Below are 57276 nucleotides of genomic sequence, written 5' to 3'. Positions count from 1 at the left end.
CAAAATCGACAAATTGAAATAGGGTTTGCAATTCATGGTAACCATTGTCTCTACGACCTGTTATATAGAGAAAGAGGTTTAATTTGGCAGGGGATGGCCAAGAGGTTTGTTCGGTTATCATTCCGTAATTTTCCATTTAGACACAACAATATTGATGGTGGTATCGGCTTGCGTAAATTTTAATTTTGACGGTAAAGGAAGCGGATTTACATCGGAATTTTCCGCTAAGTTGGTAGTCTCTTTGTAAGCTTGATATTCGAGTTGCCATTGACGAAGGCCCACTTTTTTATTTAAAGAGGCTAGAGTGTTGGTTTCATTTAACTGAAACTGGTCAGCTCCCGTAGGTAAGCCAAGTAACCATTGTGGCATATGATCGATTGGGATCATCAACCCTGTAAGGTTATAAACCAATTGTGTGGCACTCTCTCCAGTAAAGGTTTCGTCGTAAGTGACTACTTTTGCCCCTTGAGGGGTGATCGTCAAATTGAGTGCTGTTTGCCCCAGAAATGTGGTTAATCGTAGATGGCTAAGCTTCTCTGAGTGTTTCCACTGAAAATTCAGACTTTGTCTCTGCTGTGGAGATATGTAGGCGAGTTTACCCGTAATGTTGTAACTGGTTATCTGTTTTAGCTTCGATTGATGAGATTGCCACTCAACGCTGGTGACTGTTTCTGGAATGCCGGAACACCCAAAAAGAAGAAGACTTGCAAAAAATAGGCTAAGGACTTGGCGAAATTTGATCATGTTTGCTCACAACTTGCTCAAAAATGGGAAGAAAGCAGGGCAACTATAGCATTGAACTCACGAACTCAGTAAAACAAATCCTCCTTGCCCTTTAAATAGATCCCTCCATCAAGTAAAATTCGCCACTTATTTATGTATCTTGATCAGAGAACCTTCAATTCATGTCCTTGCTTGCTATTGGTATTAATCACAATACAGCCTCGGTAGATTTGCGAGAAAAAGTCGCATTTGGCCCCGATAAACTGACGGAAGCGTTAAAGCAGCTAGGTGCAAATGCGAATGTAAACGGAAGTGTTATCATTTCTACTTGTAATCGAACTGAAATTTATTGCGATATAAAAGCCGCAACAAAGAATAAGCTTATTGATTGGCTTTCTAACTTTCATGATATTAGCCCTGAAGAACTAAAACCAAGTTTATACATTTACGAAGAGCAAGCGGCGATTAAGCACTTGATGCGAGTATCGTGTGGATTAGACTCTTTAGTACTTGGTGAACCGCAGATCCTCGGTCAGGTTAAGCAGGCATTTTCTGATTCGAGAGAATTAAAAGCCGTTGACGCTTCAATGGAAAAATTGTTCCAAAAATCTTTCTCTGTTGCGAAACGAGTTCGGACAGAAACTGAAATTGGCGGAAGTGCTGTTTCCGTGGCTTATGCTGCTTGTACTTTAGCGAAACAAATTTTCGAATCATTGGCTGACTCTACAGTATTACTGGTTGGTGCCGGTGAAACTATAGAACTTGTCGCGAAACATTTAGCGAGTAATGGCTGTACCAATATGATTGTTGCTAACCGTACTCGTGAACGAGCGTTAAGTTTAGCGGAAGAGTTCGGTGCGGAAATTATTGGACTGCCGGATATTCCTGATTATTTGCCACGAGCCGATATTGTGATTAGTTCTACCGCGAGTCCTTTACCTATCATAGGAAAAGGGATGGTAGAAACAGCACTCAAAGCTCGTAAGCATCAACCAATATTATTAGTAGATATTGCCGTTCCTCGTGATGTAGAAGCGCAGGTCGGGGATTTGAATGATGCCTATCTTTATACGGTTGATGATTTACAATCCATTGTTGAAAGTAATCTTGAACAGCGAAAAGTGGAAGCTATCCAAGCAGAAGCTATTGTTAGTGAAGAAAGCGCGATATTCATGACGTGGATGCGCTCGTTGCAAGCTGTCGATAGTATTCGAGATTTTCGGAAGTCGGCGAATGAGATTCGAGAAGAGCTTTTAAATAAAAGTTTGCAGTCTCTTGAGGCTGGAAATGATCCACAGAAAGTATTACTAGAACTTAGTAATAAGTTAACGAACAAATTGATCCATGCTCCCACTCGTGCGTTACAAAGTGCAGCCGAGCAAGGTGAACCAGCAAAATTAACAGTCATTAGACAAAGTCTGGGTCTTGATGACCCTAGCTAAGACTCATAAGAAGTAAGAGAAGTATGAAATCCTCGATTCTAGTAAAGCTTGAAAGCCTAGTTGAACGCTATGAAGAAGTTCAGCATCTACTTGGTGACCCTGATGTTCTCGGTGACCAAAACAAATTCCGTGCTTTGTCGAAAGAGTACTCCCAGCTAGAAGAAGTGACTCAGTGCTTCCAAGCTTACCAGCAAGCACAAGAAGATCTTGTGGCAGCTGAAGAGATGGCCAATGAAGATGATGCAGAAATGCGTGAAATGGCTCAGGAAGAGATCAAAGAAGCAAAAGCGGCTATTGAAAAATTGACCGATGAACTGCAAATTTTGTTGCTACCGAAAGATCCAAACGATGAGCGCAACTGTTTCTTAGAAATCCGCGCCGGTGCGGGTGGCGATGAGGCGGGTATCTTTGCGGGTAACTTATTCCGTATGTACTCAAAGTTTGCTGAGAAGAAGGGCTGGCGCGTAGAAGTGATGAGCTGCAATGTGTCTGAGCAGGGCGGTTACAAAGAGATGATCGCTAAAGTAAGCGGTGACGGCGTGTTCGGAACTATGAAGTTTGAATCTGGTGGTCACCGTGTTCAACGTGTCCCAGAGACTGAATCTCAAGGTCGTGTACACACTTCTGCATGTACCGTTGCTGTAATGGCTGAAGTACCAGAAGCGGATTTACCAGAAATTAAATCAAGCGATCTGAAAATTGATACTTTCCGCTCTTCGGGTGCGGGTGGTCAGCACGTTAACACGACAGATTCTGCTATTCGTATTACTCACCTTCCAACGGGTACGGTTGTTGAGTGTCAAGATGAGCGTTCACAACATAAAAACAAAGCCAAAGCGATGGCTGTTCTTGCGGCTCGAATTATTCAAGCTGAAGAAGCTCGCCGTGCCGCGGTAGTCTCTGATACTCGTCGTAACTTACTTGGCTCTGGCGATCGTAGTGACCGTATTCGTACTTATAACTACCCACAAGGTCGTGTCTCTGATCACCGTATCAACTTGACGCTTTACCGTCTATCAGAAACGATGGAAGGCGATCTACAAAGCTTGGTTGATCCTGTAATGGCTGAGCACCAAGCTGACCAACTTGCAGCATTAGCTGATAACAATTAATTGTTGGTGACGCAGAATTAATGAACGCTAACCGCACAATCGAACATGTGCTTAAAGCTACCATTAGCCAGTTTCAAGAGAGCGGCAGTGAATCGCCCTCTCTTGATGCGGCAGTGTTACTTTGCCATGCACTCGATAAACCTCGCTCATATTTACTGACCTGGCCTGAAAAAACGCTAACCAATGAACAGTGGATTGATTTCAATCGTATTGTTGAAAGGCGACTAAAAGGCGAGCCTGTTGCCTATATTGTCGGGGAGAGGGAGTTCTGGTCTCTGCCATTAAAGGTATCACCTTCCACTTTAATCCCAAGACCTGATACCGAAAGATTAGTTGAAGTCGCGCTCGATAAAACCTTCAAACAGCAAGGTGCCATTCTCGATTTAGGAACCGGTACAGGGGCGATAGCATTAGCTTTAGCGTCAGAGCTACCTAATCGACAAGTCATCGGGGTCGATCTCCGTCCTGAAGCGCAACAGCTTGCGACTCATAATGCGCAACAACTTAATCTTTTAAATGCGACTTTTCGCCATGGCAGTTGGTTTGAACCGATTGATAACGGCATGAAGTTTGCTTTAATTGTTTCGAACCCGCCCTACATTGAAGAAAATGATCCGCACTTAACTCAAGGTGATGTTCGCTTTGAACCCATAACAGCACTTGTTGCTGAAGATGAAGGTTTGGCTGATATTCGGTTTATATCAACTCATGCTATTGATTATATGGAAAAAAATGCATGGTTGGTTTTTGAGCATGGTTACGATCAAGGGCAAGCGGTTCGACAAATAATGATCGATCTTGGCTATTGTGATGTCACAACAGAACAAGATTACGGTGGCAATGATAGAGTGACTTTAGGTCGTAATATTAAATAGCCCCAAGAACGACAATTTTTGCCGCTGAGCAGATGTTGTCATAAGAGCCAACAATAAGAGAGATAATATGTACGAAGCTCTAAAACACTTTCACCTTCTGACGATTGGTATTAGTGCCGTTTTACTTTCCGTTCGCTACTTTTTGATGATGGCGAACTCTCCAATACTTGAGCATGGTTTTCTAAAACGTTTTCCTCATATCAATGACTCTCTGCTCCTACTCTCTGGCTTTGCATTGATTGCAATTACAGGCTTTATCCCTTTCACACCTGAAGCGCCTTGGTTAACTGAAAAATTAACCTGCGTTATGATCTATATCGCGTTGGGATTTTTTGCACTACGATTAGGCCGTAATAAATTGCTGCGTTCATTCTCATTTTTTGGTGCTCTAGGCTGGCTAGCAATGGCAGGAAAGATTGCGATGACGAAAACGCCAACTATCTTTGGGTAATAAAGTATGCTTAATTTATTTGATGAAGATTTCGATAATATGGAATTGGTTGAAGGTGCTTTAGTTTTAAATAAAGCGGTAAATCCTGAAACTCAGGTTAATTGGGCTGAAGAAGAACTAGAGCGCTTGGTTAAAGAGGCCAAAAACTGTCTAAATCATGAAGTCAGTGATAAGCAGAACTTTGAATCCTTTCTGAATGTTTTCTACTCTGATTGGGGCTTTAGCGGTGATAGAGAGGCGTATTTCTCTTCCGAAAATGCGTTTATCGATAAAGTGCTTGAGCGTCGCAAGGGTGTACCTGTTAGTCTAGGTTCTTTGCTACTCTTTTTTGGGCGAAAGTTGGGTTTCCCTATCGAAGGCGTCACTTTTCCAACTCAGTTTTTAATTAAAGTCACATGGCCTGAAGAGACCCCCGTTTATCTTAATCCGTATAATGGTGAATTCGTTGCACAGCATACACTTAAAGCGTGGCTGATTGGGCATGATGGCCCTTTAGCTAACTTAGAGCCAGAACATTTCCACACCGCAGACAACCCAACCGTCATTGGACGTTGGCTTGCATTGTTAAAGAGTGCTTTGTTGCGTGAAGAGCGCTATACATTAGCATTAAGGTGCACGGATCTTGCGCTAAGCTTTGTCCCAGATGACCCATATGAGATTCGCGATCGTGGATTTATTTATCAGCAGTTAGATTGCCATCAGATAGCGGTATCCGATTACCAATACTTTATTGATCAGTGCCCTGATGATCCTGCGTCTGAGTTACTAAAGACTCAAGTTAATGCATTAAGTGAAAGTTCAATTACCATTCATTAGACATGAATGCTAACTACCTAATAATTTTGAGAGAAGATAATGGAACAGAAAACAGTTCATATTGGTGATATTCCAGTAGCCAACGACAAACCATTCACCCTATTTGCGGGCATGAACGTTTTAGAATCTCGCGATCTAGCGATGCAAATCTGTGAGCACTACGTAAAAGTGACGGAAAAGCTTGGCATCCCATACGTATTTAAAGCCTCTTTTGATAAAGCGAACCGCAGTTCAGTACACTCATACCGCGGTCCGGGTCTTGATGAAGGTATGAAAATCTTCCAAGAGTTGAAAGATACTTTTGGCGTTAAAATTATCACGGATATTCACACTGAAGCGCAAGCACAAGTGGTTGCCGATGTGGTTGATGTGATCCAATTACCTGCATTTTTAGCACGACAAACCGATCTTGTTGAAGCGATGGCAAAAACAGGCGCTGTTATTAATGTGAAGAAACCGCAATTCATGAGCCCAAATCAAGTAGGTAATATTGTTGATAAGTTTGCTGAGTGTGGCAACGAAAACATTATTCTATGTGAGCGTGGTTCATGCATGGGATATGACAACTTAGTCGTTGATATGCTTGGTTTCGGCGTGATGAAAAAATCATCAAATGGTAGCCCTATCATCTTTGATGTAACTCACTCATTGCAAATGCGTGACCCATCAGGTGCTGCATCTGGCGGTCGTCGTGAGCAAACTGTTGAGCTTGCGAAAGCCGGTTTGGCGACAGGTATTGCTGGCCTCTTCATTGAAGCTCACCCTAACCCAGATAAAGCAATGTGTGATGGCCCTTCAGCGCTGCCTCTCGATAAGTTAGAACCATTCTTGGCTCAAATGAAATCGCTAGATGACCTGATCAAGAGTTTTGCGGATATCGATATTAAGTAATTTAATCTGATATTGTGTGTTTAAAAGGCTGACGAGAGTTGGCCTTTTTGCTATCTGCTATCTGCTATCTGCTTAGCTAGACGTGTGTGCCTGGGCCGATATGATATGGTCGCAACTGACCGCCATGCTACTCATTTGTGTTTAGTAAGCGTTTCTCCTCTCATTTTTCAACGTAATCGTCGATCTCACAGTAAAACGTTTGCCTGTGATCTTATTTAACCTTAAGTGCAAGTAACCACAGCTATTACACCGATATTATCTTTTTAGTGTGATTGATTCGACATTAATATGAAAACAAAATGTTACTTGGACTCTGTTAATTTAAACTAGTTCATGTTTTATAGGTCTTTCAAGCAGATACAGTCTATTTGTAATATTTTGTCTGTAAGCCTATTTATAAAGTAGTGGACCCCTAACCGTTCAAAAGGTATGACAATGAAGCAAAGCCTTATTCTAAAGACTGCGTTAAGCGCAGCTATTCTTGCAACTCTTGGTGGTTGTGCATCTGAACCAACACACGACTGGAATGCAGATACAACGTACAAACTAACGGTTCTTCATACTAATGATAACCACGGTCGTTTTTGGCAGAATAAATATGGCGAGTACGGCATGGCTGCTCGTAAGACGCTTATCGATGAATTGCGTGCCGATGTACGTGCAGAAGGTGGTAGCGTGTTACTTCTTTCTGGTGGTGATATCAACACTGGTGTACCTGAGTCAGATCTTCAAGATGCAGAACCTGATTTCAAAGGTATGACTAAAATTGGTTACGATGCGATGGCTCTGGGTAACCACGAATTTGATAATCCATTAGAAGTTCTATTCAAACAGAAAGAGTGGGCTGATTTCCCAATGCTTTCTGCGAACATTTACGATAAAGAAACTGGCGAGCGTCTTTTCCAAGCTTACCAAATGTTCGACAAGCAAGGTATCAAGATTGCCGTTATCGGTTTAACGACTGAAGATACAGCGAAAATTGGTAACCCAGAATACATTGGCGGTGTTGACTTCCGTGACCCTAAAGAAGAAGCGAAAAAACTGATCGCTGAACTTGAAGAGACTGAAAAACCAGACCTGATTTTTGCTGTAACACACATGGGCCACTACGAAGATGGTCAACGTGGTGTTAACGCTCCTGGTGATGTCGCTCTAGCGCGTTACTTAGATGAAGGTTCTCTGGATATGATCGTTGGTGGTCACTCTCAAGAGCCTGTATGTATGGAAGGTCCAAACGTCGCTAAGAAAAACTTCAAGCCAGGTGACGAGTGTAAGCCAGACGAACAAAACGGTACTTACATTGTTCAAGCTCACGAGTGGGGCAAGTACGTAGGCCGTGCTGATTACGAATTCCGTAACGGCGAGCTAGAGATGGTAAGCTACGATCTTATTCCAGTTAACCTTAAGAAAAAAATCAAGGTTGATGGCAAGAAGAAACGTGTTCTTATCCAAGAAGAGATTGCACAAGACAAAGAGCTTCTTGAGTTCTTACGTCCGTACCAAGAGCAAGGTCAAGCACAGCTAGGAATTAAGATCGCTGAAACAAATGGCAAGCTTGAAGGTGACCGTAACGTCGTTCGTTTCCAACAAACTAACCTAGGTCGTCTGATTGCAACGGCTCACATGGAACGTGCAAAAGCAGATTTTGCTGTAATGAACTCTGGTGGCGTGCGTGACTCAATTGAAGCGGGTGACGTAACATACAAAGACGTTCTAACGGTTCAACCATTTGCGAATATCCTAACTTACGTAGACATGAACGGTGCGGAAGTAATGGATTACCTAAATGTTGTAGGTACTAAGCCTATCGACTCTGGTGCTTACGCTCAGTTCGCGGGTATCTCAATGACGGTTGCTGACGGTAAAGTATCTAACGTATTTATCGGTGGCAAGCAATTGCGCTTAGATGAGACTTACCGTTTCACTATCCCAAGTTACAACGCTGCTGGTGGTGATGGTTACCCTAAAATTTCAGGTCACCCAGGCTACGTAAATACTGGTTTTGTTGACGCTGAAGTATTAAAAGATTACTTAGAAGCGAACAGCCCTGTTGATGTTAATGCATATGCACCATCTGGCGAGATTGTATACAAGTAATTAAGGAATAGTAGGAGAAAGAGTTTGACTCTTAGTCTCTGATATTTTTTACTAAAAGCGGTGCTTCGGCATCGCTTTTTTGTATTTAAAATTCAAGCAATGATTTCTTGCTCTTACCCTGTGGACAGACGAATGACTCCTGCAATTAACCTCGCGAAAAAGCGAAAGGTTCCTCATATAATCCATCAGTATCAACATGATCCAAACCATAATAGTTATGGGTTAGAAGCGGCGGAAGTATTAGGTCAAGACCCAGACACGGTATTCAAGACATTGCTATTTTGTATCAATGGAGAGCCAAAAAACCTGGCGGTTGCGATTATTCCTGTAGCACAAAAACTCAATCTAAAATTAGCGGCAAAGGCGGCTAAAGCCAAAAAGGCAGAGATGGCCGATCCGGGCATTGCACAGAAAACAACAGGGTATGTTGTGGGGGGGATCAGCCCACTAGGTCAAAAAAAAGCACTGCCAACGTTTATTCATTGCAGCGCAGAAACTTTGGTTGCGATATGTGTCAGTGCGGGTAAGCGTGGGCTAGAAATTGAATTAGCACCACAAGATTTGGCAGCACTAACTCGTGGTCAATTTGCTGAGTTATGCTTATAAACGGGCTTGTAAGTGATATTCGATTGGTGTCAAAGCTACTTGAGTCAAAGCTACTTGAGTCAAAGCAATTTGAGCCACAGGCAATAAAAAATCGCGACGTATAAGCCGCGATTTTATCAATGTCTATGAGATTCGTTTATGAGATTACTTTTTCAAGCTCAACGTACCGCTGACTCTTTTAGATGCGGGTTTATTTGGGCGCTGCCCTGAATGGCTCGGACGTGAGTCGCGCTTCCCATTTGCATCTCGGCTTGAACGTCGGTTGTCATTACGATCATCATTTGAGTATCGACGGTTCTCTGAACGTCCGCCAGTTGAACGCCCATCACTTGAGCGGCCCTCACTTGAACGACCAGAACCGCGCTTGCTGTTTGGTGCGTGTCTGAATTCATCACTACCATGACCACTATAGATTTTATGCTTAGGTGCGTTCTCAGCCTGTTGACGCGCATCGTAAAGTTTTGCATCGGTCGCTTTTTTGATGCGATGTCCTTTGCCGTCGACTTTTGAAGCCTCTTCAGTGCCGCTAGAACCCTCACTCATACGCAGTATCTCAGACACTTCATCATCCGTTAAATAGCGCCATTTTCCATTAGGGATGCCATCTAAAGAGATATTCATGATGCGTACACGACGAAGCTTAAATACTTCAAAACCTAGCGCTTCACACATACGGCGAATTTGGCGGTTAAGCCCTTGCGTTAAAGTAATGCGAAAAGAGTATTGAGTCTCTTTGGTGACTTTACATGGCAGAGTGACAGTATCTAAAATTTCAACGCCAGAGCTCATTTTATCTAAAAAGTGCTGAGTGATCGGTTTATCGACACGAACCACATACTCTTTTTCGTGATTGTTCCCTGCGCGTAAAATCTTGTTCACAATATCGCCATCATTGGTTAGGAAGATCAAACCGTCAGATGGTTTATCTAAGCGACCAATAGGGAATATACGTTTTCTGTGACCAATAAAATCAACAATGTTGCCAGGAACATCACGTTCAGTGGTACAAGTAATACCTGTCGGCTTGTTGAGAGCAATATAAACAGGGGCTTCTTTTGATTTTACTGGTTTACCATCAATGCATACTTCATCGCTAGGAAGCACTTTCGTGCCCATTTCAGGGATAGTGCCATTGATAGTAACTCGACCAGCATCAATCAGTTTATCTGCTTCTCGACGAGAGCAGAAACCTGTTTCACTGATGTATTTATTGAGACGTTTAGCTTGGGATTCTTGTGACATGAGATTCTCTTAGCGTTTCACAACGATTGTTTGGGTAAGAAATTAGGACGATTAAAAAAGCAACTACCGAGATAGTTGCTTTGATGATTCGTTCAATTTTAGCACTAACTTTAAAAATCAGCACGAACTTTAAAGTCGTGATGTTTTATTGCTGGGATCAGCTCATTCGTTTTTGATGGCGCTCTCTATTTTCGAGTTTTTGTTCTGCGCTTTTTCTCAATAAAACATAAACAGCGCCAAACCCACCATGAAAATGTTGTGCGCTATGAATGCATTGAACGTCTTTAATTTGTTGTAACCAGGTTGAAACGTAGCTTTTCATTAATGCTGGTGGATTAGAGCGTTCGCCTTTGCCGTGCACAATGACAACCGTTCTAATGTCCATCTTTAAGCATTGACGTAAAAAACGAACAACCTCATCACGCGCATCTTTCAACGTGTAACGGTGTAAATCAAGACGAGCTTGAATAGGGTATTTTCCGAGTCTTAATTTTCGGTATACCCCTTCTTGGACGCCATCTCTTTTAAATTCAATCATGTCGTCCGGTTTAAGCATGGTGGCATTATCAAGAGAGAGGTACTCAGGATCACTTTCAGTCAGCCATATCGCCGCTTCACGTTTAGCGAGTTGGGCTTCGGTGACTTGATGAACCTTGGTGTGCTCTGCAGTATCGTGAGCCATTGGGGTTACGTCACTCATCATCTGTTGAAACAGATCTAAATCTTGGTCTTGAGACATAAGTGCATCTCAGTTAGTCAGTCATAGTGAAATTATATCAATTGAAATTGAAAAAGGACCAGACGGATAGAGAAGTTTTCGAAGGCGGAAATAAAAAACCGGAGTGGGTATCATACCGACTCCGGAGCAAAGCGATTATCTATTTATTGGTGCCATTTTTAGAAAAATAAATGTGGCGATTAAATAGGGCTAAGCGAGCTAGTGAGGAGATTTGTCATGCGTAACTTTGTAGATGATGAAACCGCCGTAAAACAGCATCAGACCTAGAGCACTAAGAATTACTATCATTGAAGATAGTCCCACAGCATTACCAAATAGGAGATCAAGCCAAAAGTCCATGTTTCCTCCAAAGTTCGTAGACAGACTTTAAAGTAATGTGTTCAGAAGTTGTTCACTCTGATCTGGATCAATAATGTTGCTAAGGTTAAGGGAATGTTTCTTGTGGTGTGTTTTTAATCACACTCTAGCGTTTTTTGGTGCTTATCTGAGCGAACGAAATAAAAAATTAAAAAAACAAAGAAAAGCACTTGCGTAACTCTTAAGAATCCGTAATATACGCATCCGTTGACAGGCAAAACGCCTAGTTCAAACGAGTTTATGAAAGATAAACATCTCGGTGAATAGCGCAGCTTGGTAGCGCATCTGGTTTGGGACCAGAGGGTCGGGGGTTCGAATCCCTCTTCACCGACCACATTAAGAAAAAGGCCTTATCGAAAGATAAGGCCTTTTTCGTTTCTGTTGTATAATTTTGCAGTATCGCTTCAGGTGTATAGCTTGAGATGATTAAAAGGCTCGTAGGGCTAAAACTCGCAGCCTGCGGGCGTACTTTTTGATCGTTGATGAATGGCGAATCCTTTCCGTTCTAATAACGAAAGCAAGTTGCGCTCTCCCGCTAAGTGCAAAGTACCGACAACAACCAAATATCGCCCTTTTCCTTGAATGAGTTGATCGCCATCGAGCTTATCTGCCCAGTCATGGTTGCGCTGAGAAACGAATCGCTCACTTATTACGTGGTTTATTTCAGATTCTTCAGACAGCTGTTGTAGGTTTTCAATATCACCAGCCTTCCAACTCTTGATTAAGCAGTGTGTAATATCCTCACCGTCATCCCACTCTTCGAGCCCGCTGGCTAATAATTCAATTCCACCATTTGGTAACTGAGTGATGAGATCGATTTGAAATTGAAGCGACTCTAAACCGATAACAGGCTTATCTGACAGTGTGGCTTGTATCATCAGGTTGTTATCGATGCCATATTCTGAAGAGTAACCAAGTTGCTTAAACTGTTTCGCCTGGATAGTCAGCGCCGTTGCCCACGGTGGGGATTGAAGTAGATGGTCGGGTGCAATTTCAAGTTGGCGTGCAATTGTTTTTAGTTTCTGTTGCTGCTTTTTAGATAGTAACTCTTCACTAGTAATAGTGGTTGATGGGTAGCGAATGCCATGATCCTTTCTCGTATCCGTTTCTACGATAAGTCCATCACTCTGCTTTAAGTATTGGAGGATAAAACTAGGAAGAGGGTAGAGAGATGCGTTGCCCACATGGACAGAGCCAAGAATGATAAGCTCTTTATCTCCTTTAGTTGCAGACCAGTAAAGAGGTTCTGCATGAGCCAAAGCTGAAATAAAGAAACTAATCCCAAGTAAAAACGTACGAACTCTAGAAGTCTTAATCACGATTTATCATCCATTCAAATCTTATTTATTATCATGATTGTCGCTAGTCCACATTCAGGTTGTCAATTCTATTCTCCTACAAAGCGAATGCTTATCAGATTAATGCTTCTAGATTGAATCCAATAACCACTTCTTACCTGGCATTTATTTGTTTATATCTCTCCAAGTGGGCACTTCTATGATCAAAAAAAGGAGCTCAACACATCTGCTGGCTCCTTTTGGTTAATCGAAATAATTACTTCTTTGCTTCATAATGACGGTATTCGTAAACTTGCCCCTTCTCGTTGAAGGCATACACCGAGTATTCATCTCGTTTATGTCCATACTCCATACCCGGAGAGCCCATCGGCATACCTGGAACGGCAAGCCCTTTGGCATTCTTTGGTGGGTTGTCTAAAAATGCTTGTATATCTTCAGCGGGTATATGCCCTTCAAATACATAGCCGTTAATTTCAGCGGTGTGGCAAGATGCAATTTCTGGTGTGATCCCTAACTTCTGTTTTACGGGGTTCATGTTTTCATGCAGTTGCTCTTTGACGTTAAAACCCGCGTCTTTCATGTGCTGAGTCCACTCTGTACAACAACCACAGTAAGGGGATTTATGGTTAAGAACATCCGTTGCTAAAGCTTGGCCAGAGACAAAAGTGAGCGCGGTTAATGCTAAAATTTTACTATTCATAAAAACACCTTATCGATTTGTGTCGTGAGTTTGTGGTTTGAACAGACGCAAGCGATTTGCGTTACTCACCACGGTAATTGAAGATAGCGCCATCGCTGCACCTGCAACGACAGGGCTAAGTAAGAAGCCAAAAAATGGATATAAAACACCAGCGGCGATTGGAATACCTAGCGAGTTATAAACAAAGGCACCAAATAAGTTCTGTTGCATATTTCGAACGGTAGCTTTAGACAGTTCAATGGCATTTAGTACTGCGATTGGGGATGAGTTTAGTAGCGTCATTTGTGCACTCTCTATGGCGACATCACTGCCACTTCCCATGGCAATTCCGACATCAGCTTGAGCTAAAGCGGGTGCATCATTGATACCATCACCGACCATAGCGACAATTCCGTTATTACGTTGTAGCTGTTCGATATGCTGCGCTTTCTCATCAGGCAAAACTTGCGCGATAACATGATCAAGGCCGAGCTCGTCAGCAATAGCTTTTGCGACGTGTTGGCTGTCTCCTGTGAGCATTACGGTGCGAATACCAGCTTGCTTTAATTGAGTAATGGCGAGTTTCGCATCGGGTTTAATTGGATCTGAAATGGCGATAATGCCGCTGAGCTGGTTATCGATAATGACGACAACGGGCGTCCATGCAGACTTTTTACATTGAGAAATAGCATGCTTTGCTTCGGAAAGATCGGCGTTGAGCGTTTCGGCATGCTGAAGTGATGCGATGATAATATCCTTGCTATTGATTGTGGCTTGGATCCCTTTCCCACGCAGGTTGCTAAATTGGCTATGTACCAAAGGTTCTAAGTGCCGCTCTTGAGCATATTGGCATACCGCTTTCGCTAATGGATGCTCTGAATGACGCTCGGCAGAGTAGGCGAGGGTGAGCAAATCATTATCTTCAATGTTGAACGAAAACAGTCGTTGGACGCTAGGTTTTCCTTGAGTTAACGTTCCTGTCTTATCAAACACCACCGTATTAATCTTACTGGCAGATTGTAGAACATTAGCATCTTTAATTAATATTCCTAGTTCTGCTGCTTTACCAACGCCGACGGTCACCGAAAGCGGTGTCGCGAGACCTAAAGCGCAAGGACAGGCAATGATTAGAACGGTTGTTGCGACGACTAACATGTAGCTCGCTTTAGGATCTGGGCCGACCCAAAACCAGATAAGCGCAGAGAGCACCGCAATAGTAACGACTACAGGGACAAACACCGCAGAGATAGAGTCAGCAAGTTTGGCAATGGCTGGTTTACTGCTTTGTGCTTGACGTACCATTTGAATAATACGGGCGAGCATGGTATCGCTGCCAACGCCTGTCGCTTCCATGACGAGGCTGCCATCACCATTGATAGTACCCGCAGAGAGTGCATCACCAAGAGCTTTGACGGCTGGAACCGGTTCACCTGTCAGCATTGACTCATCAAGATAAGATTCACCATCGACCACTTTTCCATCGACGGGCACCTTTTCACCGGGTCTAATTCTTAACAGCATCCCAAGTTGGATCGCTTCCACTGCAATGCTCTGTTCTGAGCCATTGTTAACCAGCGTTGCTTGCTGCGGTTGAAGGTTGATTAGCGCTTGTAGAGATTGAGTGGTGCGAGCTTTTGCTTTTGCTTCAATATAGTGACCAAGTGAAATTAACCCGATGATCATTGCACTGGCTTCGAAATAGACATGACGAGAGGCTATCGGAAACCAATCTGGAATGAGCACGACAAATATGGAGTAGAGCCAAGCAGCACCAGTACCGAGCGCAACCAAGGTGTCCATTGTCGCCCGTTTATGTAAGACCGACTTCCAAGCATTGATGAAAAAGTGTTTCCCTGATGTGGCGAGTAACCATAAGCAGAGTAGCCCAACCATTCCCCAAATCAGTTGATCGTGAGTCGTACGGATCATCATGTTGCCGCCTAGCACTCCCCAAAGCATCAGAGGTGCACCGAGTAGCAGCGCTGTGATCGCATTTTTGCGGTATATTTTCTGTTCTTCTTGTTGTTGCTCAAGCTGTTTTTGCTGCTGGATTTCAGGAGAATGAACAAATTCAGCGTGATAGCCAGCCGCTTCTATCGCAGCAATTAAAGGTGTTTGAATCACCTCTTGCTCGGATACCGAGAAAACTAATGCACTCTGCTCAGCAAGATTAATCTGAACGTGTGATACCGCTTCGACAGAGAGACAAGCTTTCTCGACTGAAGAGACACAACTTGCACAAGTTAAGCCTTGCAGTAATAAATGATAACTGTGATTGGATTGGGCCTTTGCTGGTGGCGCGTCTGAATGAGGTTCTGCTATTAAATCATCACTTGCTAATGGTGTTGGCTTGATGACTTTCTCAGCGATTGATTGCTCATCGGCGACAGTTTGCTTGTCTGAGGCTTCTGACTCAAGAAGAGGAGACGCTTGGTAACCTACAGATGCGACTAAGTCGATAATTTGCTGTGATTTCAGGTCGGTCACTAACGTTAATTCGGTTGTCGTGACAGAGAAGACACCAATATGAGGGTGCTGCTCAAGGTGTTGACTGAGCTTCTTTACACAGCGGCCACAATTTAATCCCGATAGAGAGAATTGAACCTTATCCCCAGCATGGTAGCCGAGTGATTCTACTGTATTGATAATATCGGTCAGCGAAAGTGGCGTGTCTACCTCAAGCATTGTCGGGCTGATATCAATGACAGTGCTTTCAGAGTGCTCTACTAATGCTCGTTTGACTTTATTCGCGCACCCCATGCAATTTAATCCATGAAGCGGAAGGGTATAGTGGTTCATGAGACAACCTTAATGGTAAGACACACGATTAAGATAAACCTTACCTTAAGGGTAAGGTCAATGTTTGATGACAAAAAAAGAGATTGGTTAGAAAAACAGTCACAATGATGATGGAGGATAAGAAATTTAAAACAGCACGATCATTGTAGATTTGCTTTAGGGTGGTAAAATGTCGCCACTTTAAATCCTTGTACTCGTAGTGAGCTAACTGAAGTCTCGCTACCCATTTATTCCTAAGGAAATCAAATGACGGTTAAAACTCGTTTTGCTCCTAGCCCTACTGGCTATCTTCACGTTGGTGGTGCACGTACTGCATTGTACTCTTGGCTTTATGCTAAAAACCAAGGCGGTGAGTTCGTTTTACGTATCGAAGACACTGACTTAGAGCGTAACTCTCAAGAAGCGGTAGATGCGATCCTTGAAGGAATGCAGTGGATGGGTTTAGAGTGGAATGAAGGTCCTTACTTCCAATCTAAGCGTTTCGACCGTTACAACGAAGTCGTAGAACAGCTACTTGCAGAAGACAAAGCATACAAATGTTACGCTTCTAAAGAGTTGCTAGACGAAATTCGTGCAGAGCAAGAAGCAAACAAAGAGATGGCTCGCTACGATGCTAACCACCCTAAAATTGTTGCAGCAAATGCAGCAGCAACGGGCGATGAGCCATGTGTTATCCGTTTCCGTAACCCTAAAGAAGGTTCGGTTGTTTTTGATGATCAGATCCGTGGCCGCATTGAAATTGCAAACAGCCAGTTAGATGATCTTATTATTCGCCGTACAGACGGTGCTCCAACGTACAACTTCGTAGTGGTTGTTGATGATTGGGATATGGGCATTACTAACGTTGTTCGTGGTGAAGATCACATCAACAACACACCACGTCAAATCAACATTTACAACGCATTGGGCGCACCAGTTCCGACTTTTGCTCACTGTGCAATGATCCTTGGTGATGATGGTGCAAAACTGTCTAAACGCCACGGTGCTGTATCTGTTATGCAATACCGTGATGAAGGCTACTTGCCAAATGCACTGAACAACTACCTTGTTCGTTTAGGCTGGTCTCACGGTGACCAAGAAATTTTCTCTCAAGAAGAGATGATTAACTTATTTACTCTTGAAGCGGTAAGCAAATCAGCTTCAGCGTTCAATACTGATAAGTTACTTTGGTTGAACAACCATTACATCAAAACGTCTGAACCTGAGTATGTTGCAAAATACCTGCAATGGCACTTAGATAATCTAAACATCAACACCGAAAACGGTCCTGCTATTACAGACGTGATCACGCTAGTGGGTGAGCGTTGTAATACATTGGTGGAATTAGCTGAGCAATCTCGTTACTTCTACGAAGATTTCTCTGAGTTTGAAGCGGGCGCTGCGAAGAAACATCTACGCGGTGTAGCGAAAGGCCCACTAGAACTTGCTTTGGCAAAAGTGGAAGCGCTAGAAGACTTCACAACAGCAAACATCAAAGATGGTGTGATTGCAGCGGTATGTGAAGAGCTAGAAATCGGCATGGGCAAAATTGGTATGCCACTTCGCGTAGCAGTAACAGGTGGCGGTCAGTCTCCTTCTGTTGATGCGGTAATGGAGCTTGTTGGTAAAGAGCGCGTGATTGCTCGTATCAAGATGGCTCTAGAGTTTATTGCTGAACGTGAAGCGAACGCTCAATAAGTTTAAGCAGTAACCAAAACATAAAAAGCCTCATAACTTATCGTTGTGAGGCTTTTTTTTGATTGTTAGTTGGTCTTAAATCTTGGAGCGTTTTGAATCTTAGCTAACCGTTATTTCAAATCAATACTGTGCAGTCGGCCCATAAATTCAAGAATCTTCAAGTTATCTTTGTGTGCCACCAGTAGTGCTTTTTTCGTTTGTGTATAAGCGGCAAGTTTTCCATGTTTATTGATAGAGCATACTTTGGTGCGATAGCGGTATTTCCCGTCATCACATAATTCACGCCACTTTGCTATATAACAAGCATCGCGATGATCTGGATCCGCCAGTGTTGGGCTTGGTTTGTAGACAATACTTGGTTCTAAATTATGAGGGAGACGAGTCATCAAGTAAGGATCTTTGAGTAATTTCCCCCAAAATTTTCCCCACATCTCTTTACCAAGTTCATTGCGTAATGCGATGGCTTTCTTTAACCCAGCTTTCTCACCAATTTTGATGAAACCTACAGAGCGGTGCACCACCGTATCATCAGGTGTATGAATATGAATTTTAAAGGCGGTCTTGCTCTGTGAGATAAAGCGATGACCTGTACTGGTTTCTAGATTGCTTTTCTTCATAAGGCTTTATTATTTACAGTTTTGTTAATTGTAAGAGGTAACGTCTAAAAGTAGAAGTATCAATTGAGTATAGGAAAGAAAAATTGAGAAGGTGATACAAGTTTGAGAATCGGCGAACGTTGAGTTATTACTCTTGGTGCATAAGAGGTTTTATGATTGTAACTCAACGTCCGTTTAAATCTAAATGTGTGGTTAATGCTTTTTGAATATCAACGATGTATTGATGCCACCAAAAGCGAAGTTGTTACTCATTATGTACTCAACATTTAAATTTCGACCGTTATCGGAAATGTAGTCTAAATCCCCGCAACGAGTATCAACATTGTTTAAATTAAGTGTTGGGCTAAACCAACCTGAATGCATCATCTCTAGGCTCAACCAAGCTTCAATCGCACCACAAGCTCCAAGAGTATGTCCAAAGTAGCTCTTCAATGAGCTGATTGGCACTTTACCAAAGATGTTGGCCGTTGCGTTGCTTTCTGCAATATCACCTTTATCAGTCGCTGTACCATGCGCAGAGATATAGCCAATTTTTTCTGGAGAGAGCTGAGCATTTTTGAGTGCTTTTTCCATGCAGATTTGCATGGTTTCCATTTGCGGTTGGGTCACATGAGCTGCATCACAGTTACTGGCAAAGCCTACTAATTCGGCGTAGATTTTCGCGCCACGAGCGAGAGCATGCTCATATTCTTCGAGAACTAATGTTCCTGCACCTTCACCGATGACGAGTCCATCTCGTTCACTGTCGTAAGGGCTGGGAGAAGTTTTGGGATTGTCATTTTTTAAGCTTGTAGCAAATAAAGTATCAAAAACAGCAGATTCAGTTGGACACAGTTCTTCACCACCGCCAGCAACCATGACGGTTTGATAGCCATGTTTGATCGCCTCAAAAGCATAGCCAATAGCCTGACTACCAGATGTACACGCACTGCTAGTTGGAATGACGCGACCTTTTAAGCCAAAAAATAACCCAACATTTACCGCTGTGGTGTGAGGCATCATTTGTACGTAAGTCGTGGCGGTAATCGCTTTGGTTGTTTTTTCGTTTAGCATGACACCAAAGGCTCCGATCGCTGGTGTGCTTCCTGTAGATGAACCATAGGCGATGCCTGTTTCACCATTGGTTAAAATGTCGTGACCAATTAACCCTGCGCTATTCAGTGCATTTTCTGTGGCGACGGTTGCTAGGTGAGATACTCTACCCATACCACGGACTTGCTTACGTTTGTAATGCTTGGGTAATTCGAAGTCATCAATAGGTGCTGCTAGCTTAGTGTTGAGCCCATCATATTGCTCAAAGGTTGGCATATATTGAGTGGCATTTTCGCAAGCGCGTAGCTTTGGTTCGACACTTTCCCAATCGTTACCAAATGCGGTAACACCGGACATACCTGTAATAACAACACGGCGGGTCATACTAAACCTCCATTGACAGAAATAACTTGGCGGGTGGTATAAGCGGCAATATCAGACATTAAATAACTAATTAATCCCGCAACTTCTTTTGGGTCACCCATACGGCGTAAAGGAATTTGTGGTAAAGCATGTTCTTTTACATGGTCATCAACCATTCCGGTATCAATCAACCCTGGCGCAACGCAATTGACGGTGATTTTTCGTTTTGCAAGCTCTAAAGCAAGGGACTTGGTTGCACCTATCACTCCCGCCTTGGCTGCGCTGTAATTAGTTTGGCCGCGGTTTCCCATGATGCCAGAAACGGAGGCAAGGGTGATGATTCGGCCACCTTTACGTTTTTGTACCATGGGCATAACGCATGGGTGAAGGACATTGTAGAAGCTGTCTAGGTTGGTATGAATAACGCCATCCCATTCATCTTCTGTCATCGCTGGAAATGCAGTGTCACGCGTGATGCCTGCATTGTTGACGATACCATAATAAGCGCCGTGTGTTGCGATGTCGGCTTCAAGTTGGTTGCGGCATTCAGCTCGATTACTGATGTCAAATTGAATCAAATGGCCATTACCGCCATTGGTTTGAATGGTGTGGAGGGTTTCTTCTGCACCTTGCTTATCACCCATATAGTGAACAGCAATAGTAAATCCATCCTTTGCTAACTGAATAGCGATAGCCTGTCCGATACCTTTGCTTGCACCGGTTACTAATACATTTCGAATCATGGATGGTTCCTTAGTTTCATTTCTTTTAATTTCTGCTCACTAGGTACATAAACATTGAGCTGACATTGCGCCATTAGTTTTCCTTGGTACTCTAGCTTGGCGGTAAATACAGCCATTCCGTTGTCTTCCATTAACTGTTCCGCATAGATATCGAGAGTCTGGCCCTGTTTAAATTCATCACAGTGAGTTTGATAGCGTCGGCTTCCAAGCAGAAATCCAATGGGAGGCTCTTCGCCTTTTAAACGAGCATGGTAGCCAGACCAAGCGGCAACTGATTGTGCCATAAACTCAATGCCGACATAAGCTGGAGTCGTTTGGGTTTCTGGATTGAAAAATAGACAATGATCCCCTATGTCTACTTGGCAATGGATGGATTCACTCTCAACACTAATCGCACGGTCAACCAAGATCATGGGCGCAGAGTGGGGAAGTAACTGATCCATTGTAGGCATGGTATGAAGAGATGCTAAAGGATCAGTTTTCAATTTATCAATCATGGATGACACCAAAGATGAGGCTAATATTATTACCACCAAAAGCAAAAGAGTTACTTAGAATGGCTTTTTGTTTAAGAAACTGTTTGTTTTCTACTAATTTAATTTGTATATCTTTGGCTTTATTTTCAATCAATTGAATGGGTAACGGTAGGTCATAACGTAAGATATGCCAAGCAATCGCGGCTTCTACGGCGCTTGCGGCTCCTAATGTATGGCCCGTTAATGGTTTTGTCGAACTTACTTGTGTGTGATGACCAAAAATACGATGAATCGCTTTGCTTTCCATGCTGTCATTTAATAGTGTTGCCGTACCATGAGCATTGATGTAACCAATATCATCAGGTGTTAAATTAGCATCGGAAAGTGCTTTTTTCATTGCTTGTTCCGCACCATTTCCTTCAGGATGCGGTGCAGAAATATGATGAGCATCTGAACTGTCTCCTGCGCCAAGTAACGCGATCGAACTTCCCGAGTGACCCGGTGATTTACTTAGCAACATAAAGGCCGCCGCTTCACCAATATTGATGCCGTTTCTATTAGCTGAAAACGGTTGGCAAAGTGTGTTTGATAGTGCTTCTAATCCATTAAATCCATTAAGAGTTAACTGACAAATGCTATCGACGCCACCGACAATAACAGCATCAACTATACCTGCATTTAGTAAACGCTTCGCTGTGAGAAATACGCGTCCGCTTGAAGAGCAAGCTGTTGAGATCGAATAATTGGGACCGCAAATATCAAAGTATCGACTAATGAATTCGCTGGCATTACCCAACTCTTGCTTTGAGTAATGATAGTCAGCAGGAAACTCACCATTCTGGATTTTATGGTCAAATGCCGATTCACCATCAGCAATTCCTGAGGTGCTAGTCCCGACAATAACTGCGACTCGATCACGGCCATGCTTCCGTATTGCACGTTGAATATCAGGTTCGATTTGCAGAAGAGCGGATAACGCGAGACGGTTGTTACGAGTATCAAACTGAGTAAGAGAAACCGGAAGATCTGGCAACGCTTCTTTTACACGTCCAATTATTGTTGGGGCTCCGCAATTAAGAATGTGCAGGTCTTCCACCATATTCGATTGGTGTTGCCCTATTAGCCTCTGATGAATGCTATCTGTATCTTGTCCAAGAGCGGAATGAAAGCCGCACGCATGGATAAAAATGGGATTAGAAGAAGTTTGTCGTTCCATGATTTATTGAGTCGTATAGTTGAGAGTTTGGATGTGAATTTTATAACCGAGTTGAATGTGGTTGAATTCGATATCACCGCTAAGTTTATTTTTCTCGAGTAAATCATCTTTATCTCGGGTGCTGTGATAATTAATATCGATTACTAGAGTACCATTTTGATCATACACACGACGACTGTTATTGGTCTCAACCATTCTCCAGGTCACTTGATTTAGTGGTTGCTCCCAGGCATTTAATGGCCATAGCGTAATCATTAAGTTAAATAATACTTGCTCTGGTTTGGGCAAAGAGCCCTCTAACCCAGCTAACACGCTCGTTTTGATGCTCTTTTGAGAGTAAGTTAAAGATAAGATTCGTGTCCCCCAAGAGGAGAAGCCGGCGAGTACAACTTTATCTTTAGTAACTTGTAGTTGAACTGGAAGCTGCTGATTGGTTTCTTTACTCGTACTTATGGCTGATGTATCTAAATCTTCACTCGAATTTTGTTGCCAAGTCGCACCAATAAGCTGGCTCGCTGTGAGTGAGTATCCCAGTTCTTGGGGTAAGGGGAGGTTAACTTGGATACTCGGAGCTATTTCAACTCTGGTTGATGACGTCAAGGGTTGCATTGAGCAAGCCGAGAGCCCGAGAATCAAACTTGCACCAAGACAAAACTTGTAAATAGATATCATGTTATTCCTACTCTAAATGACGCGATGTAGCTTTCTTTAACTTCGCTGTGTTTGGATTAATTGCTATTGGAGAAAGTAACCAAGCAACAAAAATCCCTGTTAACACAGTGATCCCAAAACTATGGATCGCATGAGTTTGACTTAAAGCCAACAAACCAAAGGAGAGTAAGGTGGTTGCTCCGGATAAACTGATCGCCAATAGAGTACTTTCGCTCTTCTGTTTCTCGGCAAAAAATAGAGTGTAATCAATCCCAATACCTAAGATTAAAATTAACGCCAATAGATTAAATAAATTGATTGTGGAGCCCGTTAATGAGGTGACTGCGAGGCCTGCTACTCCTGCAATTAATGATGGCAATATGATCTTAAAGCTATGTAATAACCCGTAACGCCAAGTTAACAGCCCCCAAATAGTAACCAGTACTACTATCAATAGCTCTGCAATTTTGATTCGATAGTCAGCAAACAGATCTGAGATTTCATCTGCTTTATTAAGGTATTGAATGTCTGCAGATTTTACCCATGATTTAATTGCCGAAGTCTGACTTACCCCTTTTAGTAAAATGACAGAAGCGAACTGTCCATTAATCGGTTTGAGCCACATAAAACGTAGCGGTTCAGACACTGGTGAAGCTAAGAAATCTGAGATCGAAATCGGTGAGAAATCGGAAATTTCAGGCACTTTATTAAAACTAAGGCGTGATGCTAATGGTTTAGCTTGTTGAGCGTAAAGTGTTTTGACTAATTGGTAGTTAGCCGCTTGCTGATTTAATGTTGGTAAGTACTGACTTAAGCTTTGATAACCGCTAATGACTCGCTGAGCTTTTAGTTGCTCTAGCGGTTTGCTCAATTGACTTAATTTTTCCAATAAGCCTTGTCGAGTGGAGTCTGTGACTAATAGCATTTCTTGGGAGTTGCTCACCCCTGACAGCTTGGATATTGTCTCTTCTTGAGTTTTTAATGCGTCAGGCATGGCTTGAAGTTGGCGAATGTCATCATTGTAATTGACCTGAGTTAAGCCGATTAAACTGAAACAAAAAATCGAAATAGGCAGCCCTTTACTTATGGCGGGTTTTGTCCAGCAATTTAGCCACCAGCGCCAAATGGCATACCCCGGTAAAGTAATGTTACCACTAGCAGATACCGCTAATATTGGATACCAACATACGACACTGGCATAAGCTGCGATTAAACCGATAGCAGAAAATAAAGCCAGTTGTTGCAACCCTGGAAAAGGAGCAATAAGCAAACCTAAATAGCCAATTAAACTCGTGAGCAAACCAAGAGTAATGGCGGTTAAAATATGCTTAAGAGCTTGCCAACTTTTCCATTTTGATCCCGCAGCCAGTCTGTCGGTTAGAAAGTGAAATGAATAGTCGATGGATACGCCGATTAAGCTCGCACCGAAAACTAAACTGAATAGGTGAACTTGACCAAAAATCGCAATGGTAATGGCTAAAGCCACCAATAAACCAGTCGAAATGGACAGTAGTGATAGAGCTAATGGCAGGGGACTTCGGAATACGAATAGAACGAGGATTATGATCCCAACAAGTGAACCTAAACCAATAGTACTTATCTCTGACTTCGCACTTTGAGAGCCATATTCAGCATAGAATAGGACTCCGGTATGAATTAGGCTAACAGCATATTGCTGGCTAATAGTTTCCTCTATCGTTGTAAGCTGTGGTAACAGGTTTTGTGTGTTAAGACTGTAGGGTGACTCTTTGAGATCGGCACTGACCAGCAGGTGAGTTTTCCCCTCACTTTCAGTGCTTAGGTAGCCATCTTTAAGTGAAAAATTGCCGGATAAGGAGGTCAGTTCCGTTAAATACCCTCTAAATAGCAGAAAAGGATCGCTGGTTAACTCTGCGTTCGTTACACCTGAAAAGGGGTTATATAGCGCTTGTAGAACATTAGTGACCTGAGATTCAGGACTTTCGTTTAAAGTCTTTTGTTGCTGTTCGGTAAGTAGTTGAAAACGATGCTGGTGATAAAATTGAGCCCATTCTGCTTGTTTTGATTGATCTATGTTTCCGCTTATCGATGCAAAAAGATCAAGCTGACGTAATTGATGTTCGAATGCTTTCGTGGCATTAAACAGTGATTTAGTGTTGTTATTGTCACTACTGAGTACAAATATGACCTTATTACTCATGCTATCAGCGACTTGTTCGAACGCTTTCTCTGCCGTTGGGTTTTGTTGGTTTTTAGGCAGCAGTTTTAAAATATTGGTTTCAATAGGCAATGAAACTGATAGCGCCAACTGTTTAAACAGTAGCGCACTAAAGAAGACAACAATAACTAGCCAAAGAGTGGCGAGTTTAGAACTGGAATTGTGCTTGTTCTGCATCGGTCAAAAATTCTGGTTGGTGAGTTTGGTTACTAAATTGGATTTCAGTTTTATCGCCACGAACCTCTTCAAGGGCTATGGATTCAATATCTTGTCGACCCCGTAAAACGATTGACTTAAATACGGAACTCAGAGGGGGATTTTTTGGTATTAATATTAATGACCATTGTGTCATCGAAATTGTATTTTTAGCTTGTTCTTGAGGGGTAAAAGAGAGTTCAAACTGCCCCATTAATTGTTCTGTATTGCCATGAAATACAGATAAGAAAATGTGACTAAAATAAAAAGCCATCGGATTTTCTTTTGGTGTGATCACTTGAGCTTTCTGATTAGCAAAACTTTGGCTCAGTTTGTTGTTTGTCAGAACTAAATCCACAGGGAAAGGAGAGGTTTGGTGCCATAGTAAGCCGCTGTTTTTGTCTAAAATAAAGCGCCCTTGGGAAGACAGAGGTTCAGAAAACATCTCCATTGAGCGCTCTTGAGAAAAATCTCCACGTACAATGTCGTGGCTAGAAAGCTGAACTTTTAGTGCTTCTAAGCTATTAATGGCGATTGCTGTTTGAGCATTTGCTATTTGAGCATTTACGGTACAAGAGGTTGTACTTGAAAGTGCTAACAATAATCCTAAAAAAACATGTTTCTTCATGATGGAAGGTGTCCATATTGGTGCCAATGAGTGACTTTATTTGTAAATATCGTCGGTGAAACAAAGCACATTTCTTGATCTTTAATACCCACAGCGACTTGCGTAGTATGAGCTTTGCACATTCGAGCACCTGTTTTTACATCATGAATTTGGTAGTCAACGCGTAAGCGGTTTTCCCATTCAGTCAAACGTGCAGAAATACGGATTGAATGATTGAATGGAATCGCTTTTACATATTTTACGCGAGTATCAATGATCGGCCACATATAGCCAGAAGCTTGCATATCCAGATAATTATACTGAATCTTATCCATTAGAACGCGTCGAGCTTCTTCAAAAAAACGAAAGAAGTTGCCATGATAAATGACACCCATAGGGTCGGCATCTTGAAATGAAGTGATTAGCTCAACTTCTACTTGTAATGGATACAATACTTCTGACATAGCGTATTCCTTATTTGTAAAGCGACCAATGTTGAGTTTGAATTCGTTCGATGAATAGGCGGAGGTCGTGCTCTAAAGGACGATCTTCTGTCACAAAATCGAACTCTTCAAGAACAGCATCACGAATGAGCTTTAAGTTTTCACTCATATGATGCTCATCAAGCTCATTGTGGCGTTTACGTAGTTCTAATGCTTGCGTCGAAGCAAGTAATGATGCAGCTGCTACTTGCTCAGTTAACTGTAAAACGCGCATACAATCGCGGGCCGCAATAGTACCCATGCTTACCTTATCTTGATTGTGACATTCTGTTGAACGTGAAAATACGCTTGCAGGCATAGTGTGTTTTAACGCTTCGGCTGTCCATGCTGAAATGCCGATTTGTACTGCTTTAAAGCCATGATTAATCGGTTTTCTTTCCCCTTCCGCACCCGTTAGGTTAAAAGGTAAACCGTTGTTGAATTTGTAATCCATCAATTGGGCCATTTGGCGATCTAATAAATCAGCAAGGTTTGCTACCGCTGTTTTTAATGTATCCATAGCCATCGCAATATGACCACCGTAGAAATGACCGCCATGTAAAACACGCTCATTATCGCCATCAATAATCGGATTGTCATTGGCGCTATTGAGTTCATTTTCGATCATTTGACGTAGCCACGGCAGTGAGTCTTGAACGACACCAATAACATGTGGGGCGCAACGAAGAGAATAACGGTCTTGTAAGCGGTCGCTATTACGTGGTGGACGTTCAGCTTGAAGATCATCTCGTAACCATTTTGCGATTTGTTGCTGGCCAGGATGAGGTTTTACAGCAAACAAAGCTTCATCGAAATGAAAGTCGTTACCTTGCATACCGACCGAGACCATAGCGGTAATTTTGGTCGTAAGCTGAGCTAAATATTCGGCACGTTTATACGCAATACATGCCAATGCTGTCATCACTGATGTACCATTCATCAAGGCCAACCCTTCTTTCGGCTTGAGCTTGATTGGTTGAATGCCTAACTCTGCATATACGTCACTTGTTGGACGAACTTCACCTTTGTAAAGGACATCACGCTCGCCAATAAGTGCTGCGGCCAAATATGAAAGCGGTGTTAAGTCACCACTTGCTCCGACCGACCCTTCCTGAGGGATCCTAGGTGAAATATCATGATTGATCAGCGTAACAATCTGATTAAGCAGATCGTGAGTCACTCCAGACATGCCTTGTGACAGGGAGCATAATCGAGTCGCCAACACTGCTCGTGCCTGTTCATGATTGAGAATTTCGCCTAAACCACAACCGTGAAAGCGAGTTAAGTGTAGAGGTAATTCATCAACTAAATTGGGTGGGATCGCAACAGTACAAGAGTCGCCATAACCTGTTGTTACACCATAGATAACACCTTCCTCTTTTAATAGCCGCTCCAGAAATGCGACTCCACGATCTATCTTTGAGGTAAACGCTACGTCGCTGTTCATTTCAGCTTTAGCACCTTGTGATATTGCTACCACATCTTCGATAGTTAGGCGATCGGCACCAAATTTGATGTTATTTTGATTCTGAATTGTCATGATTTTGGTTACTCAATTTCCAAAAATTAAAGAAGTTATACCACTGAAGAGGAGCTTTCAGGGTGTAGTGTTCTAAACGGTTTGCGTAATTTTGAACTGTGCTTTCTAAGGCTTGGGCACGCTCTTTACGTGGCAGCACGATCTTATCGCTGAAGTGTTCAAAATAGACATTAAAGTGAGGTTTCGTCTGGCTATCATCACGAAGCCCAAACAGTAAAAAAACAGGAGCTTTCAACACCGCAGCTAGCATGAATGGACCTTGTGGGAAAGGGGCTTTTTTCCCTAAAAAATCAGCCCAAATAGAACGACTTTCTTTGCTGGTGGAGGTTCGATCCCCAACAATGACAACCCACTCACCTTGCTCAAGCTTCTGTTGTAACAAAATTGCTGTATCTGGCCCCATGGTATTGACTTGGATAAGATTTAAATCTGAACTAGGGTTTACTGATTTCATCACATGATTAAACCGATGCGCATGTTCTGTAAATACTAACGCATTGATTTTTATATTCGAGTGTCGACGACTTAAAGCACGGCAAAGTTCTATATTACCGAGGTGAGATCCAAGAATGAGAACGCCTTGCTCATTCTTTACCATTGATTCAAATTGTTCCTGCCCGTGGATTGTAAGGTTATCGACAGAAAAATCGCCTTTCCAAGCGGCCAATTTATCGAGCATGGTATGCCCGAAAGAGAGCAAGTGTTGATATGAATTGAGATTGGAAGGAAGTTCAATGTCTTTACGTTTGGCGTATTGGGTCAGTTGGTTTAGATACAATTCGGAAGATTGACGTGCTTTGGTGCTCGTCAAATGGTAATAACCAATAACGCCACGCAAGATGACATTAAATGTCCTGCGCTTTAAAAGTGAATAAAGGCCTAATAGTACTTTTATCCCTAAAATCGTGCCGCGTTCTTTCGTTCGAGACCAATGCGGCTCACTAGCTTCCCTTGTGGTTTCATTTATTAGATGTTTCTCTGAGAAATGGCGAGCCCATGTTCTCGCGGCTAGCTTTGGGCTTCTTGGGAGCATACCGAAGAATAACTTGGTATGCATCCAGCTGATTTTAAGGTTATCCCACAGAGCGTCAAAGTGGGAAATACCATTTTTAGGGTAGATCACTTGTGTATCTATGTAGGCAATATTGCAGCCATCCCAATACATTCGCACCATTATCTCGGTGTCGAAATCCATTCGCTTCCCGATATTATATTTATCGATTGCGGCAAGTGTACTCGTTATAGGGTAGGAGCGAAAACCACACATGCTGTCTTGTATCATGAGCGATAATGTTTCAATCCAAACCCATATATGGGTGATGTAACGGCCGTATAACCGAGCTTTAGGTACACTAGAGTCATAAATAGGTTGGCCAGATATTAGATCTTCTGGATGTTGCTGAGAGGCTCTAATTAACTCAGGAAGTGCTCGTAAGTCATGCTGACCATCAGCATCAATCTGGATTGCATGACTTGCCCCTAACTGACTTGCGTAGTGAATACCTTCTATTACTGCACCACCTTTTCCTTGATTAAGGTTCAAGGTGACAAGGTGAACATGATCGGCTTGTGCTTCTTGCTCTAATATTATTTTTGTTGCTTGTTGGCTTCCATCGTCAACCACAATAATCGGAAAATCGAACTCGACTAATGATGCCACTACCGCAGGAACGGTGTCGCCATGGTTATAACAAGGAATCAAGAAGCAAGGTTGATAATTACTCACTTTTATCTCCCAGCCTCATTTTACCTGAAGAGTGGGTAGTTGTTTTATTCTTGGAGTGGTAACTAAACATCAGTTTTTGTTTATTTTTATCCCAAGAAAGAGATAAAAAAACTGTCGAGTTAGGAAGTATAGGTTCTTGAAATTTTATTACTTCCATTCCTTTAAATGTGGGTGGGGTGTTCAGGTATTCGATGGCGTAATTCAGAGCCCAATCGATTTGAGTTACCCCTGGTAGCAAGGAAAAGTGAGCAAAGTGGCCTTCAAAATCGGTAATGTCACTATCAACATGGAGTTCTAGTATTATTTGATTGTCGGACTTTTCTTGCGACAATATTGTTGGTTTTCTTTTTTTCATGATACTTCGATAATGTTAATGAGTGATTAATTTTGTACTATTTTTTCAAGCTCTGACCTAAGTCTCTTTCCTTGACTGTTTAACGGTATTTCAGTAACGATCCTAAATCGTCGGGGTATTGCAATTGGTTCTAGCCATTGCCTTAGCTCTGCACGTAATAACAACCAGAACTTCCCTTTGCCGATCTCTGTTAGCTTTTTTTTCCCATCAAGTGATAGCGTGAGCACGGCTGCTAAGATTAGACGTTCAGGTTCGTTAAATGGTATGACAACGCTTTCATCAATCCAATTTAGCTGCTCAATGCGTTTTTCTACTTCGACTAAAGATACTCGCTTTTCTTCTATTTTTATTACTCGATCAGTACGACCTTTAAGAACGAATTGTGAATTTTCTAGTAACTCACATTCATCAGAAGTTTGATACCAACCTTGTGGTTCGATGTAAGGCGATAGTAGTGTAAGGCAATTTTCGTGGTTTAAACGAACGTTAATGCAAGGAAAAAGTGTCCAAGGAGTAGAAGGTTCTATTTGTTGACGAAATGCGATCCCCCCGGTCTCTGTACTGCCGTAAACTTCAATCGGAAGGAAACCTAATCGTTGATGATTTTGCTGCGCAGAGTCAAAGCTTAAAGGACCACCTGAAGAAAAAATAGCACAAAATGGGTTAAGAACAGGGTCTATAGACATACGTTTCAGCAATGCTGGACTGCTTATAAGGGTCGTATTGAGTTTCGCATTCGTAACGACTTGCTCTGGGAACTCTAGGTCATGTCGCGAAAAGGCTCTTTCACTACAAATAGGCCAAAGCACTCTAAAAAGTAACCCATAAATATGTTGGTGTGAAACGGTACTATGTATGCAACTCTTACCAAGAGTGACGCCCCACAGTTGCTCTAACTGTGCAATCTCAATATCAAGTTGTTTGAGGCTTTTTTCTATCGCTTTTGGTGTACCACTAGAACCTGAAGTAAATAGAGTTACCTTCAAGGTATCAAGGTTTAGCTGCGATAGTTCAGTATGGCAGCCAGAGTTATTTCGTAACCTTTGCTCAATATTTAACGAGGTGATACCTGTTGGAGCTTCCACTGCTTCATCTACGATCAAGCAATCAAAGTGAGGGGTCAGTTCAGCTAGAGCTGCTGGTTGATAGTTACCAGGAAGAACGATGGATTTGTTGGCGTATAGGCTAGCAAAAAAAGCAACGGAGAATAAATAACTGTCTTGAATGCAGATCGCATAGCGTTGGGCATCTTGCTGCAAAAGCTGAAAGGCAAGTTTTGCTATATCACATTGAAACGTTTGCCAGTCAGTATAACGAGAATCTGGCAGCTTTGTTAATGGATCGAAAGCAACCACGGACATTGGATTTCTCTGTGAAATTAACACATTAGATAAAGAGTTAATTAACGGGGTATCAAAGGACATGTGGTTAACCTTTTTTTACTTGCTGTCGAATAATCCATTCTGAAGCAAATAAGCATCCAGCAAGAATATAGCTAATTAATCCGTTATAGAGCGTCCAGATCTCTAGTGGTTGAAAACAGGTGTAGAAGGCAATCGTAGCGTTGATGATAAAAAACACACACCACACTTTCGTTACTGTTCGAGTATATATAATACCACTTTGAGGTAAATCTGGTTCCTGTAAACGAGCGAGGCGTTCAATAATAGTTTGTGGTTGTTTCAAACTAGAAGCAAAGACTGTCAGCATACAAAGACTCACCACCACCGGATAAAAAGTGAGCCATCCATGTTGTTTAAACATTATTCCCAGTACCAGTAAAACGATACCAGCACTGCCGCTTATCCAGGCAAGGTGTTTCAGTTCTTTAATTTTGGCTTGGCTACCAGTAAAAATGCGAATAAGAAAGATAATTCCTAGTAGCAAGCCAACAGCCTGTAATCCAAACTTATTAATACCGAAATAGACAGCCAAAGGATAAGTAAAGATCACGAGTGCTGACAATGCTGTCAGCCATTTTGGCATTTAAGCGTCCTTTAAAAGAGCGGTTACTGATTCAACAACATCATTGACAGTCCGCACTGATTTGAACTCATCGGGCTTGATTTTTTTCCCAGTAACATTCTGTAAATGAACGACTAAATCAACGGCATCAATGCTATCTAGGTCTAGATCTTGGTATAGATGAGCTTCAAGAGTAACCTCCGCTTCATCCAGTTCAAATAGTTCAACCAAAGCATCTTTTACTTGGTTAAATACTTCCTGTTGGTTTGTGTTTGTCATAGCGATATCTGTCTAGTTATTAGTTTGAGATGAAATGTACTTTGCAAGGTTCACAATAGAAGCAAAATGTTCACGCGTATTGGAATCATCAGCATCAATAACAATATTGTATTTTTTTTTAATCGCTAAACCAAGTTCAAGTGCGTCAATTGAATCTAAACCAAGGCCATCACCAAATAGTGGTTCGTTTACTTCAATATCATCTAAGCCAATATCTTCTAGGTTTAGAGCATCAATGATGAGCTGTTTTAATTCGTTATGTAATGTATCCATTGCAACCTACTTATATGATGTTTTTTCTAATGATTTTGGAAAGATAACCTCTGATAAATGACGATTCAATAGTCGCGCTGCAGAAGTTAGATTGTTTGCACTTTCGATAAACGGTGCAGTTTCGATTTTTTCTTTTACTTCAAGATGAAAAAATGGTTTTGTTGGCGGCACTTGATACCATTTTTTCTCTTTGGTTAGAAAGCTTGGTGACACTGTTATATGTATCACTCTTAAGTCGACTTGAGTCCTCACGGCTATTTGTGCCGCCCCTCGTTGTAACTTTGTTTTAACATTCGACTCAGTACGGGTGCCTTCAGGAAAAACCAACAAAATATGGCCTCGTTCAAATCGCTGCTCACAAGTCGATATTAAATTCTCAGGAGATTCATTGGGAATATATCCTGCGGCTTTGACGATTCTTTTAATAAATGGATTTTCCCAGATTGCCGCTTTCACAAGGCAATCGCACTGCTTTAGTTGAGATGCTAACAATACGTAGTCAATTAAGCTGGGGTGGTTCGCAACAATGATGCAGTTCCTATCCTGCTGCAATTGCTCTAGTCCCGATATTTTATAATCAATCGCACCAGAGTGTTTCATTATTTGGCAAAAAAAATGAAACGTCGCTTGGATTATGCTTTGGACTTTCAATTCCCTTTTGATTGTATCGCGAATGCTCAAGTGGACGATAGGAAGAATAATAAAACTGACAATGAGCCCTCCGATGCCAAATATACCGAAGCATATTCCAGTAGCAAGTATTCTCCAGTATTGATTGAGAATAATCATATGCTTTTTCTCCAAATCCATTGCTGACGATTTCCATCAATAGACCAGGAGTTTGATTTATTTATAACATGCGCAAGGGTATCTAGACTCTGAGGGAATACAGAAGTACTTATGGTATTCGTTGATTCTCTGGTTAAATAATAAGAGTTGCCTGCTGTTATTATCAATCCGACCGCATAATCTTTGAAGTGCTCTTGCTCATATTCTTGATAAATATTGGGCAGTGGTTGATCAAAGTCGACAATTAATATTTTATGAGTTGGGTGCTCACTTAAATAAATGATCGCATCCAGCATAGCGCAGTGAAAGGTATCTATACCTGCAGCAATTGAAGATAGTGGGATTGTTTTTTTTGCGGCAATGGTCGTTAACCCTGCTGCGGTATTATGCACCGATTGTGAGAATGCCATTGGAGAGGCATCATCACCATTAAGTATACTTTCTATGAGTGCTGCGGTGCGATGGAGCTCGCCATGTCTGCTTGAAAAGACAAGATAATCAATGTCATTGTTTTGTAAGGCGGTTAAAGCCGTCTGTACCGCAAGTTTACTTTGAGAGCTCATTCTACGACGCATCATGGCAGGGACTTTGGATGTGTCTATTTGAATATCTTCTGGCCACTGTTTATTTTTAGCCCATACTTCCCACCCCTCAGGTGTCGAAATCCCGAGCGAATGACCAGCCCAAGATTGAAGGTTGAATGAAACTAACTGCGAATGATTTGACATAGAATATTGATTTATTAAGAGCAAAGCTAAATACTATAATCCAAATATATTTACATAACCTAATGTTTAAATTAAGGATGTTTCATGAAATTAGTAAAAATAGCCATATCGTTGCTTTTTGTTGTTTTATTGGCAGGTTGTGGTCGAACTCAACCCATAATGAATGTTGAGGATACTCCAGTTGCTTATAATCTTCAAAGCAAACAGGTGAAATCTGCTATTTATGAAGCAGCAACGAAGCGTGATTGGGTGGTGACTGAAATTAAACCTGGCCTTTTGCGAGCTGAGTATTTTGCACGTTCACACCGTGCTGTTGTTGATATTCCTTATAATGATGACTTTTACTCAATTCTTTATGTTGAATCAGAAAACCTAAAATTTAACAATGGAAAAATCCATCGTAATTATAATCGTTGGATCAATAACTTAAATGTAGATATAAAAAGATCATTGTCTATGATGGCTGCCGCTAAATAAATCAAACACCACTAACAGTTAGGCTTTTACGTGTTAAAGAATAATATCGATCCATACAATGCTTTTGAAGCAAAAACGGAAGCTCAAAAGCTCTCTTTTGCTCCTATTGTTTTCCATACTGCTCGTACATTACGTGACCTTAAAATACTTGAAAAATTAGATGAAGCTGGCAGGAAAGGGCTTTCTGTTGATGAGATCGCTGAAAAAACAAGCGTCTCTGAGTATGGAATCAAAGTTCTTCTTGATATGGCAATCAGTGCCAATATCGTATTGTGGGATAAACCTAATTATGTACTCGCAAATTTAGGGCACTATCTCGTTCATGATGGTATGACAAAAGCCAATATGGATTTTACGGCAGATGTTTGTTACGCCGCGATGATGCATTTAACAGAAGCAATACAAGAAGGTACTCCCGCGGGATTAAAAGAGCTAGGCGATTGGGATACTATTTATCAAGGGCTATCGACGCTGCCCGAGAAAGCAAAAGAGAGCTGGTTTAACTTTGACCATTTTTATTCTGACCGCTCATTTCCTATTCTGCTTGAAACTATCTTTAGTAACCCTCCAAAAACAATTATTGATATTGGTGGGAATACAGGAAAGTGGGCAATGCAGTGCTGTCGTTATAATTCTGAGGTTGAAGTGACGATTGTTGATTTGCCCCAGCAACTTGAAATGGCAATGAAAAATGCGCAAGAGCATGGTTTCTCTGATCGTATTCACCCATTTTCCGCCAACATGCTGGATAAACAGCAAACACTACCTCAAGGCGGTGATGTATGGTGGATGAGTCAGTTTCTTGATTGCTTTTCGCCGATGGAGATTCTAAGCATTCTAAAACGAGTGCGTGCGAGTATGTCTGAAAACTCAAAGGTTTATATCTTGGAGCTGTTTTGGGATGCTCAGAAGTATGAAGCTGCAGCTTATAGTTTAAATGCAACCTCGCTGTATTTTACTTGTTTAGCCAATGGAAATAGCCGTTTTTACCGGTGTGAAGATTTTCTAGAAATTGTCAAAGAAGCAGGTTTTGAAGTTGTCACTCAAACGGATGATATTGGTTTAGGTCATACATTGTTAGAGCTTAGAGCCTAATATTTCAAACTTTAAAGTTATCTTCCCTGACTATTTTTGCATCGACAACAGACAACAGAAACTGGTGTATACAGAATGAATAAAATATCCGCTCAAGTCGTTATTATTGGAGCTGGGCCATCAGGCTCTGTTGCTGCCGCATTACTTCATGCTCAAGGAGTTAATGTACGTGTGATAGAAAAAAACCTGTTTCCTCGTTTTTCTATTGGGGAAAGCTTACTTCCTGCGTGTATGGAAGTTATTGAGAAAGCTGGGATGACTTCTGCTGTTTCTGCTGGCGGGTTTCAATATAAAGATGGAGCGGCATTTAGACACAATGGTATTTACACTGCTTTTGATTTCGAAGATAAATACTCAAAAGGACCAGGTACGACTTATCAAGTGCAGCGAGGCTCGTTTGACAAGATTTTAGCTGATGAAGCGAATGCACAAGGTGTTGAAATTTGTTACCAACATGAATTGGTCGACATTTCGTTTAGTGATACACACGCTTTGTTAGACGTTGCCGTTGACGGTGGTGAGCGTTACCAAATTGAAGCTGAATATGTATTAGATGGCAGTGGCTTTGGTCGCGTTTTACCTAAGATGCTAAAGCTTGAAGAGCCGTCATGCTTACCATCGCGCAAAGCTATTTTTACCCATATTATCGATAATATAGATCCGCGAAAGCATGAACTGACTTACGATCGCAATAAGATTCTTATCTCTGTACATCCTACGAATGCTGACGTGTGGTATTGGTTGATTCCATTTTCTAATGGAACGGCGTCATTTGGTGTTGTCGGAGAACCTTCATTCTTTGAACAATACTCTGAAGATAACTTGTTAGCCCTTAAGCAATTAGCGTTCGAAGAACCCGGCTTAGCAACTTTGTTAGTTGATGCTAAATACCCCAATAACGTCGGTGAGATTGGTGGTTATTCTGCTAACGTGAAACATTTAGCCACCGAGCGTTATGCTTTGCTTGGAAATGCTGGAGAGTTTTTAGATCCGGTTTTCTCTTCTGGTGTGACTATCGCCATGAAGTCTGCTGAGTTTGCGGTTGAGTGCGTAGTGAAACAACTTTCAGGTCAGGCTGTGAATTGGGAAGAAGAATACGCGAAGCCTCTGATGGTTGGAGTCGACACCTTTAGAGATTACGTCGAAGGTTGGTACTCAGGGGCGCTCCAAGATGTCATTTTTTATCAAAACGCGAACTCTAACATTAAGCAGATGGTGTGCTCTATTTTGGCTGGTTATGCATGGGATACGACGAATCCATATGTCTCGGAATCAAAACGTCGACTAGCAACATTAGCTGAAATTTGTAGTGGTTAATGAAATTTTGCCTGTTTAGGTATGTTGTAGTTAGATGTAATGCAAGATAGTGAGGGGATTATGCTAAGATCTCACTATCAGCGATATGAATGTGCAATAGAACTCATTTGTTTTACTGAGTGTAGTGAAACCTACCACGATTAACTAATGAGGATATAAGCGATGAGCAAGTTAAATGCTGAACAGAGAAAAGCACGAGACGATGAGCGTTTTTCACAACGAGTGAATGAGCGCAGAGAGAAAGGTGAAGATGTTGTAGCGTATGCGCTTGGCAATAAGAAAGCAGTTAAATTTTTAACTAAGTCAGAGAAGAAAAATCTAAAAGAACGCCGAGCAATGATTCAAGAAGAATTAAAAATAAAAGAGCAACAAGAGCTTGAAAGAATTGAAGCCGCGTTTACGGAAGATAATGCCGAGTAGGTTGTTTATATTTTGATAACCAGCTTTCTTGGAAAACAGCAAGAAGTTTGGGGTTGTCGTTCCAACGCTAGATTTCAAACATTGCTTGTGTAATGACAAAAAACAAAAGGGCTAAGAAGTTCACTACTTCTTAGCCCTTTCTTTATATGGCGCTCCCGACAGGATTCGAACCTGTGACCTGCCCCTTAGGAGGGGGCCGCGCTATCCAGCTGTGCCACGGGAGCATGGTGCTTATCATACTCAATAAAATGAATAAGTTAAGCACTCGTTCTGATTTTTATAGCTGTTTGTTCATAACATCACCAATTTGGATACTTCCAGCAAGGTTGGGCTGATCGACGGTGAGCTCCGCTTCATTTTCATACACGCGAGATACCGTTAGTGTAATGTCACTCTTCGATACTTTATTTCGAGGTAGCCCATGTTGATCGATAAAAGAGCCAGTGTGCCAAAGGGTGAGTTTGTCGCCTACTTGAACCCCATGTAAACGACCTAAGTCCATCGTGATGGTGTTGCCAAATACAGCCACAACTTCTGGTAAGGTGATTTTACATGACACTTCAGATTCCAAATCTAGCATGATATTTCGGCTGACTCTAAGTAGCATTTCGCCGTAGGTGGATGCCCAGAAACGAGCGCTACGAGTATCGACTTGGCTGGTTTTAGCAAAAGGCCATTTCGCTACTTCACGGTAGTTTCGGTTGTAGACTTCATTACCTGTTTTACCGTCATAAATGTGCATTTCGAGAGCAAATTGGCGGTTGATAATATCATCACGCAATAGTTTAGATTCAATTGTTGCCGTTAAATCAGTAATGACACCACCAATAATATATTGAGCACCAGTATCTTGGGCGATCATTTTTAGCATTTCAGGTCGCTTAGCATCTATTTCGTAATCGGTGGTTCCGACAGATATAAAGCTTCGAGATTCCTGATCAAGCTGTCTATTAACTACGTGGCTAAAATCATCACCAACTCGGTAAATTTGTCCCATAACCGCTTGTTGAGGTGACGCTACGTCAATATTTCCGACTAAGAATGTCTTCTTATATTGATTGGACTGGCAACCATTTGCCGAAGGGTAGATATCAATTCTTGCTTTTACCACCATTTGATTGCCACGAGAACGTTGAGATTCAATCAGAATGTAACGGACTTCGTGGTTGGTGAACTGATACTCCTTTCTACTTTCTTCCAGGAATGGTCTTAGAGCACTGATACTGCCGATATTTGCCCCCGAGAAATTGACGGCCTGATAAACAGCGTCTTCCAAAGCATGGACTCTTGCCACCTCATCAGACGAAACAATAGTGGCAACACCTGTAACTTCATACCAAGAGGCATTGGCACTAAAAGAAGATAGTAGTGCTAATGTTGTTGATATTATAAGAGAAAATAGTTTTTTCATTCGATTATTACCAGTTGGGTATAAATATTGCTTTAGGTTTCTGTAGCTGATTTCGGTGCTGCTTTTCTTAATTCGACAATTTATGAAAAGCAAAGAACGTTCCAATATTGTAATTCATTAAGAGAGAGTAATGTATACAAAGAGATATTGGGCAAAGCACTAGCATTTATCTGGAGAGTAAGAGAATGAAAAAGTGGCTTATAATGGCAACTGTGATGTTATTGACATCATGTGCCTATTCACCGATATATAATGGTAAAGAACCGTATTCGGGTAGTCAGTTCATGCTGATGGATACCCCCCGACATACTATGGATTTCTTCGTCGAGAGTATGACTGAAGAGCTAATGATATCAAACACAAGCGTGTCTGCGCGTACACCTATAGCAGTGACCTCTTTTGTTGATCTGCAAAGTATGGATGCGACAAACTGGCTTGGCAACTCAGTGTCTGAAGGTTTTATCCATCAATTGCAACGCCGCGGTTTTAAGGTCGTTGATTTTAAAGCGACAGGGTCGATTCAAGTGACCCAACAGGGTGACTTTGCTTTGAGCCGCGATTGGAAAGATCTCGCGCAAGAGCAAGATATCCAATATATTTTGACTGGAACAATGTTACGCCAAGAGGGGGGCGTTTTGGTCAATGCCCGAGTCGTGGGTATGCAAACTAGAATTGTTGTGGCTACGGCACAAGGTTTCCTTCCTGCGGACAGAATTGGCCGTGATTTAGATACACTGAATAGTATTAGAACTCAGGATGGCGTTATTATCCGCTCTGATCCAAGAATGAAGCAGCCTTATACTGTTATTCTTCGTCCATAGGTATTGGTTATGAAAAAAGTTATATCTCTAATATTTGTTTTGATCCTCGTGGGTTGTCAGCCATTGCAAACAATGCGTGAAGATGAAGTTCTTGTCGCGGTCGGTTATGCCAGCATTAGCGAGCAAAGCGGTAGAACGGATGAAGAGAGACGAGTAAGAGCAATGAGAGCGTCAAAACTGGATGCTTACCGTGAGCTTGCTGAACAAGTCTACGGCATGCGAGTCAGTGGGCGTGCAGAGCTACAAGACCAACGCTTAGGTACAGAAGCAACATCAGGTGCCGTTGATGGTGTCATTCGAGGTGCTGAAGTGTTGAGAAGTTATCCGGTAGGCGATAGTTATGTGACTGAGCTGAAACTTGATATTCGTAAAATGGATAAGCTACGTGATTATGGTGAAGTACAACAAGTACCAGATAACCGTAGACAAACTCTGTTTTAGAAATATAAATAGATAGATGAACCAAAGTATGGTTCCAGTTTGAATCAGTTAACCAGTAGCAATATAGGCTAGTTTACGTTTTTCTCCAGAGAACCAATTAGCCATATAACGGTTATGTTCGATTTATGTGAAACTGTACAGACGGCAAAAAGCGGCTATCAAAGCCGCTTTTTTATGTTCTTATTTTAGTGCTCTAGCATTGCTGATGAGCTTTTGCGTCTGGTATTTAGTTTTGAATTATTCAGCTTTGAACGATTATACTTTAGACGCTTAAGTAGTCGCTTATGCTTTAATGTTGGTGCCTAGGGTGGAAACCGAGTTTGTTTGGCCTCCTGCATTATAGGTCATACCAACTTTGCCTTGGCTTTGCTGCATCAAGTTATTCAGTTTATTGAAACTTAATTGTGCTCTTTGTAGGGCTTCACCATTCGCACTATTCGCTTGTTGACAATCATGAATAATAGATTGAATAAGAGAGACCATTTCAGCAAGTGCTGGGTCTTCTTTAAGCTCTGCAACATTGGTGTGTGATGCAATTCGTTGATCAGTCTGCCTTAGCTGACTAATTAGAGTCACTTTTTCTTTTGCGATGCGTTCAATATCAACGGATACACGGCTAGTGATCGCAATTTTTTCAAGATCAAGACGTTCAGACAGGTCCTGAGCATTCTTGAGTTGATAATTGACTAGATCAGTTAAAGTCGCCATCGTTTATTATCAGCCTCGATTAGGCTTCAAGCCCTGAAAATTCATTTTCAAATTTCATCATGTTATCAGCCAGTTTTTCTGGATCTACGCTGTAAGATCCATTAGAAATAGCTTCTTTAATTGCTGCTACCTTAGCACTATCAAAACTCGGTTGAGATGCCATTTGTTGGTGAAGTTGACCAATCGCTTTGCCTTGCTGGCTTAGCGATACTTCGTCTTGTTTACCCGTTGCTTTAGGTGCAGATTCCGAGCGACTTGATGCATTCGATTCTGCGCGTGCAGAACTACGATTTGTCGTCGTCATGGGTTGCCCGGAACGTATGTTATCAATACCTGCCATATAAGAGCCTTACTTACGAATTTAGAAACCTGTACAGTCAATATCGACGTCAGGAAGGAATACTTTAGCCTTTTTTTAGTGATTATTTAATCATCATATCTTAAATAGAATAATTTAATTGCTTTTTTATTGAACGACAACGAGTTAAATAGCAAACAAACTGCACTTTAAGCATAAAAATAAAGCTTTTAGAGATTAAAAATAGATAGTGACTTCAGCAATCCCTGTCACTTGCCCATCAATTATACGCTTAGATGTATCATTTTTCACCCGGACCTGATCACCCGTTGACCCGTCCTGAAGAGAGGTTCCTTTAGTTGTGATAGTCATTCCAGATTTGACGGCTCTTATTAGCACTTTTTCATTTCGACACACAATGCAGACATCGCCACGCTCAACAACCTCTCCTGGGCGAATACTTTTTTTCAATTTTGCGCCAATAACAAGCTTAGGATCCGAAAACCCTTGGCGTCTAAAGCGGTGCAGTTCTATCATGCCCATAGTGAGATCGCTTTGGCTGATCAAGTCCCCACGAGAGAGTGATCGGGTCGCGGTGACGAGTGGAACTGAAATGGATAAACGAACAGGCACATATATTCGCCAGTTATCTGCTTCGCATTGCACAAGAACATTGATGTTACTGGTAGAATTGCTAGAATTTGAGGCACTAGTTTTGAGCGGTTGAGGGCAATCACTCGCCTTCACTCGAGAATCAATATTTGCCGCTTGTACTGATAGTTCCCCCCCTGGTGGTTGCTGAATTGTATCGAAAATGTGATTTTCAGCAGCTTTCTGGATCAATTCAATTTGTTGTTCTGTAGCCGCGTGGGAGAAAAAACTAAACAAAACGAATAAAATGCCGATAGACTTAACAAAAGTTTTATAGAAAGCTCTACACTTAGTGATGGAAAATGGATCTAAATTATTCATATAATATGACATTCTGTTTCTCTGTTCTTCACGTAGACGATAATAGACTATCATTTTTGAGATAAAAAGTTTGAGATGGAGATGAGCTTATGACGGGTGTTCTTGATTCAGTGAATCAGCGTACGCAACTTGTTGGTCAAAACCGATTGGAACTTTTAACGTTTCGTCTAATGGGACGACAACGTTACGGTATCAATGTATTTAAAGTAAAAGAAGTACTTCAATGCCCTAAGCTTACTTCAATGCCAAACTTACACCCATTGGTTAAAGGGTTGGCACATATTCGTGGTCAAACTATTTCCGTGATTGACTTGAGCGCTGCGATTGGTGGTCGACCGACTACCGATATTGACAAGTGCTTTGTCGTTATTTCTGAGTTCAACCGTACCATTCAAGGTTTCCTTGTGAGTTCTGTCGAGCGAATTATTAATATGCACTGGGAATCTATCTTGCCACCGCCAGAAGGTGCAGGCAAAGCCAATTACCTAACAGCTGTGACAAATATTGATAATGAGTTGGTTGAAATTTTAGATGTAGAAAAAATCTTAATGGAGATTTCGCCTGCAGATGAAACGATGGATACCGACCTTGTTGAAGAGATTGCTCAAGTTGAACAAGAAAAAGTTCGTCGAATCCTAATTGCCGATGACTCAACCGTTGCTCGTAAACAAGTACAAAGAGCGATTGAAGGGATAGGGTTTGAAGTTATAGCGGTTAAAGATGGTAAAGAAGCTTATGAAAAGCTGATTGAAATGGCTGAAGAAGGTAGTATATACGAGCAAATATCGTTAGTTATCTCGGATATAGAAATGCCAGAAATGGACGGCTACACGCTAACGGCAGAGATTAGACGAAATCCGCATTTAAAAGATTTATACGTCATACTTCACTCTTCACTTAGTGGCGTATTTAACCAAGCAATGGTTGAAAGGGTGGGTGCAAACTCATTTATAGCGAAATTTAACCCAGATGAGCTTGGTACAGCAGTGAAAACTGCATTAACTAATTAAAAGAGACATTAATGACTGCAATAACAATAAGTGATCAAGAATATCGTGATTTTAGTCGTTTTTTAGAATCCCAGTGCGGTATTGTGCTTGGTGATAGTAAGCAATACCTAGTTAGAAGCCGTTTAAGTCCATTGGTGACTAAGTTTAAACTCGACTCTCTTTCTACTCTTCTAAGGGATGTTGTTAGCGGAAGAAATCGTGAATTGCGAGTTGCCGCTGTTGATGCGATGACGACAAATGAAACACTTTGGTTTCGTGATACTTATCCGTTTGCTGTTTTAGCTGACAAGTTATTACCGGAAATGGCAGCAAATAAACGCCCAATTAAAATTTGGTCTGCGGCGAGCTCTTCTGGTCAAGAACCTTACTCGATGGGGATGACGATCTTAGAGACTCAAGCTCGCAAGCCGGGAATGATACCTAATGTGTCGATTACTGCCACTGACATCTCTGCAAGCATGCTTGATATGTGTCGTGCGGGTGTTTATGACAATCTAGCTTTAGGTCGTGGTTTATCTCCAGAACGTCGCCGTACCTTTTTTGAGGACGCTGGTGATGGTCGAATGAAAATCAAAGACAATGTGAAGCGTCTGGTTAACTTTCGTCCTCAAAACTTGATGGACAGTTATGCATTAATTGGTAAATTTGACATTATCTTCTGCCGTAATGTTCTTATTTACTTCTCACCAGAGATGAAGTCGCAAGTACTTAACCAGATGGCAAATAGCCTTAATCCTGGTGGTTACCTGCTTTTAGGTGCTTCAGAGTCTTTGACTGGTTTAACAGATAAGTTTGAAATGGTTCGATGCAACCCTGGCATTATTTATAAACTGAAGTAGTCGACTCTGGCGTACACAATAAGAGGCCTAGCACTGTTGCTAGGCTTTTTTTTCGTCTGGACAAATTCATCCCTTCTATACTCAAGCAATGCCTTTTTTCAATGATGATTACTAAAGTGGGCTCACATCTTAATTAAAGTCAAGATGGCTCATTTATTGCTAGATATTTATCAGTAGTGAAGATGAAATGTAGATTAGTAGTATTGATTTAAAAGTTGGTACGTTAATTGCTTTTATTTAACTATACGGTCAGTTCTTTAAGTTGAGGTAAACATGGCTATTTCTTTTGACAAAGCATTAGGTATCCACCAATACACGGTTGGTGTACGTGAGCGCAACGCTGAGGTTATATCAACCAATATCGCGCAAGCAAACACACCTGGCTTTAAAGCAAAAGGAATGGACTTTCAGAAAGCATTGCAAGCGGCAAGTTCAGGGGCAAGCATTGGTCTTAGCGAAACTGACGGTCGGCATATTTCTGCCTCTACAACAGTGACTGGGGAAAAACTGTATCGAGTTCCTACTCAGCCTGATACTGGAGATGGCAACACTGTCGATGTTGATTTAGAGCGTAACTTGTTTATGCAAAATCAAATTAGACACCAAGCCTCTCTTGACTTCTTAGGAAGTAAATTCAAGAACTTAACTAAAGCACTTAAAGGGGAATAATTAGATGAGCTTATTTAATGTATTCAATGTAACAGGTTCAGCCATGAGTGCGGAATCAGTTCGTCTTAATACAACCTCTAGTAACTTAGCGAACGCGGACAGCGTAAGTAGTTCTGTTAAAGACACTTACAAAGCTCGTCACGCGGTGTTTGGTGCGGAATTAAGTAAAGCGCGTTATAACCGTGACCATAACGTGCCAGTGAAAGTATTAGGTATTGTAGAAAGTGATAAACCACTCAATGCAGAATATAACCCGGATCACCCATTAGCGAATGACGAAGGTTTTATTTACAAACCGAACGTTAACGTGATGGAAGAAATGGCAAACATGATATCAGCTTCTCGTGCGTACCAAACGAACGTACAAGTAGCGGATTCAAGTAAACAGATGCTGCTGCGTACGCTGCAGATGGGTCAATAAGGTTCAGGGGGTAGCGTATGGCCGGAATAAATAATATTGGTCAACAAAGCGGCTTGTCCTATGTTGATCAGCTAAAAAGCCTTCAAGAGAATACCAAGAAGCCAGATGAGACAACGGGGAAACAAGATCTTAAACAAGAAGATTTTCTATCTCTGCTCACCAAGCAACTTGCTCAACAAGATCCTTTTAAGCCGGTTAGCAATGACCAAATGATTGCGCAAATGGCTTCATTTGCGACGGTTGATGGTATTGGCAAAATGAATACACAGTTTGAAAGCTTGAATTCATCAATGACATCAAACCAAGCACTACAAGCGTCTTCATTAGTCGGGCGTGATGTACTGGTTCCAGGTGCTGCGGGTATTAAGCAGGCAGAAGGCGGAATGGCGGCGATGGTTAAACTCCCTCAAGCAGTGGACAATTTATTTGTACGCGTTGAGAACGAGATGGGCCAATTAATTCGTACGTTAGACGTTGGAGCTAAGACTGCTGGCGATACTCGTGTTGAATGGGACGGAAAAGATGAAAACGGTAATCCATTGCCAGCTGGCAAATATAACGTGAAAGCGGCAGGTTTGTTGGATGGGGAGAGTGCTGAATTCGGCGTATCAACGTATGCGAACGTGAACAGTGTTCTTCTTGGTAAAGGTGATGGTAACGTACTGCTCAATCTGGCTGGATTTCCTTCGCCAGTTCGACTTGCTGAAGTACTAGAAGTTGGCAAAGCGTAACGCTTTATAGAGTTATAACGCTAGCTAGATTAGGAGATTTTTGGAATGTCATATATTTCGTTAAGCGGTTTATCCGCAGCTCAGTTAGATCTGAACACAACCAGTAACAACATTGCCAACGCAAACTCATTCGGCTTTAAAGAGTCTCGTGCGGAGTTCGGCGATGTTTATTCAAATTCACTGTTTACGAATTCTAAAACAGTCACGGGCGGTGGTGCTCAAGCGAACAAAGTAGCTCAACAATTCCATGAAGGTTCAAGTATTTATACGAATAACCCAATGGACTTACGAATCAGCGGTACAGGTTTCTTTGCAGTAGCAAAAGAGCGACTAGAACCAACGACGAATGAGCTTACTCGTAATGGCGCTTTCCACCTAAATAAAGATAACTACATGGTTACCTCTAATGAAGAGTATCTTTTAGGCTATACCGTAAACCCTGATACTGATGAAGTGACGTCTTACGAGCCGAAACCATTAAACATTCCTGCAGAATTTGGTAAGCCAAAGCAAACAGAGAATATTGATGTAGGTGTTAACTTACCTGCAAATGGCGATTTGAAAGATCCGGCAGCATTTGATTTCAATGACCCTGATTCTTACAACCGTTCTACATCTTCAACGATTTACGACTCTATGGGTCAATCGTACAAGATGACGACGTATTACCTTAAAGATCAAACTCAGCCAAATACTTGGAACTCTTACTACACAGTAACGGACGACCTAGGCGAGAAACCAGTCAACATTACTGGCGGTGATGCTACTAATGCTACGGGGCATATTGGCCACACAATGAAGTTCAATAATGATGGTACTTTAGCCTCATTAAATAGTGGACTTCCTATGGTGTCTGAAGCGCTCGGAGCTGGTGCAAACCCTATTAATTTGAATGGTGCTGATGTTACTCAAACTCTTAGTTTCGGTTTAGATCAAGCGACTCAATTTGCCGCTCCATTTGAAGTCACCAAGTTTGATGAAGATGGTGCAACAACGGGCTTCTTGAGCAAAATTGACTTTGATGAACGTGGTAGCATTTTAGGGACTTACTCAAATGGTGAATCTGTCACATTAGGCCGTGTTGGTTTAGTGCGAGTGCCAAATGAGCAAGGTCTTGATAAGAAAGGTGGAACCCAGTGGGATTCAACTCAACTCTCAGGTGCTAAAATCTGGGGTGAATCAAACAAAGGTTCGTACGGTAGCGTGAGTAGCGGCACATTGGAGCAATCCAATATCGATATGACTCAAGAGCTTGTTGACCTGATTTCAGCTCAGCGTAACTTCCAAGCAAACTCTCGTTCGCTTGAAGTGCATAACCAACTGCAGCAAAATATCCTACAAATCCGTTAATTCTAGTGTTAACAATCATTGGTACAATATCAAACTGGGTGGCAAACTCAGTTTGATATTCTTTGCCTCTTTACGGCAATACTCCCTTCAATATTTTCCTTTCAAACAACGCGCTCCTTTAATTAACTGAATTAAAAGATGTTTTTATATTGGCATATAAATTGCTTTTCAATAGTCAGACGATGATTTTTTGGAGCAAATTATGGATCGCGCACTGTTTCTTGCCATGAGTGGCGCTAAGCAAAACATGCAAGCATTGCAGCTTAGAGCAAACAACTTAGCTAACGTAAGTACCCCGGGTTTTCGAGCGGATTTAGCTCAAGCTCGTTCAATGCAAGCGTATGGTGAAGGTTTGCCGACTCGTGTATTTAGCATGACAGAACGCCCTGGACATAATTTCTCCCAAGGAAGCGTGATCACGACTGGCCGAGACCTTGATGTAACTATTGAAGGTGAAGGCTGGATTTCCGTTATAGATAAGACGGGAAAAGAGGGCTTAACTCGTAACGGTAACTTAAAAATTGATCAAAACGGTCTGTTACTTAATGGTAATGGTCACCTTGTTTTAGGTGATACAGGCGCTCCGATATCTCTTCCGATTCCATTGAGTAAAATTGAAATTGGACGCGATGGCACTGTTTCCGTTCTTCCACAAGGCGCTCCAGCTACTGAGATGGAACAAATCGATCGCATTAAATTGACTCGTTCAAACCCACAAACATTGTTTAAAGATTCAAATGGTTTATTCCGTTTGAAAGATCCAAATCTGGCGTACGAAGCTGATGCTGGTGTTCACATTCTAACCGGTGCGATTGAAGGTAGTAATGTAAACGCAGTAGGCGAAATGACCAGTCTAATTGACCTTCAACGTCAATTTGAAATGCAAGTCAAAATGATGAGCACAGCAGAAGAGATGGACAAGTCGTCCGATTCACTGCTTCGTATGAGCTAATAGATTTAAGGGGATTGTCATGCATCCAGCATTATGGGTAAGTAAAACAGGTTTAGATGCTCAACAAACGAATATCTCAACCATTTCAAATAACTTGGCGAATGCCTCGACCATTGGCTTTAAAAAGAGCCGCCCAGTATTTGAAGATTTGTTCTATCAAAACATTAACCAACCTGGTGGTCAGTCATCACAAAATACCGAGCTTCCTAGCGGTTTAATGCTTGGTGCTGGTGCGAAAGTCGTCGCGACACAAAAAGTGCACACTCACGGTAATGCCCAAACGACCACCAACAGTTTAGATATGATGATTGAAGGTGATGGCTTTTTCCAAATCAACATGCCTGATGGCAACATCGGTTATAGCCGAAATGGTCAATTCACGTTGAACTCTGAAGGGATCATTGTGACTTCAGGTTCTGGCTACTCTCTTGAACCAGAAATCACCATTCCTGAAGATGCGATCTCAATTACTGTTGGTAACGATGGTGAAGTGTCCGTGCGAGTTCGTGGCCAGCAGGATAACCAAGTGGTTGGTCAAATTACCACAGTAGATTTCGTTAACCCTGGTGGTTTAGAACCTTTAGGACAAAACCTTTACTTACCGACTGGTGCGAGTGGTGATCCACAAGAAGGCGTTCCGGGGCTAGACGGTTTAGGTTCAGTTCGTCAATCAATGCTTGAAACATCAAACGTTAATGTAACGGAAGAGTTGGTTAACATGATTGAAGCGCAACGAGTTTATGAAATGAACTCTAAAGTTATCTCGTCAGTCGATAAAATGATGAGCTTCGTGAACCAGCAGTTGTAATGACTCGTATCCGATAAAGACATTAAAGATTAACTAACCAGAGAATATCGCTATGAAACGTCTACTATGCTTAGCTTTTATTGCCTCTTTAAGTGGCTGTACTATGTTGGAACCTGTAGAAACAACTGAAGTACAACAAGGAACAACAGTAGTCGATGCAGTAGAAGGCGATAAGTCAGAAGACGAGAGCTCTGGGATTGTTGATACGCTGCGTGGAAGAACCGACCCTGTCGCTGGCGATCCGGCTTGGGCTCCAATTCACCCGAAACAAAAAGCAGAGCACTACGCGGCGGCAACAGGTTCGCTGTTTAATGCCGATCAAGTGAGTAACTTATATGATGATTCGAAGCCTCATGGTTTAGGAGATATCATTACCGTTACTCTAGATGAAAGCACCAAAGCGGCAAAAAGTTCTGATGCTGATTTATCAAAAGCGAATGACTCATCAATGGATCCGATCTTTGTTGGGGGGAATGAATTAAAAATCCAAGATTATAATTTCTCTTACGAACTCTCGAATGATAACTCCTACAAAGGCAGTGCAGCCGCAAACCAAAGCAATAGCTTGAGTGGCTCAATTACTGTGGAAGTTATTGAAGTATTGGCCAATGGTAACTTGGTGATCCGCGGTGAAAAATGGCTCACATTGAATACTGGTGACGAGTACATTCGCTTGAGCGGCACGATCCGACCGGATGATGTCGCCTTCGATAACACCATCGCATCGAACCGAATTTCTAATGCTCGAATCCAATATTCAGGCACCGGAACCCAACAAGATATGCAAGAGCCGGGATTCTTGGCACGATTCTTCAATGTAGCTTTGTAATCACAAAATTACAGTCGAAGTATTGGCGTAGTTTTGTCAGCTAGATATTAAGGTATTTGAAGATGAAGAAACTCACCCTATTACTACTCGGCATGATATTTTGTGTCACAAGTGCTCAAGCGGCACGAATCAAAGACGTTTCAAAAATTGCTGGTGTCCGTAGTAACCAGTTGGTGGGTTACGGTTTAGTTTCAGGTTTACCGGGCACGGGTGAGTCAACTCCCTTTACCGATCAAAGCTTTAACGCCATGTTGCAAAATTTTGGGATTCAACTACCGCCAGGTACTAAACCTAAAACAAAAAACATTGCAGCGGTAATGGTGACGGCTGAAATGCCAGCCTTTTCGAAACAGGGTCAACAAGTCGATATCACCGTCTCTTCCATTGGATCGGCAAAAAGCCTGCGTGGCGGTACATTACTGCAAACATTCCTCAAAGGTCTTGATGGGCAGGTTTATGCCGTTGCACAAGGCAATTTAGTGGTCAGTGGTTTTAGTGCTACTGGCGCTGATGGTTCAAAAATTGTCGGAAACAACCCAACAGTCGGCCTTATCTCTGGCGGTGCTACCGTTGAACGAGAAATTCCATCGCCTTTTGGTCGTGGCGATTACATTACCTTTAATCTTCTTGAGTCCGATTTCACAACGGCACAACGCATGGCTGACGCAGTCAATAACTTCTTAGGTCCGCAAATGGCATCGGCTGTGGATTCAACTTCGGTTCGAGTTCGTGCTCCTCGTGAGATTAGCCAGCGCGTTGCCTTCCTTTCTGCTGTTGAAAATATCGAATTCAACCCTGCAGATGGCGCAGCAAAAATCATTGTAAACTCTCGAACGGGTACAATTGTGGTCGGTAAGCATGTCCGCCTTAAAGCCGCAGCGGTAACTCATGGTGGAATGACCGTTGCGATTAAAGAGAACCTGAACGTGAGCCAGCCAAACGGGTTTTCTGGTGGACAAACGGTTGTTGTGCCTGATTCCGATATCGAAGTCACAGAAGAACAAGGGAAAATGTTTAAATTTGAACCTGGCTTAACTCTTGATGATCTTGTTCGAGCGGTAAACGAAGTGGGTGCAGCTCCTTCCGATTTAATGGCTATCCTTCAGGCGCTGAAACAAGCTGGCGCGATTGAAGGTCAGTTAATCATTATCTAACCAACAGAGGTTTTCCTATGATCAAGAATCCTACCGATGTTGGCTTTGTGCATGATATTTCAAGCCTAGACCGTTTACGTCAACAAGCTGTAAATGGAGAAGAGGGCGATGAGAAAGCCGCATTAACCGCCGCCGCAAAACAGTTTGAATCTATTTTCACGTCGATGCTGTTTAAATCAATGCGTGATGCTAACTCAAGTTTTAAGTCTGACATGATGAATAGCCAGAATGAGGACTTTTATCGTCAGATGTTAGATGATCAAATGTCGACAGAATTGAGCTCATCTGGATCGCTTGGTCTTGCTGATATGATTGTTGCGCAGCTCAGCCAAGGTCAGAGTTCTGAAGTGGATAAAACCGAAGTTCGTATGCGTAATGAAGCTTTTGATACTTCTTTACGTTTGCCAGTTAATGAAGAAAAAGCACGCTTGATCGCGGATAGAGTCCTTAAAAAGCAACAAACCAGTCCTGCAGAACCGACGTCATTTGAATCTCCACAATCCTTTGTGCAATCTATGCGTCCATACGCTGAAAAAGCGGCAAAAACTCTTGGTGTCGAGCCTTCATTATTACTTGCTCAGGCGGCTCTTGAAACGGGCTGGGGGCAAAAAGTCGTTCAAAATTCGGTGGATAACAGTAACAACCTATTCAACATTAAAGCCGATAGAAGCTGGAAAGGTGACAAAATTGCCACTCAAACACTGGAGTTTCATGATAATACGCCAGTTAAAGAGAGTGCTTCATTCCGTTCTTACTCTTCATATCAAGAGAGCTTTAATGATTACGTTCGCTTCTTGAATGATAACCCGAGATACAAAACGGCACTTCAAGTTGGAAATGGTGATGAACTTTCCAGCTTAAACGGTCAAGGTGAAAATGGTGATAACTCTGAAGTATTCATCAGAGGCATTCATCAGGCTGGGTATGCAACAGACCCTCAATATGCAGATAAAGTGTTGCGTGTTAAAGCGAAAATCGACCAAATGAATTAAGATAAATCAATCAGAATAAAGGCTTATGATGACATAAGCCTTTTTTATTATTCCCTTCAAAACTCCCTCCTAAATATCTGGTACATATCTTGCTTTATATCCCTTAAGCATCGGCAATTGCTGATTTTTGTTTGAGTTTTTTGGGGGCTTTATGGCATCGGATCTTCTGAATGTAGGTACTCAGAGCGTACTTACCGCTCAGAGACAGTTGAATACCACTGGTCATAACATTTCTAACGTAAATACAGAGGGTTACAGTCGTCAGTCTGTAGTTCAAGCTGTAAATGCACCGCGCCAGTACGGTGGGGAAACCTATGGAATGGGTGTGCATGTGGAAAATGTTCGCCGCTCTTGGGATCAATTTGCCGTTAAAGAACTCAATATCGCAACAACCAATGCCGCGAAAGCTGAAGATGTAGAGTCTAATTTAGATATGCTCTCTAGCATGCTCTCTTCTGTCGCGTCTAAAAAAATTCCAGAAACATTAAATGACTGGTTTGATTCTATCAAAACGCTTGCAGATAGCCCTAATAATGTTGGTGCAAGGAAAGTAGTACTTGAGAAAGCCGATCTAATCAGCCAAAACTTGAATAATTTCCATGAAACCGTTCGCCAGCAATCTGAAGCCGTAAATAAAAAACTAGACATGGGTATCGAAAGAATTAATCAACTCGCGGTTGAAATTCGAGATGTCCAACGTTTGATGATGCGCACTCCAGGACCGCATAACGATCTACGAGATCAGCATGAAACGCTCATTAAAGAGTTATCCGAATATACCAAAGTGAGCGTGACACCACGAGCTAATGCCGAAGGCTATAACGTTCATATTGGCGGCGGACATACATTAGTATCAGGCTCGGAATCCAGTCAATTAAAGATGGTTGGTGGCTACCCAGATGTGCACCAACGACGTTTAGCTGTGGTAGAAGGCAAAGCGGTCAAAGTAATTGATAGCCGATCGATTGATGGAAAACTTGGTTCGATGCTGGATATGCGTGATAACCAAATTCCAAATATCATGGATGAACTTGGTCGACTGGCCACTGCTTTATCTTATGAAGTGAATGGATTGCAAGCACAAGGCTTAGATATGAACGGGAATGTAGGTGGTTTGATCTACACCGACATTAACTCGGAAATCGTCGCGAGTTCGCGTGTTGTGACTAAAGGTGATTCAGAAGCCGATATTGCGGTGTTTATTGCCAATACCAGTGAACTAAAAGGCGGAGAATACGGATTACGCTACGATGGCAGTAATTATGTAGTGACAAAACCAACCGGTGAAAGTGTCACTGTTCAGGTTGATGACTCTGGCTCATTTTATTTAGATGGCATGAGAGTTGAGGTTCGTAATGCACCTGAAGAGGGTGAACGAATTTTGCTGCGCCCAACGCGATCTGGTGCTGCTCAAATGCAACTGGAAACGAACGATCCAAACGCGATTGCAGCACAAAGCTATGAAGCGTCGACCACCTTTGCACAAGGGACGGCTACGTTCAATATTTTAGCCGCTGGTGATCTTCGAGAGTTTGAAGTTATCGTTTCACCGAAGGGCGATCAATTTGCGGTGATTGATACGAAAGGTAAAGTTCTTTTAGATCCGCAACCTTATCCACCAAATACACCTATTACTGTTATGGGTACTACATTTGAATTATCAGGCGGCGCGATTGCCGATGATAAATTTACGGCAAACCTTGTCCCTTCAGAAGGGGATAACGGCAACCTACGTAAAATGCAGAACATTCAAACGGACAAAAAGTTAAATGGCAATGAAGCGACGGTTTTAGATGTTTACCATAACTTGAACACCGATGTGGGGCTGAAAATGTCCACCGCTACACGGCTAAATGAGATCGCGACGTTAGAAAAAGAGTCCGCGTCGGAACGTCTTGCTTCAATATCTGGGGTTAACCTCGATGAAGAAGCTGCCAATATGATGAAGTTTCAACAAGCTTATATGGCGTCGTCAAGAATCATGCAAGCGGCAAATGACACTTTCAATACCATTTTGGCCTTGAGATAGGGGGATCGTGAATGTTGAATCGAATTTCTAGCTTTCATAATTACCAATCCGTTCAAAATGATTTTCGTCGTCAAGAGAATAAGGTTTTTCATAACCAAGCTCAGCTAGCGTCAGGAAAAAAATTACTTTCGCCAAGTGATGACCCACTTGCGACGCACTATTTACAAAATATTAACCAGCAGTCAGAGCAACTCAAGCAGTACTTAGATGCCATTGTTTTGGTTCGTAACCGTTTAGAACATCATGAAGTGGTGATTGCGAATACTGAAGAGTTTACAGATGAAGCGAAACGAACCGTTATGGAGATGATTAACGGTGCGTTATCCCCTGAAGATCGGCAAGCAAAGGCACGCGAAATCGAAGAATTAGCTTCAAATTTTTTGAACCTAGCCAATACACAAGATGAATCTGGTAACTATACACTGGCGGGGACAAAGCCTAAGAATCAACCGTTTTTCCGAGATAATGATGGAACGGTAACGTACTCCGGTGACGATTATCAAAGAAAAATGCGTATCTCTAACAGTCTAGAAATGGCCATGAATGATCCAGGTAGCAAGTTATTCATGGAAATTGAAAATCCATTTGGTGATTTTGAACCACAATACGAGCTACAAGATGGTTCGCACTTACTGTTAGATAAAGCAGTCAACAGCAACTTTGGGGATACCTCGGTCTATAAGGTCACATTTGTCGATATGAACACCGGAAAATTTGGCTATCAGCTTGAGAAAGACGGCAGTGTCGTAAAAGCTGACGAATTTGACCCGGGCAAAGGCATTGATTATGAAGGCGTCAATATACGTGTTCGAGGCCAGATCACCAAAGGTGATGCCATTTCATTGGAGCCAAGATCAACGTTCAGTGTTTTTGATAGCTTTAAAGATGCGATGGAGTTGTCCAAATCTTCAGTTTCCGATACTTCGGCTACCGCAAAGCTGCACCAAGTGACAGAAGAGTTCCATGCCGCATTTATTCATTTAAATAAAGCAAGAACGGATGCTGGTGCTCGTTTGAATACACTTGATATTCAAGAGCAGCAGCATGAAGACTTTAATTTAACGTTAGCAAAATCCAAAAGTAAGTTTGAAGATCTTGATTACTCTAAAGCAGTCATTGAATTTAACGAAAATTCAAGAGCTTTGCAGGCATCTCAGCAAGCTTTCGGAAAAACAAAAGATCTTACGTTGTTTAATTACATTTAAGTTATCGATAACCAGAGATGATGCGTCTTGCCGATCTGTGGCTAGAAGTGAGTTGATCTTATTTTTGATGGTGCCTTATGAGCTATGCCTTAAGTGCAAAAAAATGAGATTGAACATTGAAGGAATGAGTTTGCCGCAAGATGATTAACGGTAAATGAGCTGGCTATAAAGGCGGCAATAGAACGAGAAAGGTGAATGGAGTTCAAGCGAAAGAAAAGAACATTCACTTAGCCGGTTTCTTTTGTAAGTGGTTGTTTTTAAGGCTTTGTTTTATTTTTAAATAAATAAATGAAAACTTGGCACACAAATCGCATATATTAAATCAGTACGAATTACACAATTTTAAACCTATTGATGTATCAATAGATTTAGCGAGAATTTTTACGGTCAGTGCTTTTCCAAATGAGAGTAAAGCTGGCCGCTTCGCATCAAGCTTGCGAACTCAAAAGGAGAGCAACTAATGGCTGTAACAGTAAGCACAAACGTACCGGCGATGACGGCACAACGTTACCTCAATAAGGCGAATGATGAGCTAAGCGTTTCAATGGAACGCCTATCTTCAGGCCATAAGATTAACAGCGCAAAAGATGATGCGGCTGGTCTACAGATTTCGAATCGTCTAACTGCGCAATCTCGTGGTTTAGATGTAGCAATGCGTAATGCGAACGATGGTATATCTATCGCTCAAACCGCTGAAGGGGCGATGAACGAATCGACCAATGTACTTCAACGTATGCGTGACCTAGCCCTACAATCTGCGAATGGTACTAACTCAGACGCTGAACGTCAGGCGATTAACGAAGAATCTCAAGATCTTCAAGATGAGTTGAACCGTATAGCAGAGACAACCTCTTTTGGTGGTAGACGTCTGCTGAATGGTTCGTTCGGTGACGCTTCTTTCCAAATCGGTTCGAATGCGGGTGAAGCAATGATCATGGCACTGACCAGTATCCGTGCAGATGATAGCCGAATGGGTGGTAGCACTTTCTTTGCTGAAAACGGTAAAGACAAAGATTGGGGTGTGGCTCCCGATAAAAAAGATATGAAATTTGAGTTTATTACCAAAGAAGGCGAAGAGATTTCAATTAACATTGACGCAAAAGCGGGTGATGATATTGAAGAACTTGCGACTTCGATTAACGGTCAAACGGCAATGGTCAATGCTTCAGTTAGTGATGAAGGTAAACTGCAGATATTCGTCGCAGAACCGAATTTACAAGGCGATATGTCGATCTCTGGTAGCTTAGCATCGGACTTAGGCTTAAGTTCTGAAGGTGTACATACAACGGTGCAAGATATCGATATGCGTACAGTGGCCGGCTCACAAAATGCTGTGAGTATTGTTGATGCAGCACTTAAGTATGTTGACTCACAACGTGCAGACCTCGGTGCGAAACAGAACCGTTTAAGCCATAGTATTAGTAACTTAGCGAACGTTCAAGAGAACGTAGATGCTTCTAACAGCCGTATTAAAGATACCGATTTTGCGAAAGAAACAACGCAAATGACGAAAGCACAAATTCTGCAACAGGCAGGGACATCAATCCTTGCTCAAGCAAAACAGTTGCCAAACTCTGCAATGTCACTATTGCAGTAGCTATAAGGAATCCTTATCAGCAATGTTCAGACGTGAGCGCGCTAATAGGGATAACTTGGCAAAGTATGCTTACTATTGGATGAAGAACTCTCTCACTTTGTTCTCCATTTTTACAGTAAACATACACTCGGTCAGCCAGTAATGTGTTCATTTCTCTTGATCTCCACATAGGCTCTGGTTACCAACCGGCCCCGGTTCTCTCAAAGGAAAAGGGGCTTTTCTCTATCTGCTACTTAATAAAAACCTGCTACTTAATAAAGTCTGTTACTTAATAAAAACCTGCTACTTGATAAAACCTGTAATTGAGTAAATATTTTATTCAGCAACGCTGCCTGCAAATGAGTGAAACCACCCCCAAAAACTCATAATCTGACGACTACTATCTTTGTCATCCTCTCCGAAATATCAAAAAATCACCGTCCTTCACTGCTATGTATTTCCTTTGCTACCGATTTTTCTTAGATTTTAATTTTATTAAGCTGTTGATTTTAAATGTAAATAAAATTTATTGATAATTTTTATTAATTTTCTTCTAAAGCATTTTGAATTAGCGCCGTTATTAAAAGTAACTTTGAGAGAACTACTTGGTTTTTCGAGACGTCGAAAACCGCTACAACGAAAAATCAATTGGAGAAATCACCATGGCAGTGAATGTAAATACTAACGTATCAGCGATGACAGCACAGCGTCAC

At 41.9% G+C, this 57276-nt stretch carries 59 protein-coding genes and 2 tRNA genes (1 of these 61 cut by a window edge); 30 read left to right on the top strand and 31 right to left on the bottom strand.

Annotation, left to right across the window (positions count from 1 at the left end; genetic code table 11):
* Positions 1 to 121: the 5' portion of a 4-(cytidine 5'-diphospho)-2-C-methyl-D-erythritol kinase gene (gene ispE, locus FCV43_RS06860; RefSeq protein WP_136994474.1), read on the bottom strand. Its footprint begins 752 nt before the window's first position; only the first 121 of its 873 coding nucleotides appear in the window; it begins with the start codon at positions 119 to 121; its stop codon lies off the left edge, out of view.
* On the bottom strand, positions 118 to 744 hold the full coding sequence (gene lolB, locus FCV43_RS06855) for a lipoprotein insertase outer membrane protein LolB (RefSeq protein ID WP_136994472.1): 627 nt from the start codon (positions 742 to 744) through the stop codon (positions 118 to 120). The genes ispE and lolB overlap by 4 nt, the downstream gene beginning before the upstream one ends.
* 161 nt (positions 745 to 905) lie before the next feature.
* On the opposite strand from lolB, the gene hemA reads away from it, so the two are divergent.
* From hemA to ybaK, 8 genes are all read left to right on the top strand, one after another.
* Complete coding sequence (hemA, locus tag FCV43_RS06850) at positions 906 to 2165, top strand: glutamyl-tRNA reductase (protein WP_136994470.1); 1260 nt, start codon at positions 906 to 908, stop codon at positions 2163 to 2165.
* Between the two features lie 23 nt (positions 2166 to 2188).
* On the top strand, positions 2189 to 3277 hold the full coding sequence (gene prfA / locus FCV43_RS06845) for a peptide chain release factor 1 (RefSeq protein WP_136994468.1): 1089 nt from the start codon (positions 2189 to 2191) through the stop codon (positions 3275 to 3277).
* Between the two features lie 20 nt (positions 3278 to 3297).
* Positions 3298 to 4152 (top strand): peptide chain release factor N(5)-glutamine methyltransferase, encoded by an 855-nt coding sequence (prmC, locus tag FCV43_RS06840; RefSeq protein WP_136994466.1) that lies wholly within the window; start codon positions 3298 to 3300, stop codon positions 4150 to 4152.
* Positions 4153 to 4219: 67 nt separating this feature from the next.
* Positions 4220 to 4603, top strand: a complete 384-nt coding sequence (locus FCV43_RS06835) for a SirB2 family protein (RefSeq protein WP_017054216.1) — start codon at positions 4220 to 4222, stop codon at positions 4601 to 4603.
* A 6-nt stretch (positions 4604 to 4609) separates the two neighbouring features.
* Positions 4610 to 5419, top strand: coding sequence for a SirB1 family protein (locus tag FCV43_RS06830; protein WP_136994464.1), 810 nt, complete (start codon positions 4610 to 4612; stop codon positions 5417 to 5419).
* 39 nt (positions 5420 to 5458) lie between these two features.
* A complete protein-coding gene (kdsA, locus tag FCV43_RS06825; protein WP_017054218.1) occupies positions 5459 to 6310 on the top strand; it encodes a 3-deoxy-8-phosphooctulonate synthase in 852 nt (283 codons plus the stop codon).
* A 435-nt stretch (positions 6311 to 6745) separates the two neighbouring features.
* The gene (gene ushA, locus FCV43_RS06820) at positions 6746 to 8407 is read left to right on the top strand and encodes a bifunctional UDP-sugar hydrolase/5'-nucleotidase UshA (protein ID WP_136994462.1); all 1662 of its coding nucleotides are present in this window, start codon (positions 6746 to 6748) and stop codon (positions 8405 to 8407) included.
* Between the two features lie 132 nt (positions 8408 to 8539).
* Complete coding sequence (gene ybaK, locus FCV43_RS06815) at positions 8540 to 9013, top strand: Cys-tRNA(Pro) deacylase (protein ID WP_136994451.1); 474 nt, start codon at positions 8540 to 8542, stop codon at positions 9011 to 9013.
* 144 nt (positions 9014 to 9157) lie between these two features.
* Here the strand turns inward: ybaK and rluF are convergent, their stop codons facing one another.
* The 3 genes from rluF to FCV43_RS06800 all read right to left on the bottom strand — a co-directional run bounded on the left by rluF (position 9158) and on the right by FCV43_RS06800 (position 11333).
* Positions 9158 to 10255 carry a 23S rRNA pseudouridine(2604) synthase RluF gene (gene rluF / locus FCV43_RS06810; RefSeq protein ID WP_136994449.1) on the bottom strand — a complete coding sequence of 366 codons (1098 nt, stop codon included), beginning with the start codon at positions 10253 to 10255 and terminating at the stop codon, positions 9158 to 9160.
* Between the two features lie 157 nt (positions 10256 to 10412).
* The gene (gene smrA / locus FCV43_RS06805; RefSeq protein ID WP_017054222.1) at positions 10413 to 10994 is read right to left on the bottom strand and encodes a DNA endonuclease SmrA; all 582 of its coding nucleotides are present in this window, start codon (positions 10992 to 10994) and stop codon (positions 10413 to 10415) included.
* A gap of 198 nt (positions 10995 to 11192) precedes the next feature.
* Positions 11193 to 11333: a DUF3149 domain-containing protein gene (locus tag FCV43_RS06800; RefSeq protein WP_017054223.1), complete on the bottom strand. Its 141-nt coding sequence runs from the start codon at positions 11331 to 11333 to the stop codon at positions 11193 to 11195.
* A 275-nt stretch (positions 11334 to 11608) separates the two neighbouring features.
* On the opposite strand from FCV43_RS06800, the gene FCV43_RS06795 reads away from it, so the two are divergent.
* Positions 11609 to 11685, top strand: a tRNA-Pro gene (locus tag FCV43_RS06795).
* A gap of 109 nt (positions 11686 to 11794) precedes the next feature.
* Here the strand turns inward: FCV43_RS06795 and FCV43_RS06790 are convergent.
* From FCV43_RS06790 to FCV43_RS06780, 3 genes are all read right to left on the bottom strand, one after another.
* The gene (locus tag FCV43_RS06790) at positions 11795 to 12670 is read right to left on the bottom strand and encodes a TraB/GumN family protein (protein ID WP_136994446.1); all 876 of its coding nucleotides are present in this window, start codon (positions 12668 to 12670) and stop codon (positions 11795 to 11797) included.
* A 235-nt stretch (positions 12671 to 12905) separates the two neighbouring features.
* Positions 12906 to 13349 carry a DUF411 domain-containing protein gene (locus FCV43_RS06785; protein ID WP_017053319.1) on the bottom strand — a complete coding sequence of 148 codons (444 nt, stop codon included), beginning with the start codon at positions 13347 to 13349 and terminating at the stop codon, positions 12906 to 12908.
* Positions 13350 to 13358: 9 nt separating this feature from the next.
* The gene (locus FCV43_RS06780; protein ID WP_170961613.1) at positions 13359 to 16127 is read right to left on the bottom strand and encodes a heavy metal translocating P-type ATPase; all 2769 of its coding nucleotides are present in this window, start codon (positions 16125 to 16127) and stop codon (positions 13359 to 13361) included.
* 246 nt (positions 16128 to 16373) lie between these two features.
* On the opposite strand from FCV43_RS06780, the gene gltX reads away from it, so the two are divergent.
* Positions 16374 to 17804, top strand: a complete 1431-nt coding sequence (gene gltX, locus FCV43_RS06775) for a glutamate--tRNA ligase (RefSeq protein WP_017053317.1) — start codon at positions 16374 to 16376, stop codon at positions 17802 to 17804.
* A gap of 110 nt (positions 17805 to 17914) precedes the next feature.
* Here the strand turns inward: gltX and FCV43_RS06770 are convergent, their stop codons facing one another.
* From FCV43_RS06770 to FCV43_RS06685, 18 genes are all read right to left on the bottom strand, one after another.
* Complete coding sequence (locus tag FCV43_RS06770; protein WP_136994444.1) at positions 17915 to 18421, bottom strand: Fe3+-citrate ABC transporter substrate-binding protein; 507 nt, start codon at positions 18419 to 18421, stop codon at positions 17915 to 17917.
* Positions 18422 to 18613: 192 nt separating this feature from the next.
* The gene (locus FCV43_RS06765; RefSeq protein ID WP_136994442.1) at positions 18614 to 19837 is read right to left on the bottom strand and encodes a beta-ketoacyl-ACP synthase; all 1224 of its coding nucleotides are present in this window, start codon (positions 19835 to 19837) and stop codon (positions 18614 to 18616) included.
* On the bottom strand, positions 19834 to 20559 hold the full coding sequence (locus FCV43_RS06760; protein WP_136994440.1) for a 3-ketoacyl-ACP reductase FabG2: 726 nt from the start codon (positions 20557 to 20559) through the stop codon (positions 19834 to 19836). Before FCV43_RS06760 ends, FCV43_RS06765 begins: the two co-directional genes overlap by 4 nt.
* Complete coding sequence (locus FCV43_RS06755; RefSeq protein ID WP_431188284.1) at positions 20556 to 21011, bottom strand: hotdog family protein; 456 nt, start codon at positions 21009 to 21011, stop codon at positions 20556 to 20558. Before FCV43_RS06755 ends, FCV43_RS06760 begins: the two co-directional genes overlap by 4 nt.
* A 37-nt stretch (positions 21012 to 21048) precedes the next feature.
* Positions 21049 to 22251, bottom strand: a complete 1203-nt coding sequence (locus FCV43_RS06750) for a beta-ketoacyl-[acyl-carrier-protein] synthase family protein (RefSeq protein ID WP_136994436.1) — start codon at positions 22249 to 22251, stop codon at positions 21049 to 21051.
* A 3-nt stretch (positions 22252 to 22254) separates the two neighbouring features.
* Positions 22255 to 22923: a DUF3261 domain-containing protein gene (locus FCV43_RS06745; RefSeq protein WP_136994435.1), complete on the bottom strand. Its 669-nt coding sequence runs from the start codon at positions 22921 to 22923 to the stop codon at positions 22255 to 22257.
* Between the two features lie 7 nt (positions 22924 to 22930).
* Complete coding sequence (locus tag FCV43_RS06740) at positions 22931 to 25276, bottom strand: MMPL family transporter (RefSeq protein ID WP_136994433.1); 2346 nt, start codon at positions 25274 to 25276, stop codon at positions 22931 to 22933.
* The gene (locus FCV43_RS06735; RefSeq protein ID WP_136994431.1) at positions 25248 to 25922 is read right to left on the bottom strand and encodes a LolA family protein; all 675 of its coding nucleotides are present in this window, start codon (positions 25920 to 25922) and stop codon (positions 25248 to 25250) included. Before FCV43_RS06735 ends, FCV43_RS06740 begins: the two co-directional genes overlap by 29 nt.
* Positions 25919 to 26365, bottom strand: a complete 447-nt coding sequence (locus tag FCV43_RS06730; RefSeq protein WP_136994429.1) for an acyl-CoA thioesterase — start codon at positions 26363 to 26365, stop codon at positions 25919 to 25921. The genes FCV43_RS06735 and FCV43_RS06730 overlap by 4 nt, the downstream gene beginning before the upstream one ends.
* 10 nt (positions 26366 to 26375) lie before the next feature.
* The gene (locus FCV43_RS06725; protein ID WP_136994428.1) at positions 26376 to 27923 is read right to left on the bottom strand and encodes an HAL/PAL/TAL family ammonia-lyase; all 1548 of its coding nucleotides are present in this window, start codon (positions 27921 to 27923) and stop codon (positions 26376 to 26378) included.
* Positions 27901 to 29655 carry a glycosyltransferase family 2 protein gene (locus FCV43_RS06720; protein ID WP_136994426.1) on the bottom strand — a complete coding sequence of 585 codons (1755 nt, stop codon included), beginning with the start codon at positions 29653 to 29655 and terminating at the stop codon, positions 27901 to 27903. Before FCV43_RS06720 ends, FCV43_RS06725 begins: the two co-directional genes overlap by 23 nt.
* Positions 29642 to 30004, bottom strand: a complete 363-nt coding sequence (locus FCV43_RS06715) for a 3-hydroxyacyl-ACP dehydratase (protein ID WP_136994424.1) — start codon at positions 30002 to 30004, stop codon at positions 29642 to 29644. Before FCV43_RS06715 ends, FCV43_RS06720 begins: the two co-directional genes overlap by 14 nt.
* 26 nt (positions 30005 to 30030) lie before the next feature.
* A complete protein-coding gene (locus FCV43_RS06710; protein WP_136994422.1) occupies positions 30031 to 31428 on the bottom strand; it encodes an AMP-binding protein in 1398 nt (465 codons plus the stop codon).
* Positions 31429 to 31432: 4 nt separating this feature from the next.
* Positions 31433 to 31990 carry a hypothetical protein gene (locus FCV43_RS06705; RefSeq protein ID WP_136994420.1) on the bottom strand — a complete coding sequence of 186 codons (558 nt, stop codon included), beginning with the start codon at positions 31988 to 31990 and terminating at the stop codon, positions 31433 to 31435.
* Positions 31991 to 32248 carry an acyl carrier protein gene (locus FCV43_RS06700; RefSeq protein WP_136994419.1) on the bottom strand — a complete coding sequence of 86 codons (258 nt, stop codon included), beginning with the start codon at positions 32246 to 32248 and terminating at the stop codon, positions 31991 to 31993. It abuts the gene before it with no gap.
* Positions 32249 to 32260: 12 nt separating this feature from the next.
* Positions 32261 to 32521 (bottom strand): phosphopantetheine-binding protein, encoded by a 261-nt coding sequence (locus FCV43_RS06695; protein ID WP_136994417.1) that lies wholly within the window; start codon positions 32519 to 32521, stop codon positions 32261 to 32263.
* A 6-nt stretch (positions 32522 to 32527) separates the two neighbouring features.
* Positions 32528 to 33310: a lysophospholipid acyltransferase family protein gene (locus FCV43_RS06690; RefSeq protein WP_136994487.1), complete on the bottom strand. Its 783-nt coding sequence runs from the start codon at positions 33308 to 33310 to the stop codon at positions 32528 to 32530.
* The gene (locus tag FCV43_RS06685; protein WP_136994415.1) at positions 33307 to 34038 is read right to left on the bottom strand and encodes a beta-ketoacyl synthase chain length factor; all 732 of its coding nucleotides are present in this window, start codon (positions 34036 to 34038) and stop codon (positions 33307 to 33309) included. The genes FCV43_RS06690 and FCV43_RS06685 overlap by 4 nt, the downstream gene beginning before the upstream one ends.
* 84 nt (positions 34039 to 34122) lie before the next feature.
* On the opposite strand from FCV43_RS06685, the gene FCV43_RS06680 reads away from it, so the two are divergent.
* From FCV43_RS06680 to FCV43_RS06665, 4 genes are all read left to right on the top strand, one after another.
* A complete protein-coding gene (locus tag FCV43_RS06680) occupies positions 34123 to 34515 on the top strand; it encodes a hypothetical protein (RefSeq protein ID WP_136994413.1) in 393 nt (130 codons plus the stop codon).
* 30 nt (positions 34516 to 34545) lie between these two features.
* Positions 34546 to 35610, top strand: coding sequence for a methyltransferase (locus FCV43_RS06675; protein WP_136994411.1), 1065 nt, complete (start codon positions 34546 to 34548; stop codon positions 35608 to 35610).
* 75 nt (positions 35611 to 35685) lie between these two features.
* Entirely contained in the window at positions 35686 to 36927 is a 1242-nt protein-coding gene (locus FCV43_RS06670) for an NAD(P)/FAD-dependent oxidoreductase (protein ID WP_136994409.1), read from the top strand.
* A 162-nt stretch (positions 36928 to 37089) separates the two neighbouring features.
* Positions 37090 to 37347, top strand: coding sequence for a DNA polymerase III subunit epsilon (locus FCV43_RS06665; protein WP_113795363.1), 258 nt, complete (start codon positions 37090 to 37092; stop codon positions 37345 to 37347).
* Positions 37348 to 37494: 147 nt separating this feature from the next.
* Here FCV43_RS06665 and FCV43_RS06660 read toward each other — a convergent pair.
* Positions 37495 to 37571: transfer RNA gene (locus FCV43_RS06660), tRNA-Arg, on the bottom strand.
* A gap of 53 nt (positions 37572 to 37624) precedes the next feature.
* Positions 37625 to 38758 carry a flagellar assembly protein FlgT gene (locus tag FCV43_RS06655; RefSeq protein ID WP_029203445.1) on the bottom strand — a complete coding sequence of 378 codons (1134 nt, stop codon included), beginning with the start codon at positions 38756 to 38758 and terminating at the stop codon, positions 37625 to 37627.
* Between the two features lie 185 nt (positions 38759 to 38943).
* Here FCV43_RS06655 and FCV43_RS06650 point away from each other — a divergent pair, with 185 nt between their 5' ends.
* Positions 38944 to 39579, top strand: coding sequence for a FlgO family outer membrane protein (locus FCV43_RS06650; protein WP_029203444.1), 636 nt, complete (start codon positions 38944 to 38946; stop codon positions 39577 to 39579).
* 9 nt (positions 39580 to 39588) lie between these two features.
* Entirely contained in the window at positions 39589 to 40020 is a 432-nt protein-coding gene (gene flgP, locus FCV43_RS06645; RefSeq protein WP_017053312.1) for a flagellar assembly lipoprotein FlgP, read from the top strand.
* Between the two features lie 282 nt (positions 40021 to 40302).
* Here flgP and FCV43_RS06640 read toward each other — a convergent pair whose 3' ends face one another.
* The 3 genes from FCV43_RS06640 to flgA form a co-directional block, all read right to left on the bottom strand.
* Positions 40303 to 40728, bottom strand: coding sequence for a flagella synthesis protein FlgN (locus FCV43_RS06640; protein ID WP_017053311.1), 426 nt, complete (start codon positions 40726 to 40728; stop codon positions 40303 to 40305).
* A gap of 19 nt (positions 40729 to 40747) precedes the next feature.
* Positions 40748 to 41068 carry a flagellar biosynthesis anti-sigma factor FlgM gene (flgM, locus tag FCV43_RS06635; RefSeq protein ID WP_017053310.1) on the bottom strand — a complete coding sequence of 107 codons (321 nt, stop codon included), beginning with the start codon at positions 41066 to 41068 and terminating at the stop codon, positions 40748 to 40750.
* 195 nt (positions 41069 to 41263) lie between these two features.
* Complete coding sequence (gene flgA, locus FCV43_RS06630) at positions 41264 to 42010, bottom strand: flagellar basal body P-ring formation chaperone FlgA (RefSeq protein WP_136994407.1); 747 nt, start codon at positions 42008 to 42010, stop codon at positions 41264 to 41266.
* A gap of 77 nt (positions 42011 to 42087) precedes the next feature.
* Between flgA and FCV43_RS06625 the strand changes: the two genes are divergently transcribed.
* The 14 genes from FCV43_RS06625 to FCV43_RS06560 all read left to right on the top strand — a co-directional run bounded on the left by FCV43_RS06625 (position 42088) and on the right by FCV43_RS06560 (position 56584).
* Positions 42088 to 43008 (top strand): chemotaxis protein CheV, encoded by a 921-nt coding sequence (locus tag FCV43_RS06625; protein WP_136994405.1) that lies wholly within the window; start codon positions 42088 to 42090, stop codon positions 43006 to 43008.
* 11 nt (positions 43009 to 43019) lie between these two features.
* Positions 43020 to 43847 carry a protein-glutamate O-methyltransferase gene (locus FCV43_RS06620; protein WP_017053307.1) on the top strand — a complete coding sequence of 276 codons (828 nt, stop codon included), beginning with the start codon at positions 43020 to 43022 and terminating at the stop codon, positions 43845 to 43847.
* Between the two features lie 273 nt (positions 43848 to 44120).
* A complete protein-coding gene (gene flgB, locus FCV43_RS06615) occupies positions 44121 to 44516 on the top strand; it encodes a flagellar basal body rod protein FlgB (RefSeq protein ID WP_017053306.1) in 396 nt (131 codons plus the stop codon).
* Between the two features lie 4 nt (positions 44517 to 44520).
* Positions 44521 to 44937: a flagellar basal body rod protein FlgC gene (flgC, locus tag FCV43_RS06610; RefSeq protein ID WP_017053305.1), complete on the top strand. Its 417-nt coding sequence runs from the start codon at positions 44521 to 44523 to the stop codon at positions 44935 to 44937.
* A gap of 17 nt (positions 44938 to 44954) precedes the next feature.
* On the top strand, positions 44955 to 45668 hold the full coding sequence (flgD, locus tag FCV43_RS06605) for a flagellar hook assembly protein FlgD (RefSeq protein ID WP_017053304.1): 714 nt from the start codon (positions 44955 to 44957) through the stop codon (positions 45666 to 45668).
* 45 nt (positions 45669 to 45713) lie between these two features.
* Positions 45714 to 47018, top strand: coding sequence for a flagellar hook protein FlgE (gene flgE, locus FCV43_RS06600; protein WP_017053303.1), 1305 nt, complete (start codon positions 45714 to 45716; stop codon positions 47016 to 47018).
* Between the two features lie 202 nt (positions 47019 to 47220).
* The gene (gene flgF, locus FCV43_RS06595; protein WP_136994403.1) at positions 47221 to 47970 is read left to right on the top strand and encodes a flagellar basal-body rod protein FlgF; all 750 of its coding nucleotides are present in this window, start codon (positions 47221 to 47223) and stop codon (positions 47968 to 47970) included.
* A gap of 19 nt (positions 47971 to 47989) precedes the next feature.
* Positions 47990 to 48778 carry a flagellar basal-body rod protein FlgG gene (gene flgG / locus FCV43_RS06590; protein ID WP_017053301.1) on the top strand — a complete coding sequence of 263 codons (789 nt, stop codon included), beginning with the start codon at positions 47990 to 47992 and terminating at the stop codon, positions 48776 to 48778.
* Between the two features lie 52 nt (positions 48779 to 48830).
* Positions 48831 to 49607 carry a flagellar basal body L-ring protein FlgH gene (gene flgH, locus FCV43_RS06585; protein ID WP_136994402.1) on the top strand — a complete coding sequence of 259 codons (777 nt, stop codon included), beginning with the start codon at positions 48831 to 48833 and terminating at the stop codon, positions 49605 to 49607.
* A gap of 62 nt (positions 49608 to 49669) precedes the next feature.
* Positions 49670 to 50761, top strand: coding sequence for a flagellar basal body P-ring protein FlgI (locus FCV43_RS06580; RefSeq protein WP_017053299.1), 1092 nt, complete (start codon positions 49670 to 49672; stop codon positions 50759 to 50761).
* Positions 50762 to 50778: 17 nt separating this feature from the next.
* Positions 50779 to 51753: a flagellar assembly peptidoglycan hydrolase FlgJ gene (gene flgJ / locus FCV43_RS06575; RefSeq protein ID WP_017053298.1), complete on the top strand. Its 975-nt coding sequence runs from the start codon at positions 50779 to 50781 to the stop codon at positions 51751 to 51753.
* A gap of 151 nt (positions 51754 to 51904) precedes the next feature.
* A complete protein-coding gene (flgK, locus tag FCV43_RS06570) occupies positions 51905 to 53782 on the top strand; it encodes a flagellar hook-associated protein FlgK (RefSeq protein ID WP_113795356.1) in 1878 nt (625 codons plus the stop codon).
* 11 nt (positions 53783 to 53793) lie between these two features.
* On the top strand, positions 53794 to 54987 hold the full coding sequence (flgL, locus tag FCV43_RS06565; protein WP_136994400.1) for a flagellar hook-associated protein FlgL: 1194 nt from the start codon (positions 53794 to 53796) through the stop codon (positions 54985 to 54987).
* 460 nt (positions 54988 to 55447) lie between these two features.
* A complete protein-coding gene (locus tag FCV43_RS06560) occupies positions 55448 to 56584 on the top strand; it encodes a flagellin (RefSeq protein WP_017053295.1) in 1137 nt (378 codons plus the stop codon).
* Positions 56585 to 57276: the final 692 nt, after the last annotated feature.

It is taken from the genome of Vibrio genomosp. F6 (genome assembly GCF_005146325.1).
Lineage (GTDB): Bacteria > Pseudomonadota > Gammaproteobacteria > Enterobacterales > Vibrionaceae > Vibrio > Vibrio cortegadensis.
This window is presented reverse-complemented; position numbering and strand designations above follow the sequence as displayed.

Bases quoted from the DNA above. Each gene is read 5' to 3' on its own strand.
- lolB (WP_136994472.1), bottom strand. From the start codon at position 744: ATGATCAAATTTCGCCAAGTCCTTAGCCTATTTTTTGCAAGTCTTCTT.
- hemA (WP_136994470.1), top strand. From the start codon at position 906: ATGTCCTTGCTTGCTATTGGTATTAATCACAATACAGCCTCGGTAGAT.
- prfA (WP_136994468.1), top strand. From the start codon at position 2,189: ATGAAATCCTCGATTCTAGTAAAGCTTGAAAGCCTAGTTGAACGCTAT.
- prmC (WP_136994466.1), top strand. From the start codon at position 3,298: ATGAACGCTAACCGCACAATCGAACATGTGCTTAAAGCTACCATTAGC.
- FCV43_RS06835 (WP_017054216.1), top strand. From the start codon at position 4,220: ATGTACGAAGCTCTAAAACACTTTCACCTTCTGACGATTGGTATTAGT.
- FCV43_RS06830 (WP_136994464.1), top strand. From the start codon at position 4,610: ATGCTTAATTTATTTGATGAAGATTTCGATAATATGGAATTGGTTGAA.
- kdsA (WP_017054218.1), top strand. From the start codon at position 5,459: ATGGAACAGAAAACAGTTCATATTGGTGATATTCCAGTAGCCAACGAC.
- ushA (WP_136994462.1), top strand. From the start codon at position 6,746: ATGAAGCAAAGCCTTATTCTAAAGACTGCGTTAAGCGCAGCTATTCTT.
- ybaK (WP_136994451.1), top strand. From the start codon at position 8,540: ATGACTCCTGCAATTAACCTCGCGAAAAAGCGAAAGGTTCCTCATATA.
- rluF (WP_136994449.1), bottom strand. From the start codon at position 10,255: ATGTCACAAGAATCCCAAGCTAAACGTCTCAATAAATACATCAGTGAA.
- smrA (WP_017054222.1), bottom strand. From the start codon at position 10,994: ATGTCTCAAGACCAAGATTTAGATCTGTTTCAACAGATGATGAGTGAC.
- FCV43_RS06800 (WP_017054223.1), bottom strand. From the start codon at position 11,333: ATGGACTTTTGGCTTGATCTCCTATTTGGTAATGCTGTGGGACTATCT.
- FCV43_RS06785 (WP_017053319.1), bottom strand. From the start codon at position 13,349: ATGAATAGTAAAATTTTAGCATTAACCGCGCTCACTTTTGTCTCTGGC.
- FCV43_RS06780 (WP_170961613.1), bottom strand. From the start codon at position 16,127: ATGAACCACTATACCCTTCCGCTTCATGGATTAAATTGCATGGGGTGC.
- gltX (WP_017053317.1), top strand. From the start codon at position 16,374: ATGACGGTTAAAACTCGTTTTGCTCCTAGCCCTACTGGCTATCTTCAC.
- FCV43_RS06770 (WP_136994444.1), bottom strand. From the start codon at position 18,421: ATGAAGAAAAGCAATCTAGAAACCAGTACAGGTCATCGCTTTATCTCA.
- FCV43_RS06765 (WP_136994442.1), bottom strand. From the start codon at position 19,837: ATGACCCGCCGTGTTGTTATTACAGGTATGTCCGGTGTTACCGCATTT.
- FCV43_RS06760 (WP_136994440.1), bottom strand. From the start codon at position 20,559: ATGATTCGAAATGTATTAGTAACCGGTGCAAGCAAAGGTATCGGACAG.
- FCV43_RS06755 (WP_431188284.1), bottom strand. From the start codon at position 21,011: ATGCCTACAATGGATCAGTTACTTCCCCACTCTGCGCCCATGATCTTG.
- FCV43_RS06750 (WP_136994436.1), bottom strand. From the start codon at position 22,251: ATGGAACGACAAACTTCTTCTAATCCCATTTTTATCCATGCGTGCGGC.
- FCV43_RS06745 (WP_136994435.1), bottom strand. From the start codon at position 22,923: ATGATATCTATTTACAAGTTTTGTCTTGGTGCAAGTTTGATTCTCGGG.
- FCV43_RS06740 (WP_136994433.1), bottom strand. From the start codon at position 25,276: ATGCAGAACAAGCACAATTCCAGTTCTAAACTCGCCACTCTTTGGCTA.
- FCV43_RS06735 (WP_136994431.1), bottom strand. From the start codon at position 25,922: ATGAAGAAACATGTTTTTTTAGGATTATTGTTAGCACTTTCAAGTACA.
- FCV43_RS06730 (WP_136994429.1), bottom strand. From the start codon at position 26,365: ATGTCAGAAGTATTGTATCCATTACAAGTAGAAGTTGAGCTAATCACT.
- FCV43_RS06725 (WP_136994428.1), bottom strand. From the start codon at position 27,923: ATGACAATTCAGAATCAAAATAACATCAAATTTGGTGCCGATCGCCTA.
- FCV43_RS06715 (WP_136994424.1), bottom strand. From the start codon at position 30,004: ATGAAAAAAAGAAAACCAACAATATTGTCGCAAGAAAAGTCCGACAAT.
- FCV43_RS06710 (WP_136994422.1), bottom strand. From the start codon at position 31,428: ATGTCCTTTGATACCCCGTTAATTAACTCTTTATCTAATGTGTTAATT.
- FCV43_RS06705 (WP_136994420.1), bottom strand. From the start codon at position 31,990: ATGCCAAAATGGCTGACAGCATTGTCAGCACTCGTGATCTTTACTTAT.
- FCV43_RS06700 (WP_136994419.1), bottom strand. From the start codon at position 32,248: ATGACAAACACAAACCAACAGGAAGTATTTAACCAAGTAAAAGATGCT.
- FCV43_RS06695 (WP_136994417.1), bottom strand. From the start codon at position 32,521: ATGGATACATTACATAACGAATTAAAACAGCTCATCATTGATGCTCTA.
- FCV43_RS06690 (WP_136994487.1), bottom strand. From the start codon at position 33,310: ATGATTATTCTCAATCAATACTGGAGAATACTTGCTACTGGAATATGC.
- FCV43_RS06685 (WP_136994415.1), bottom strand. From the start codon at position 34,038: ATGTCAAATCATTCGCAGTTAGTTTCATTCAACCTTCAATCTTGGGCT.
- FCV43_RS06680 (WP_136994413.1), top strand. From the start codon at position 34,123: ATGAAATTAGTAAAAATAGCCATATCGTTGCTTTTTGTTGTTTTATTG.
- FCV43_RS06670 (WP_136994409.1), top strand. From the start codon at position 35,686: ATGAATAAAATATCCGCTCAAGTCGTTATTATTGGAGCTGGGCCATCA.
- FCV43_RS06665 (WP_113795363.1), top strand. From the start codon at position 37,090: ATGAGCAAGTTAAATGCTGAACAGAGAAAAGCACGAGACGATGAGCGT.
- FCV43_RS06655 (WP_029203445.1), bottom strand. From the start codon at position 38,758: ATGAAAAAACTATTTTCTCTTATAATATCAACAACATTAGCACTACTA.
- FCV43_RS06650 (WP_029203444.1), top strand. From the start codon at position 38,944: ATGAAAAAGTGGCTTATAATGGCAACTGTGATGTTATTGACATCATGT.
- flgP (WP_017053312.1), top strand. From the start codon at position 39,589: ATGAAAAAAGTTATATCTCTAATATTTGTTTTGATCCTCGTGGGTTGT.
- FCV43_RS06640 (WP_017053311.1), bottom strand. From the start codon at position 40,728: ATGGCGACTTTAACTGATCTAGTCAATTATCAACTCAAGAATGCTCAG.
- flgM (WP_017053310.1), bottom strand. From the start codon at position 41,068: ATGGCAGGTATTGATAACATACGTTCCGGGCAACCCATGACGACGACA.
- flgA (WP_136994407.1), bottom strand. From the start codon at position 42,010: ATGTCATATTATATGAATAATTTAGATCCATTTTCCATCACTAAGTGT.
- FCV43_RS06625 (WP_136994405.1), top strand. From the start codon at position 42,088: ATGACGGGTGTTCTTGATTCAGTGAATCAGCGTACGCAACTTGTTGGT.
- FCV43_RS06620 (WP_017053307.1), top strand. From the start codon at position 43,020: ATGACTGCAATAACAATAAGTGATCAAGAATATCGTGATTTTAGTCGT.
- flgB (WP_017053306.1), top strand. From the start codon at position 44,121: ATGGCTATTTCTTTTGACAAAGCATTAGGTATCCACCAATACACGGTT.
- flgC (WP_017053305.1), top strand. From the start codon at position 44,521: ATGAGCTTATTTAATGTATTCAATGTAACAGGTTCAGCCATGAGTGCG.
- flgD (WP_017053304.1), top strand. From the start codon at position 44,955: ATGGCCGGAATAAATAATATTGGTCAACAAAGCGGCTTGTCCTATGTT.
- flgE (WP_017053303.1), top strand. From the start codon at position 45,714: ATGTCATATATTTCGTTAAGCGGTTTATCCGCAGCTCAGTTAGATCTG.
- flgF (WP_136994403.1), top strand. From the start codon at position 47,221: ATGGATCGCGCACTGTTTCTTGCCATGAGTGGCGCTAAGCAAAACATG.
- flgG (WP_017053301.1), top strand. From the start codon at position 47,990: ATGCATCCAGCATTATGGGTAAGTAAAACAGGTTTAGATGCTCAACAA.
- flgH (WP_136994402.1), top strand. From the start codon at position 48,831: ATGAAACGTCTACTATGCTTAGCTTTTATTGCCTCTTTAAGTGGCTGT.
- FCV43_RS06580 (WP_017053299.1), top strand. From the start codon at position 49,670: ATGAAGAAACTCACCCTATTACTACTCGGCATGATATTTTGTGTCACA.
- flgJ (WP_017053298.1), top strand. From the start codon at position 50,779: ATGATCAAGAATCCTACCGATGTTGGCTTTGTGCATGATATTTCAAGC.
- flgK (WP_113795356.1), top strand. From the start codon at position 51,905: ATGGCATCGGATCTTCTGAATGTAGGTACTCAGAGCGTACTTACCGCT.
- flgL (WP_136994400.1), top strand. From the start codon at position 53,794: ATGTTGAATCGAATTTCTAGCTTTCATAATTACCAATCCGTTCAAAAT.
- FCV43_RS06560 (WP_017053295.1), top strand. From the start codon at position 55,448: ATGGCTGTAACAGTAAGCACAAACGTACCGGCGATGACGGCACAACGT.